General features: G+C 40.2%; 55 protein-coding genes (1 of these 55 cut by a window edge). 35 read left to right on the top strand and 20 right to left on the bottom strand.

What is annotated here, in order from left to right:
- Together AACM45_RS10470 and amaB are read left to right on the top strand one after the other, a co-directional pair.
- Positions 1 to 43 carry the 3' portion of a DUF1304 domain-containing protein gene (locus AACM45_RS10470; RefSeq protein WP_339142532.1) on the top strand. 332 nt of this gene lie to the left of the window's left edge, so only the last 43 of its 375 coding nucleotides appear in the window; the start codon falls outside the window, past its left edge; it ends in the stop codon at positions 41 to 43.
- Between the two features lie 42 nt (positions 44 to 85).
- Complete coding sequence (gene amaB / locus AACM45_RS10465) at positions 86 to 1,639, top strand: L-piperidine-6-carboxylate dehydrogenase (protein ID WP_339142531.1); 1,554 nt, start codon at positions 86 to 88, stop codon at positions 1,637 to 1,639.
- 12 nt (positions 1,640 to 1,651) lie between these two features.
- Here amaB and AACM45_RS10460 read toward each other — a convergent pair whose 3' ends face one another.
- On the bottom strand, positions 1,652 to 2,608 hold the full coding sequence (locus AACM45_RS10460) for a sugar phosphate isomerase/epimerase family protein (protein WP_339142530.1): 957 nt from the start codon (positions 2,606 to 2,608) through the stop codon (positions 1,652 to 1,654).
- A 402-nt stretch (positions 2,609 to 3,010) separates the two neighbouring features.
- On the opposite strand from AACM45_RS10460, the gene AACM45_RS10455 reads away from it, so the two are divergent.
- The gene (locus AACM45_RS10455) at positions 3,011 to 3,922 is read left to right on the top strand and encodes an OmpA family protein (RefSeq protein WP_339142528.1); all 912 of its coding nucleotides are present in this window, start codon (positions 3,011 to 3,013) and stop codon (positions 3,920 to 3,922) included.
- Positions 3,923 to 3,948: 26 nt separating this feature from the next.
- Positions 3,949 to 4,497, top strand: coding sequence for a hypothetical protein (locus AACM45_RS10450; RefSeq protein ID WP_339142527.1), 549 nt, complete (start codon positions 3,949 to 3,951; stop codon positions 4,495 to 4,497).
- 61 nt (positions 4,498 to 4,558) lie between these two features.
- On the opposite strand, the gene AACM45_RS10445 is transcribed toward AACM45_RS10450, so the two are convergent.
- Positions 4,559 to 5,554: an acyl-ACP desaturase gene (locus AACM45_RS10445; RefSeq protein ID WP_339142526.1), complete on the bottom strand. Its 996-nt coding sequence runs from the start codon at positions 5,552 to 5,554 to the stop codon at positions 4,559 to 4,561.
- A gap of 34 nt (positions 5,555 to 5,588) precedes the next feature.
- Positions 5,589 to 6,314 (bottom strand): metallophosphoesterase, encoded by a 726-nt coding sequence (locus AACM45_RS10440; RefSeq protein ID WP_339142525.1) that lies wholly within the window; start codon positions 6,312 to 6,314, stop codon positions 5,589 to 5,591.
- Between the two features lie 148 nt (positions 6,315 to 6,462).
- On the opposite strand from AACM45_RS10440, the gene AACM45_RS10435 reads away from it, so the two are divergent.
- Together AACM45_RS10435 and AACM45_RS10430 are read left to right on the top strand one after the other, a co-directional pair.
- Positions 6,463 to 7,407, top strand: coding sequence for a carbohydrate kinase family protein (locus tag AACM45_RS10435; protein ID WP_339142524.1), 945 nt, complete (start codon positions 6,463 to 6,465; stop codon positions 7,405 to 7,407).
- Positions 7,408 to 7,423: 16 nt separating this feature from the next.
- Positions 7,424 to 9,331 carry an amylosucrase gene (locus tag AACM45_RS10430; RefSeq protein ID WP_339142522.1) on the top strand — a complete coding sequence of 636 codons (1,908 nt, stop codon included), beginning with the start codon at positions 7,424 to 7,426 and terminating at the stop codon, positions 9,329 to 9,331.
- Between the two features lie 4 nt (positions 9,332 to 9,335).
- On the opposite strand, the gene AACM45_RS10425 is transcribed toward AACM45_RS10430, so the two are convergent.
- Genes AACM45_RS10425 through AACM45_RS10415 form a run of 3 tightly spaced genes read right to left on the bottom strand, consistent with a single transcriptional unit; the run spans position 9,336 to position 12,108 of the window.
- Complete coding sequence (locus tag AACM45_RS10425) at positions 9,336 to 10,472, bottom strand: ATP-binding protein (RefSeq protein WP_339142521.1); 1,137 nt, start codon at positions 10,470 to 10,472, stop codon at positions 9,336 to 9,338.
- Complete coding sequence (locus tag AACM45_RS10420) at positions 10,469 to 11,224, bottom strand: SDR family NAD(P)-dependent oxidoreductase (protein WP_339142520.1); 756 nt, start codon at positions 11,222 to 11,224, stop codon at positions 10,469 to 10,471. Before AACM45_RS10420 ends, AACM45_RS10425 begins: the two co-directional genes overlap by 4 nt.
- Before the next feature lie 11 nt (positions 11,225 to 11,235).
- The gene (locus AACM45_RS10415; protein WP_339142518.1) at positions 11,236 to 12,108 is read right to left on the bottom strand and encodes an aldo/keto reductase; all 873 of its coding nucleotides are present in this window, start codon (positions 12,106 to 12,108) and stop codon (positions 11,236 to 11,238) included.
- A gap of 159 nt (positions 12,109 to 12,267) precedes the next feature.
- On the opposite strand from AACM45_RS10415, the gene AACM45_RS10410 reads away from it, so the two are divergent.
- From AACM45_RS10410 to AACM45_RS10335, 16 genes are all read left to right on the top strand, one after another.
- Positions 12,268 to 13,269 carry an AAA family ATPase gene (locus AACM45_RS10410; RefSeq protein ID WP_339142517.1) on the top strand — a complete coding sequence of 334 codons (1,002 nt, stop codon included), beginning with the start codon at positions 12,268 to 12,270 and terminating at the stop codon, positions 13,267 to 13,269.
- A 78-nt stretch (positions 13,270 to 13,347) separates the two neighbouring features.
- Positions 13,348 to 14,214 carry a DUF58 domain-containing protein gene (locus tag AACM45_RS10405; RefSeq protein ID WP_339142516.1) on the top strand — a complete coding sequence of 289 codons (867 nt, stop codon included), beginning with the start codon at positions 13,348 to 13,350 and terminating at the stop codon, positions 14,212 to 14,214.
- A 1-nt stretch (position 14,215) separates the two neighbouring features.
- Positions 14,216 to 15,877 (top strand): hypothetical protein, encoded by a 1,662-nt coding sequence (locus AACM45_RS10400; protein ID WP_339142515.1) that lies wholly within the window; start codon positions 14,216 to 14,218, stop codon positions 15,875 to 15,877.
- Positions 15,877 to 16,875 (top strand): vWA domain-containing protein, encoded by a 999-nt coding sequence (locus AACM45_RS10395; RefSeq protein ID WP_339142514.1) that lies wholly within the window; start codon positions 15,877 to 15,879, stop codon positions 16,873 to 16,875. The genes AACM45_RS10400 and AACM45_RS10395 overlap by 1 nt, the downstream gene beginning before the upstream one ends.
- A gap of 4 nt (positions 16,876 to 16,879) precedes the next feature.
- Positions 16,880 to 17,926: a vWA domain-containing protein gene (locus tag AACM45_RS10390; protein ID WP_339142513.1), complete on the top strand. Its 1,047-nt coding sequence runs from the start codon at positions 16,880 to 16,882 to the stop codon at positions 17,924 to 17,926.
- Positions 17,916 to 18,797: a tetratricopeptide repeat protein gene (locus AACM45_RS10385; protein ID WP_445227725.1), complete on the top strand. Its 882-nt coding sequence runs from the start codon at positions 17,916 to 17,918 to the stop codon at positions 18,795 to 18,797. The genes AACM45_RS10390 and AACM45_RS10385 overlap by 11 nt, the downstream gene beginning before the upstream one ends.
- Entirely contained in the window at positions 18,797 to 20,584 is a 1,788-nt protein-coding gene (locus tag AACM45_RS10380; protein WP_339142510.1) for a BatD family protein, read from the top strand. Before AACM45_RS10385 ends, AACM45_RS10380 begins: the two co-directional genes overlap by 1 nt.
- A gap of 66 nt (positions 20,585 to 20,650) precedes the next feature.
- A complete protein-coding gene (locus AACM45_RS10375; RefSeq protein ID WP_339142509.1) occupies positions 20,651 to 21,412 on the top strand; it encodes an SH3 domain-containing protein in 762 nt (253 codons plus the stop codon).
- Between the two features lie 95 nt (positions 21,413 to 21,507).
- Entirely contained in the window at positions 21,508 to 21,771 is a 264-nt protein-coding gene (locus tag AACM45_RS10370) for a hypothetical protein (RefSeq protein ID WP_339142508.1), read from the top strand.
- Between the two features lie 82 nt (positions 21,772 to 21,853).
- Entirely contained in the window at positions 21,854 to 23,434 is a 1,581-nt protein-coding gene (locus tag AACM45_RS10365) for a SulP family inorganic anion transporter (RefSeq protein ID WP_339142507.1), read from the top strand.
- A gap of 10 nt (positions 23,435 to 23,444) precedes the next feature.
- A complete protein-coding gene (locus AACM45_RS10360; protein WP_339142506.1) occupies positions 23,445 to 24,071 on the top strand; it encodes a carbonic anhydrase family protein in 627 nt (208 codons plus the stop codon).
- Between the two features lie 146 nt (positions 24,072 to 24,217).
- Positions 24,218 to 25,237 (top strand): phenylalanine--tRNA ligase subunit alpha, encoded by a 1,020-nt coding sequence (gene pheS, locus AACM45_RS10355; RefSeq protein WP_339142505.1) that lies wholly within the window; start codon positions 24,218 to 24,220, stop codon positions 25,235 to 25,237.
- Positions 25,238 to 25,374: 137 nt separating this feature from the next.
- Positions 25,375 to 27,030 carry a SulP family inorganic anion transporter gene (locus AACM45_RS10350; RefSeq protein ID WP_339142504.1) on the top strand — a complete coding sequence of 552 codons (1,656 nt, stop codon included), beginning with the start codon at positions 25,375 to 25,377 and terminating at the stop codon, positions 27,028 to 27,030.
- Positions 27,031 to 27,045: 15 nt separating this feature from the next.
- A complete protein-coding gene (locus tag AACM45_RS10345; protein WP_339142503.1) occupies positions 27,046 to 27,441 on the top strand; it encodes a hypothetical protein in 396 nt (131 codons plus the stop codon).
- Positions 27,442 to 27,599: 158 nt separating this feature from the next.
- Positions 27,600 to 28,793, top strand: a complete 1,194-nt coding sequence (locus tag AACM45_RS10340; protein ID WP_339142502.1) for a pyridoxal phosphate-dependent aminotransferase — start codon at positions 27,600 to 27,602, stop codon at positions 28,791 to 28,793.
- A gap of 4 nt (positions 28,794 to 28,797) precedes the next feature.
- Positions 28,798 to 29,931, top strand: a complete 1,134-nt coding sequence (locus AACM45_RS10335) for a permease (protein WP_339142501.1) — start codon at positions 28,798 to 28,800, stop codon at positions 29,929 to 29,931.
- 56 nt (positions 29,932 to 29,987) lie between these two features.
- On the opposite strand, the gene AACM45_RS10330 is transcribed toward AACM45_RS10335, so the two are convergent.
- Positions 29,988 to 30,461, bottom strand: coding sequence for a CYTH domain-containing protein (locus AACM45_RS10330; protein ID WP_339142500.1), 474 nt, complete (start codon positions 30,459 to 30,461; stop codon positions 29,988 to 29,990).
- Positions 30,448 to 31,125, bottom strand: a complete 678-nt coding sequence (locus tag AACM45_RS10325) for an NAD-dependent epimerase/dehydratase family protein (protein WP_339142499.1) — start codon at positions 31,123 to 31,125, stop codon at positions 30,448 to 30,450. Before AACM45_RS10325 ends, AACM45_RS10330 begins: the two co-directional genes overlap by 14 nt.
- 27 nt (positions 31,126 to 31,152) lie before the next feature.
- On the opposite strand from AACM45_RS10325, the gene dinB reads away from it, so the two are divergent.
- Complete coding sequence (gene dinB, locus AACM45_RS10320) at positions 31,153 to 32,259, top strand: DNA polymerase IV (RefSeq protein ID WP_339142498.1); 1,107 nt, start codon at positions 31,153 to 31,155, stop codon at positions 32,257 to 32,259.
- Positions 32,260 to 32,263: 4 nt separating this feature from the next.
- On the opposite strand, the gene AACM45_RS10315 is transcribed toward dinB, so the two are convergent.
- Entirely contained in the window at positions 32,264 to 32,716 is a 453-nt protein-coding gene (locus AACM45_RS10315; RefSeq protein WP_339142497.1) for a COG2426 family protein, read from the bottom strand.
- Positions 32,717 to 32,894: 178 nt separating this feature from the next.
- On the opposite strand from AACM45_RS10315, the gene AACM45_RS10310 reads away from it, so the two are divergent.
- Positions 32,895 to 33,470 carry a TetR/AcrR family transcriptional regulator gene (locus AACM45_RS10310; RefSeq protein ID WP_339142495.1) on the top strand — a complete coding sequence of 192 codons (576 nt, stop codon included), beginning with the start codon at positions 32,895 to 32,897 and terminating at the stop codon, positions 33,468 to 33,470.
- A gap of 71 nt (positions 33,471 to 33,541) precedes the next feature.
- Here AACM45_RS10310 and AACM45_RS10305 read toward each other — a convergent pair whose 3' ends face one another.
- The 3 genes from AACM45_RS10305 to AACM45_RS10295 form a co-directional block, all read right to left on the bottom strand.
- Positions 33,542 to 33,931, bottom strand: a complete 390-nt coding sequence (locus tag AACM45_RS10305; RefSeq protein WP_339142493.1) for a hypothetical protein — start codon at positions 33,929 to 33,931, stop codon at positions 33,542 to 33,544.
- 62 nt (positions 33,932 to 33,993) lie between these two features.
- Positions 33,994 to 34,542, bottom strand: a complete 549-nt coding sequence (locus AACM45_RS10300) for a carboxymuconolactone decarboxylase family protein (protein WP_339142492.1) — start codon at positions 34,540 to 34,542, stop codon at positions 33,994 to 33,996.
- A gap of 33 nt (positions 34,543 to 34,575) precedes the next feature.
- Positions 34,576 to 34,734, bottom strand: a complete 159-nt coding sequence (locus AACM45_RS10295; protein WP_339142491.1) for a hypothetical protein — start codon at positions 34,732 to 34,734, stop codon at positions 34,576 to 34,578.
- 410 nt (positions 34,735 to 35,144) lie between these two features.
- Between AACM45_RS10295 and AACM45_RS10290 the strand changes: the two genes are divergently transcribed.
- Entirely contained in the window at positions 35,145 to 35,666 is a 522-nt protein-coding gene (locus AACM45_RS10290; protein WP_339142490.1) for a PAS domain-containing protein, read from the top strand.
- Here AACM45_RS10290 and pyk read toward each other — a convergent pair.
- The 5 genes from pyk to AACM45_RS10265 form a co-directional block, all read right to left on the bottom strand.
- Complete coding sequence (gene pyk, locus AACM45_RS10285) at positions 35,663 to 37,105, bottom strand: pyruvate kinase (RefSeq protein WP_339142489.1); 1,443 nt, start codon at positions 37,103 to 37,105, stop codon at positions 35,663 to 35,665. The genes AACM45_RS10290 and pyk overlap by 4 nt on opposite strands.
- A gap of 2 nt (positions 37,106 to 37,107) precedes the next feature.
- Positions 37,108 to 37,569, bottom strand: a complete 462-nt coding sequence (locus AACM45_RS10280; protein WP_339142488.1) for an IPExxxVDY family protein — start codon at positions 37,567 to 37,569, stop codon at positions 37,108 to 37,110.
- Between the two features lie 117 nt (positions 37,570 to 37,686).
- Positions 37,687 to 38,424: a ribonuclease III gene (gene rnc / locus AACM45_RS10275; protein ID WP_339142487.1), complete on the bottom strand. Its 738-nt coding sequence runs from the start codon at positions 38,422 to 38,424 to the stop codon at positions 37,687 to 37,689.
- An 8-nt stretch (positions 38,425 to 38,432) separates the two neighbouring features.
- Positions 38,433 to 39,683, bottom strand: coding sequence for a beta-ketoacyl-ACP synthase II (fabF, locus tag AACM45_RS10270; RefSeq protein WP_339142485.1), 1,251 nt, complete (start codon positions 39,681 to 39,683; stop codon positions 38,433 to 38,435).
- A 102-nt stretch (positions 39,684 to 39,785) separates the two neighbouring features.
- Complete coding sequence (locus AACM45_RS10265) at positions 39,786 to 40,019, bottom strand: acyl carrier protein (protein WP_047247024.1); 234 nt, start codon at positions 40,017 to 40,019, stop codon at positions 39,786 to 39,788.
- Between the two features lie 147 nt (positions 40,020 to 40,166).
- Here AACM45_RS10265 and purN point away from each other — a divergent pair, with 147 nt between their 5' ends.
- The 4 genes from purN to AACM45_RS10245 are packed head-to-tail and all read left to right on the top strand — an operon-like array spanning position 40,167 to position 44,287.
- Positions 40,167 to 40,751 carry a phosphoribosylglycinamide formyltransferase gene (gene purN, locus AACM45_RS10260; RefSeq protein WP_339142482.1) on the top strand — a complete coding sequence of 195 codons (585 nt, stop codon included), beginning with the start codon at positions 40,167 to 40,169 and terminating at the stop codon, positions 40,749 to 40,751.
- Entirely contained in the window at positions 40,744 to 41,379 is a 636-nt protein-coding gene (locus AACM45_RS10255) for a ribonuclease H family protein (protein WP_339142481.1), read from the top strand. Before purN ends, AACM45_RS10255 begins: the two co-directional genes overlap by 8 nt.
- Positions 41,380 to 41,419: 40 nt before the next feature.
- Positions 41,420 to 42,346 (top strand): PfkB family carbohydrate kinase, encoded by a 927-nt coding sequence (locus AACM45_RS10250; protein WP_339142479.1) that lies wholly within the window; start codon positions 41,420 to 41,422, stop codon positions 42,344 to 42,346.
- Positions 42,347 to 42,388: 42 nt separating this feature from the next.
- Positions 42,389 to 44,287, top strand: coding sequence for an amidophosphoribosyltransferase (locus tag AACM45_RS10245; RefSeq protein ID WP_339142478.1), 1,899 nt, complete (start codon positions 42,389 to 42,391; stop codon positions 44,285 to 44,287).
- 665 nt (positions 44,288 to 44,952) lie between these two features.
- On the opposite strand, the gene AACM45_RS10240 is transcribed toward AACM45_RS10245, so the two are convergent.
- Positions 44,953 to 45,561 carry a superoxide dismutase gene (locus AACM45_RS10240; protein ID WP_339142476.1) on the bottom strand — a complete coding sequence of 203 codons (609 nt, stop codon included), beginning with the start codon at positions 45,559 to 45,561 and terminating at the stop codon, positions 44,953 to 44,955.
- A 117-nt stretch (positions 45,562 to 45,678) separates the two neighbouring features.
- Between AACM45_RS10240 and AACM45_RS10235 the strand changes: the two genes are divergently transcribed.
- The 4 genes from AACM45_RS10235 (at position 45,679) to AACM45_RS10220 (ending at position 54,270) form a co-directional block, all read left to right on the top strand.
- The gene (locus tag AACM45_RS10235) at positions 45,679 to 48,780 is read left to right on the top strand and encodes a UvrD-helicase domain-containing protein (protein ID WP_339142474.1); all 3,102 of its coding nucleotides are present in this window, start codon (positions 45,679 to 45,681) and stop codon (positions 48,778 to 48,780) included.
- A gap of 2 nt (positions 48,781 to 48,782) precedes the next feature.
- Complete coding sequence (gene kbl / locus AACM45_RS10230; protein ID WP_339142472.1) at positions 48,783 to 49,976, top strand: glycine C-acetyltransferase; 1,194 nt, start codon at positions 48,783 to 48,785, stop codon at positions 49,974 to 49,976.
- Positions 49,977 to 50,089: 113 nt separating this feature from the next.
- A complete protein-coding gene (locus tag AACM45_RS10225; RefSeq protein WP_339142471.1) occupies positions 50,090 to 51,463 on the top strand; it encodes an OmpA family protein in 1,374 nt (457 codons plus the stop codon).
- A gap of 68 nt (positions 51,464 to 51,531) precedes the next feature.
- On the top strand, positions 51,532 to 54,270 hold the full coding sequence (locus AACM45_RS10220) for a PD-(D/E)XK nuclease family protein (RefSeq protein ID WP_339142470.1): 2,739 nt from the start codon (positions 51,532 to 51,534) through the stop codon (positions 54,268 to 54,270).
- A 5-nt stretch (positions 54,271 to 54,275) separates the two neighbouring features.
- On the opposite strand, the gene AACM45_RS10215 is transcribed toward AACM45_RS10220, so the two are convergent.
- Positions 54,276 to 54,986 (bottom strand): SDR family oxidoreductase, encoded by a 711-nt coding sequence (locus tag AACM45_RS10215; protein ID WP_339142468.1) that lies wholly within the window; start codon positions 54,984 to 54,986, stop codon positions 54,276 to 54,278.
- An 84-nt stretch (positions 54,987 to 55,070) separates the two neighbouring features.
- Between AACM45_RS10215 and AACM45_RS10210 the strand changes: the two genes are divergently transcribed.
- Both AACM45_RS10210 and AACM45_RS10205 read left to right on the top strand, forming a co-directional pair.
- Positions 55,071 to 56,150, top strand: coding sequence for a mevalonate kinase family protein (locus AACM45_RS10210; protein WP_339142466.1), 1,080 nt, complete (start codon positions 55,071 to 55,073; stop codon positions 56,148 to 56,150).
- 3 nt (positions 56,151 to 56,153) lie between these two features.
- Positions 56,154 to 57,026, top strand: a complete 873-nt coding sequence (locus AACM45_RS10205) for a sugar phosphate nucleotidyltransferase (protein WP_339142464.1) — start codon at positions 56,154 to 56,156, stop codon at positions 57,024 to 57,026.
- A gap of 69 nt (positions 57,027 to 57,095) precedes the next feature.
- Here the strand turns inward: AACM45_RS10205 and AACM45_RS10200 are convergent, their stop codons facing one another.
- Positions 57,096 to 57,497 (bottom strand): nuclear transport factor 2 family protein, encoded by a 402-nt coding sequence (locus AACM45_RS10200; protein WP_339142463.1) that lies wholly within the window; start codon positions 57,495 to 57,497, stop codon positions 57,096 to 57,098.
- Positions 57,498 to 57,671: the final 174 nt, after the last annotated feature.

The following is a 57,671-nucleotide window of genomic DNA, read 5'->3' as shown; positions in this document are numbered from 1 at the left end:
TATGGGTTTTGTTTTACTTTTGACAACCGCTTATTCTTCGTAATTTTGTGAATTATACAACAATATCTCAACAAAAAGTTATAAAATGTCAAATACGGCAGCTGCCTTCGGATTACAAAAAGCATTGGAACAACTTGGTCTACAAGAAATCAACCCCGGCACCTCTACTGGTTCAACCCACTTTGGTTCGGGTGGACTTTTAGCGTCTTACTCCCCTGTTGACGGTGCACTTATAGGCAAGGTAAATACCACCTCTAAAGCTGATTATGAACAAGTAATGGACAGTGCAACAGCTGCATTTAAAGAATGGAAATTAATGCCTGCACCACAGCGCGGTGAGATTGTTCGGCAATTTGGCGAACGCTTACGTGAGCTAAAAGAACCACTTGGAAAATTGGTTTCCTATGAAATGGGAAAATCATATCAAGAAGGTCTTGGCGAGGTACAAGAGATGATAGATATCTGTGATTTTGCCGTCGGGCTTTCACGACAGTTACATGGGCTTACCATGCATTCTGAAAGGCCTGGTCATAGAATGTACGAACAGTACCACCCTTTGGGGGTCGTAGGGATTATTTCAGCTTTTAATTTTCCGGTAGCGGTTTGGGCATGGAACACGGCCCTTGCGTGGGTTTGTGGTGATGTATGTGTCTGGAAGCCTTCTGAAAAAACCCCCTTATGCGGAATCGCCTGTCAAAATATCATCGCACAGGTACTTAAAGATAATGACTTGCCCGAAGGCATTTCATGCTTGATCAACGGCGATTATAAAGTTGGTGAACTAATGACCCATGATAAGAGAATTCCTTTGGTTTCTGCCACAGGGTCCATTCGAATGGGTAAGATCGTAGCACAGGCGGTAGCTTCACGTTTAGGCAAATCATTATTGGAGTTGGGTGGTAACAACGCCATTATCGTAACGCCTGATGCTGATATCAAAATGACCGTTATTGGTGCCGTTTTTGGCGCTGTCGGTACTGCGGGCCAACGATGTACCTCAACCCGTAGATTAATCGTTCATGAGTCTATTTACGATCAGGTCAAAAATAGTATCGTAGATGCGTACAAGCAATTACGTATTGGTAATCCATTGGATGAGAATAGCCATGTAGGGCCCCTAATCGATACGGATGCGGTAGCGATGTATGAGCATGCCCTTAAAAAAGTTATCACCGAAGGAGGAAAGATCTTGGTAGAAGGTGAAGTATTGACCGGTGAGGGTTATGAAAGCGGATGCTATGTCAAGCCTGCCATAGTCGAAGCTGATAACTCTTATGAAACCGTGCAAGAGGAAACCTTTGCCCCCATACTTTATTTGCTGAAATATTCCGGTGATGTTACCAATGCCATTGCACAACAAAATGGGGTTGTACAAGGATTGTCTTCGGCCATAATGACGAATAATTTACGCGAAGCAGAACGTTTTCTTTCTGCAGCGGGTAGTGATTGTGGTATCGCTAACGTCAATATAGGTACCTCAGGGGCTGAAATAGGTGGTGCCTTTGGTGGCGAAAAAGAAACCGGTGGTGGTCGCGAAAGTGGTTCGGATGCATGGAAAGTATATATGCGCCGCCAGACCAATACGATAAACTACACCACGGAACTACCTTTGGCCCAGGGTATCAAGTTTGATTTGTAATTATAAATATCCCTAACCGAACTTTTTCAGGTTTTTATACGAGTTTTTCAACGTTTCTTCAGGGTTTGGAGCCAAGTCACGCTCTAGAAAGTAATGTTCTACCCCTGATGCTTCGGCTTGGGCAATGATGCCTTTGATATCGTATACCCCATCACCGGGATCACTCATGAACGGAAAACCTGCCATCCATTGGTCAGGGGTCTGCCCGTCACCTGAAAAACGAAATTCTTTTGAGGCATCTTTTAAATGAAGAAGCCTATAGCTGTTGGGGTAGGCCTTTAAATATGAAATAGGGTCTGCACCTGCCGCTTGCATCCAGAAAATATCCAATTCAAACTTTACATGGTCCGGATTGGTATTCTTAAGCAAGAAATCCATAGGTACCTCACCATCAAGAACCATATGTTCATACCCATGGTTATGGTATACGAACTGCATATCGTACTTGGCCATTTTTTCTCCGAACAGATTGAACTCATCAACAAATCTTTTGTAGTGATCCAGTGTGTTCTTTTCTTCTTGAATAGCTGGTAGCACTAAATATTTTGTGTCCAATTTAGCAACTTCATCCAACATACTGTCAAGTCTTTTTCTTAGGGTATCGAAATCAGTATGCATGGAGGGTACGGTCAGTCCATTATCTTTTAGCATCTGGGATACTTCTTCAATGGTAAACCCATAAAATGCATCATTTCTAATACCCAGCATTGGTTTGATCTGGTTCCAGTCTTGTTTCGCCGATAGCGTACTGAAGGGATAAGGACCGAAAAATTCGACTTCTTGATATCCAAGTTCTCCGATAAGTGAAAGGGTTCCCTTCAAGTCAACATCGATCATTTTAGGAATTGTAAACAATTGAACCCCAAGTTTACGCCCTTTAGGTATTTCCTCAAATCCCTTAAACGAGGGTAGAACTGCCATGGCACCCGCAGCCAATGCCCCTTTTTTGATAACCGCCCTTCTTTTCATAAGCCTTGTAGATTGTAGGATAGGAAAGATACTAAATTGTCATTGCAGAAAAAAACCGCTATTCCCGAGCGGGCATAACGGCTTTTAAAACCAACTTAACTAACTCAAACTTATAATTTGAAACCCTATTTAAATGCCGGAACCTTGTCGGGATAAATAGGGATTTTATATTACTTCACTAAAATTCTGAATAATTGTCCATACTAAAAACCAACTCGTTATAACTGGTTTGAAAAACTGTATAATCGGTATGTTCTTAAATACTTTTCCATTTTTTAAATTAGTCGCTTAAAACGTTAAATACCTACATAAATACTTGGTTAACAATAATTTCATAATGGTATTTCTAATTTTTTAACGAATTTTTAATACTTTGGGGCTCGAACACTAATTCCACTTATAATGACTAAAAACTTCCCTTATGTATTAGGTATGCTAATTACCATTGCATTAGGAATGTTTCTTTATTTCACTTTATGCAGTGATTGTCAAGTACCCATTGCAGAGGTTCAACCTTTAAAAGAAGAGACAGTTCCTATACCCGAACCCCAAGCCACCTCATTTCCTTTCACATTGAATGATGGTGATTTTACCTATGGGGTAAACGATAATTTCAATTTCAATTTGTCTTCCAATACCGTACTTCTTCCCTTATCGGAAAATGTAAAAAATGGTGTGCTACGTTTAAAGGATTATTTATCGGCCAATACTGATAAGGCCATAAACATGACCGGGCTCTACCAAAGCTCTGAAGACAATACATCCGCATTTCCGAATTTGGGTCTGGCACGCGCCAATGCCGTCAAGAATTATATGGTCGCGCAAGGTATTTCATCGACCCAGACGAACACCTTTGGGCAATTAATGAATGATTTGGTACCGTTGGACAATACACTACTCGGACCTGTTACCTACGAAATAACGGAGGGTAATAAGGACAATAAGGCTGATTTAAAGGCCTTGTATGATGACATCAAAACCAATCCCCTAGTATTGTATTTCGACACTGGTGAGGCCGCCATCAACCTTACTGAGGCACAACGCCAAAAGGTTGCCAACATATCGCGATATCTTGATAAAGTAGATGGGGCAAGATGCAAGATCGTAGGGCATACTGATAATACGGGTAATAGGATAACCAATATTACCCTTGGTCAAGAACGAGCCGATTTTGCTATGGCGTACCTTATCCGCAATGGTATTCCAGCCGAAAAAATCAATTCCACTTCGAAAGGTCCTGATGTTCCAATTGCATCAAACAATACTGAAGAGGGTAGGTCTAAAAATCGAAGAACCGTCGTGACACTTAACTAAAAACAATAACACTTAAAACTATAAAAATGAATTTTGATAACATTTGGTGCTGGTTGATTCCGCTTTTAACAGGGTTGATATGTGGAATAATTGGATATTTCTGGGGTAAGGGCAAAAGGGAGGTAGTCGACAATACCGCAGCCTTAAAGGCCTTGGAAGATAAAAACAATAAATTGCAAGCTGACCTTGACGCTTGTAACAAAAAATTGGTCGCGATCCCTAAGTCAAAACCTTCAACCTCGTCTTCAATTGCTGCTAGTGCAGTGACCGCAGTTGCCTTTGATGCTGCTGCAGCAAAAGCTGCCTTTGGTAAAAAAATCAAACAAGATGACCTTAAGATCGTAGAGGGTATTGGCCCGAAAATCGAAGGGCTTTTTCATGATTTTGATATTAAAACTTGGCAGGCATTATCCGATAGTACCGTCGCGAAATGTCAAGAAGTCCTTGATTCAGGTGGAGAACGCTATCGCATACATGACCCCGCATCATGGCCACTTCAAGCTAAAATGGCCTTTAAAGGGGAATGGAAAAATCTAGCCAAATGGCAAGATGAACACAAAGCTGGAAAATTGTAATGTTTTCCTAATTCAAATAACCACCAAAAAAAAACCGGTTTCTATCGAAACCGGTTTTTTATTATAACATGCCGTTTGCCTCTACCCATTTAAACCTATGTTGGTCTTGATTGAATTGCATTCGTTCGGCAATGCGTTGTAATCGGTCGGGTAATTTCATCAAATAATCCCTTGCTTTTTCTGCTTGTTCTGATAAGGATCTGACATTTCCGATAGCCCAATAGTCATTCAGTTTTCTAAGGATTTCGATATAATCTTGTGCCGTGTAGACCCCTAGTCGCTGGGCACAATTGGAGAAAAGCTCAAAAGCCGTACTTATTTCACCGCCCGATTCCCTTAAAAAATGGGCCGGCATCACAATTTTCTTTTTCATCATATCGGCAAAAGCTAACATCATTCCGTTGGGGTCTTGGCCAAATATGGTTTTCACGAACTCACGATAGGCCAAATGATGCCGCATTTCGTCACCCGCGATGATCGTACACATTTTACCCAAAAGCCCATTTCCTTTTTTCTTGGCCATTTGCCCTACGCGCTTATGCGAAACATTGGTCGCCAACTCTTGAAAAGTGGTGTACACAAAATTTTTGTAGGGGTCCCTATCTGTACCTATATCAAAACCATCTGCAATCAGATGCTGTGTAGTGATCTCGATTTCACGCATGTTGACCCTGCCAGACAAGTAAAGGTATTTGTTCAACACATCGCCATGTCGGTTTTCTTCTGCCGTCCATGCACGAACCCATTTAGACCATCCATTCTCTTTGCCCGAGTGTTGATCGATACCCTCAACATCCATCAACCAAGATTCGTAGGTAGGCAGCGCTTCTTCGGTTATGGTATCGGCTACCAAGGTGACCCAAAAATCATACCCTAGTTCTTTGGCTTCTTCTCGAATCTGCTCCACTTCATCAAAAAAACCATCTTCTTGAGAGTTTGGTAAAAAATCAGTGGGTTGCCAGATTTTGTCTATTGGCACCAAAAAATCTTCCATAAAACCAGCGACTTGGGGTTCTACCGCCTGCATCACTTCCAATCTGATATTTTTTTCAGACATTTTTTCGTGTTTTTGTAAAGGTCATCATAATTATCTAGTTTCTACCATTTTCACCGGGATATAAGGTATGTACTGGATCACTTTGCCAGAATTCCTTGGTCTCGACATCCAATATAGTCAAGGCACCCATGAAAGCAGCACCTGTATCAACATTCCAAACATTTGCCCCTTTTTGAGGTTCTGCATGTCCTTTTTTTGATAACGGGGTATGTCCTATAAAAACCTCATGATAGTGGGTCAACCTTTTTGGAAAGTTCTCATTTCCCGGTTTTAATGTGGGGTCCATTGCTTTTGCCAACTCCCATAAAGTCCTGTCCCAATAGAACAGCTTTTCAAAGTACTCGTATTCGATACCTTTTAAATTAGTATACCCGGCATGAAGATAAAGCCTATTGTTCTCATCGAGGTACGTATTCTGAAGGCCCTCATAAAATGTAAAATGGGCATCCCACTTTTCCCTTTCGACGTTTAAGTATGACATCTTGGTCGCTACTCCACCATGTGCCAACCAGGTAGGATTTTCTTCATTGGTACGCATCCACCCATAGCACAACTCATCATGGTTTCCCCTGATAAAAGTACAGTTATGCGTCTTGTCGAGACCAATCAAAAAATCAACGGTTTCAAATGCCTCACTCCATGAATCGACATAATCCCCCAAAAAAACCAAATGGTCGTCAGTTGTCACCCTAGCCCTTTCAAGTACTTGTCGCAACGCTTTTAACCCAGAATGTATATCACCGATTACCAGTCGCCTCATGAATCGCAAATTTTATCCATAATTAAACAATTCCCCCAAACCCTGGAAGCTTTGAACAAAGTTTTTCGATAAGATATCTTCTGTTCTTTTTTTTTGGACGGGCAATACAATTCTATGTACCTTGTATTTTGAATCAAACCTATTCTTTATGACCCGAGTTTTCTGTATTGGCGAACTCCTAATCGATTTTGTTGCCGAGAATCAAGGTAATGACCTCTCTAAGGCAACCCTCTTTACCAAAAAAGCGGGAGGCGCGCCAGCCAATGTAGCTTGTGCCATTGCAAGGCTAGGCGGTAAAAGTTCATTTATTGGTTGTGTAGGCAAAGATCCCTTTGGTTCTTTCTTACTTGACGTGCTCAAAAGGGAAAATGTCGACATTTCAAAAGTGCAACGCTCTAAAACCTTTACAACACTTGCATTTGTATCGTTAGCCGACGATGGTGAGCGTGATTTTGTTTTTAGTAGGGGTGCCGATAGGGCCTTAAAATACGATTCAAAGGTGCAAAAGGATTTTGAGCGTAATATTTTGCATTTGGGTGCTGCCACGGCCATGCTTGGAGGGCCTTTGGAAGAAGCATATGCCCATTATTTTTTTGATGCCCTCACCAAAAATTCGTTCATCAGCTTCGATCCCAATTATAGGGCAGATCTATGGAAGGACGATGCGCAGGTCTTTATCAAAAAATGCATGCCTTATGTAGAAAAGGCCCATCTATGCAAATTTAGTTTAGAAGAGGCATATCTACTTTCAGGAAAACACACGGTTGAAGAGGCATGTGCAATGCTACATGAAATAGGTGCCCGTATTATTACGGTCACATTGGGCAAAGACGGCACCTACGTAAGTACCAAAACACTCAAGAAAACGGTACCCAGCATTAAGGTATCGCCCATAGATACGACAGGTGCCGGTGATGCTTTTATAGGGTGCTTGTTGTACCAAATAGCGCAGCTACCTACTTATAATACGGTTTTTGAGGATGATGGGCTCTTATTGGCAATGGTTGAAAAAGCCAACAAGGCGGGTGCCATTACCACAACGAATTACGGTGCGATCATAGCATTGCCCACCTTAAAACAACTAGAGGCTTAATATGAATCAGGCTGCATTGCATAAGCTAATTTCTTCCCGAAAAAAGAAGAAAGACCTCAATGATTTATTTGAACTACGTTTAGCTACCAATCTTACACTGATAAAAAATCTGTTTTTTTCGATTTATGGGAAAAATAGAAATACGGAGTTCGCCGCACTACTGCAAAAGTTGCCAAAACTATTTGATAAACGACCCGAATACCTTAAAAAACAAGATATCCATAGGCTAGGGATCGGTAATTGGTACCAATCAGAGCAGATGATGGGCATGCAACTGTATGTAGACCACTTTAATAAAGACCTAAAGGGCTTACAGGACAAACTGGGTTATTTTGAAGATCTGGGTATAAACTTTTTACACCTAATGCCCATTACCGAGAGGCCAAAAGGAGAGAACGATGGAGGATATGCCGTGAATAATTACACCGCGATAGCCAAAAAATATGGTTCAAAAAAAGATTTGGCAAGTCTTACACAACAAATGCGGGCCAAAAAAATGTACCTCATGCTCGACTTTGTGGTCAATCATACATCTGACGAGCACGCTTGGGCAAAAAAAGCCAAATCGGGGAACACGAGGTATCAAGATTATTATTACACCTATGCAGAAAGGGACGTTCCCGATGCCTTTGAAAAAAACCTTCCAGAGGTGTTTCCAGAGACGTCACCAGGTAACTTCACCTATATTCCTGAAATGGAAAAATGGGTCATGACCGTATTCAATACCTATCAATGGGATTTGAATTATACCAACCCGGAAGTCTTTATGGCCATGTTGGCGAATTTGGTCGAGCTCTCAAATATGGGTGTTGATGTGGTTCGCTTTGATGCCTTGGCCTTTTTATGGAAAAAGATGGGTACGGTATCACAAAACCTACCTGAAGCCCACGCGATTATTGCCCTCTTTAGAATGTGCCTACAAGTGGTGGCCCCCGGTACCATTTTACTTGCCGAGGCCATTGTCGCGCCCAAAGAGATCATCAATTATTTTGGTACGGGCCCTACGAAAGGTAATGAATGTGAGGTGGCGTACAATGCCTCGCTAATGGCTTTGCTTTGGAATTCGATAGCCACCAAAAAAACGGCTTTGTTGTACAAAAGCTTGATCGACATTCCGAACAAACCACATGATGCGACTTGGATCAACTACATACGTTGTCATGACGACATCGGCTTGGGTTTGGATGACCGGCTTATCCAAGAACTGGGTTGGAACCCCAAGGGCCATCGAAAGTTTTTGTTGGATTATTATTGCCAACGATTGGATTGGTCACCAGCAAAGGGAATGCTTTTTATGCATAACCCAAAAACAGGTGATGGCCGTATCACAGGTAGTGCTGCCTCTTTATTAGGGTTGGAAAAAGCGTTACTGACCAAAAACAAAACAGAGATCGATCAATCAGTGGCTAAGATCATTATGCTCCATGGCATTATATTGGCCTTTGGCGGAATACCCCTCATTTATGCCGGAGATGAAATCGGCACCCTGAACGATTACTCTTTTTTAAATGAAGATGGTAAAAAAGAAGATAGCAGATGGGTCAATAGGCCAAAACAAGACTGGGACGTAATCAAGACTTTGAAAAAGAAAAAATCACCACAACAAAGAATTCGTGATACCCTAAAAATGTTGATTGCGATTCGCAAGAAAAACCCCGTGTTCGCAGACCATTCCAATTTCACCTTGCATCATACCGGCAATCAGCATATCCTCTTATTCGAACGTACCTCAAAAAGCAAAAAAAGTGTACTGGTACTATGTAATTTCGATGACAACCCACAAGTATTGGACGGAAGTCTACTTTCAAAACTGGGGTACCTAAAAAATCAAGAATTCCATGAAATGATAACCGCTACCACCAACAAGCTCAATAGCGGTTTTTTAGAGGTGAAGCCATACCAATTGTTATGGCTGCAAAAATAACAGATCAGTTATAGCGTACTTTTCGAATTACCCTGAGCGACTCTTTCAATATTTGATAGGCTTTTCCGCTCTTTCTTTTTAAAAGCGGCCTTGCTTCCTCCATACGTTCTTTAGCCTCTTCAAAACCATTCAAATAGCAGATCAAATAGGTATCGGGTAAGTGCAGTAAATCTTCATTTTCATGAGAAGTCAAGGTTTGCCCTTTTTGCAACTTTTGCAATAGTGCTGAATTGGCATTGAAAATATGATGTAATGTTTTTTTGTCATATTGCGGTGGCTGAAACAATAACTCACTGTTGATGTTGTAATTACCATTCTCGGCAAAAGTAATGGTCATTTCTTCCAAAGGATAGTATTTCTGTTGACTACCTAGGCCCAACTGTATATATTCTAGAGTGGTAAACGAGTTTTCATCATAGGTAATGGTCACCTCGTCTAAAGCGGAATAGAAAAGCTTTACTTGTTCATTGATCAATTCGATATCGACTCGCGAATAATAGACTTGGTCTTTTACTTTTTTTTCTTGTCCTGCCCAACATACGACAAATTGTTCTTTAAAGACCTTATAGCTACTGGTCAAGTCAGGGTGGCGATTGTTCATAAAATCAATAACGCCATCCAAGGTTAGTTCGATATTATTACGGGCATGTTGCTCTATCGTGGCTACTTTCCCTGAATTGATATCCTTCAATTCAATATCAAATGCCTTGGGTAAGCTAATACTACCCTCTCGAAAAAAAACCGCGCCTCCGTAATACTTCCAGATATTTTTGCGCAAGGCACAGACTTTCCCATTTGATTTTATGGTGACCAAGCCTACCACCTTACCTTCGGGCAAATGCGGAAACGGGATGTTTTCGTAAGCTATTAATGGCGGATTGTCTAAATAAGCATTCACCAGGTTCTGAATCTTACTATCATCAAAAAAGTCTACCCCGACGATTTTATTGTCTTCGTCTTCAACGCCAACAACGATAAAGGAATTGTTTTTTGGATTGCTATTGGCCAATGCACAGACGTGTTTAAGAAATTTTGCCTTCCCCTCTTTTTCACCAATGGATATGAAACGCTTTTTATCATAAAAACTATTCTCATCATTATGGGCAAGAAGGTTTTTCACCAAAAGGCGCTTATTGATCATAGCTTTTTGTTCACTATGGTAGAACTCGCTTGGGCCGTTGACATCACCACCAAATCAGCTATGTTCACATGGTACGGTCTCGTAACCACAAAATGAATGATGTCAGCAATATCTTCAGGCCGTAGTGGTTGGTATCCTTGATATACTTTTTCGGCACGTTTGGTATCGCCCTTAAAACGGACTTCGCTGAATTCCGTTTCGACGAGACCAGGGTTGATGGCCCCAACACGTATTCCGTAAGCATTCAAATCAATGCGCATGCCCTGATTGATGGCGTCAACGGCGTATTTACTGGCACAATAGACATTTCCATTAGGGTACACCTCTTTGCCGGCCGTTGAACCGATATTAATGATATGACCACTTCTGCGTGCCACCATTTGGGGCATAACCGCCTTTGATACGTAAAGCAATCCCTTCACGTTGATATCGAGCATGGCATCCCAATCGTCTAAACTACCTTGGTCAATAGGATCTAATCCATGGGCATTACCTGCATTATTGATGAGTATGTCAATCGTTTCAAAAGCTGTAGGCAACGAGGCCAAGGCATCATGAACGTCGTCTTTGTTGCTGACATCAAAGTTTAATGTGGTAACCTCGGTTTTTAAACTCAATTCTTTTTGTAAGGTCTTTAATCTTCCCTCTCTACGGCCACAAAGGATAAGTCTAAACCCTTTTTGAGCCAAAAGCTCAGCGGTCGCTTTCCCTATTCCGCTGGTCGCCCCGGTTATAAGCACGGTTTTTGCCATAGTTTTTTGAATTAAGGTACGGGTTCTCCTTTACTGGCCTCTAGCAGTAAAAACCAATCTTGAAGCTCAAGTTTAATGGCAACTGCCTCAATGGACAGTTTTAAACGTTCTTTATTTGCAGTACCTACAACGGGGTGTACCCCTGCTGGGTGTTTTAGGATAAAAGCCAACAACAACTGACTTTCATCGGCATCGTATTTGGTTTTCAATACATTCAACACCTTTCGAATACGTTCATTTTGAAGGTTCTTATCCCTGAAATAATTACCAAGGGGGCTCCATGACATGGCCATTCTATTTGCGGCAATACTATCATCGAAAGTACCATCGTACATCGGCTCATCGTGTGTCAAGGAAAATTCTACCTGATTTGCAGTAATTGGTTGCCTAGTTTCCAACATAGCAATTTGTAATGGCGTAAAATTGGATACGCCAAACCTTTTTATCTTGCCCTGCGCCATGAGTTTTTGAATGGCACCTGCAATTTCATTGGGTTCCATTAGGGGGCTAGGGCGGTGTAACAACAACAAGTCGAGATAATCGGTTCGTAACTTTTTCAATGATTGTTCTACCGACCAAATGATATACGCACTGTCATATTGGTAATGAGCGACTTTGTTCTGACGCCCATTGGTCATCTGGATACCGCATTTTGAAATGAACTGAACGGAGGACCTTTCGATACCACTTTCGGCAAACGCTTTTCCGAATACCGTCTCATTTTCATAATCCCCATAAATATCGGCATGGTCAAATGAGGTAATCCCCACTTCCATACAATGGTTTATCAACGCTATCATCTGCTGGGTTGAAAGTTGTTTTCCCCAGCTTCCCCAGGTCATGGTACCGGCTATAATCCTTGAGTACGAAGTAGTATCTTGCATATGTCGTGAAAATATAAAATTAATACCTTAAACTCTTCATAAATCTAAGGCTTGCGCGGTTTTTTTAACCAATAATTAACAGCCCGATTTTAAATTAATTTTCATTTTGCACTTCTTTAAAAACTTAAGTAAATAAACAAGTTACGATACGATTTTCCTATGGAAGAAAATACTACAATAGACATTAGCGCGGTAAATGAGAAAATAGCACAAGAAAGCGCTTTTATTGACTTACTTACCACGGAAATGAACAAGGCCATTGTAGGTCAGAACCATATGGTAGAGCGTCTGCTCATTGGTTTGCTCGGGCAAGGCCATATTCTATTGGAAGGCGTGCCCGGTTTGGCGAAGACCTTGGCCATAAACACGTTGGCCAAAGCTGTGAAGGGAAGTTTCAGTAGAATTCAGTTCACTCCTGATTTGTTACCTGCCGATGTAGTAGGAACCATGATCTACAACATAAAGGAAAATGATTTTTCTATAAAGAAAGGACCGATTTTTGCCAACTTTGTGTTGGCCGACGAAATAAACAGGGCACCTGCCAAAGTACAATCGGCCCTTTTAGAGGCGATGCAGGAAAAACAGGTGACTATCGGTGACGAAACTTTTAAACTTAGTCCCCCGTTCTTGGTAATGGCCACCCAAAACCCTGTAGAGCAAGAAGGTACGTATCCATTACCTGAAGCCCAGGTCGATCGTTTTATGTTGAAAACAGTAATCGATTACCCCAAGTTGAATGAGGAACAATTGATTATCAGACAAAATTTGAGGGGAGCTAACGAGCCTATTAAACCCGTGGTTTCGTTAAAGCAAATATTAAGCGCCCAACAAACGGTTCGTGAGGTTTACATGGATGAGAAGATCGAGAAATACATTCTTGATATCATTTTTGCAACCCGTTATCCTGAAAAGTATAATCTTGAACATTTAAAACCCCTTATCAGTTTTGGTGCCTCTCCGAGAGGTAGTATCAACCTTGCCAATGCCTCGAAATGTTATGCCTTTATCAAAAGAAGGGGATATGTGATTCCTGAGGATGTTCGCGCCGTAGTACACGACGTTTTGCGCCATAGAATTGGAATAACCTATGAGGCCGAGGCCGAAAATATTACTTCTGAAGAAATCATAAACAAGATTGTAAACGAGGTTGAGGTACCTTAAATCAGTTATCAGTAGACAACGGGCAATTTTAAATCTACATATTGTTTACTGGATACGAATTAGTGTTTACTGAGCCAAATGGATACAAAAGAGCTACTTAAAAAAGTACGGAAAATCGAAATAAAGACCAGACGTTTGTCTGATCATGTCTTTGGGGGTGAGTACCATTCCACCTTTAAAGGGCGCGGTATGACTTTTAGCGAGGTACGCCAATATCAATTTGGGGATGATGTTCGGGCTATTGATTGGAATGTCACTGCAAGATATAACGAACCTTTTGTCAAGGTTTTCGAAGAAGAACGCGAGTTGACCATGATGTTGATGGTAGATGTAAGTGGTTCAGAACTTTTTGGCACCACCAATCAATTCAAGAAAGAGGTCATCACTGAAATCTCGGCTACTTTGGCCTTTTCGGCCTTGCAAAACAATGATAAGGTAGGCCTTATCCTATTTTCCAATGAAGTAGAACTCTTTATACCTCCGAAAAAAGGTAAAAGCCATGTGCTACGTATCATTAGGGAACTTTTGGAGTTCGAGCCGAGCAACCATCAAACGGATATCGCCGAGGCTTTAAAATTCTTGAGAAACGTAATGAAAAAAAAGGCGATTGTCTTTGTGCTATCCGATTTTTTGGCAGACGACTATGCCAACACCTTACGTATTGCCGGTAATAAACATGATGTTACCGGAGTACGGGTGTATGATGAAAAGGAGGAGTATATTCCGAATTTAGGAATGATACAAGTTCAAGATGCTGAAACAGGTGCCATTCAATTGGTAAATACCGGTTCAAAAAAAATACGCCATGAGTATTGGAAGTATTACATGGAACGGGTCGATTATTTCAATGACGCATTCGCCAAGTCAGGTAGTGGGGTATTAAGTTGTAGGGTAGATGAAAGCTATGTGAAAAAGTTGTTGGGCTATTTTAAACGCAGGGGATAAAATGAAACGTAACGGTTTGAAATATGGTATCGAAAAGCTTACCAAGCCCATAAGGCTTGGTATCGGCTTATGCCTCCTAGTTTTTTCCGTTGGGGTCTCCTCACAAGAAAATTCGAGGGTCACCGCACAGATCGATACTTCAACTATCAGAATCGGGGAACAGATCAACTATAAGATAACGGTAGAAACCGACTCGCTTAATATTGTCTACTTTCCAGAAGACCAAACCTTTTCACCTTTGGAAATGGTAGAGGCCTTAAAAATTGACACTTCGAAGAACAAGGATAGGATTACCTTACAGCGCATATACGCCCTAACACAATTTGATAGCGGTGCTTATACCATACCACCGCAACGTATCGCCATTAATGAGGCCCCTTTTTTTACGGATTCCTTCAACATTAAAGTTGCTGATGTGGTCGTGGATACCACCAAGCAAAAACTGTACGACATAAAACCACTGATCGAAGTCGAAAGGAATAATGCAAAATTGTGGAAAACACTCTTATGGATATTCTTGGGATTACTTTTAATCGGTGCTTTGGTATATTGGTTTTTCCTTAGAAAAAAACCTTTGACGGAAGAGGAAAAAGTAGCTTTGTTGCCACCTTATGACAGGGCACTTCTACAATTAAAAGAGCTCGAAAACTCAAGATACCTCATTCAAGACGAGTACAAAAAATACTATTCTGAACTCACTTCAATAGTACGATCTTATCTTGAGGAAGACGCCCATGTATCAGCCTTGGAAAGTACGACCGATGAACTTATCCAAAAATTAGAGCTTTTAAAAGATGCCGGTGAGTTAAAAATAGAGGATGACACCCTCACACAGTTTAAAAAAGTGCTAAAAACGGCGGATTTGGTAAAATTTGCCAAATCAAAGCCACCCACATCCGTTGCTGAAGAAGATCGAAAGCTGGTGGAAAATATTGTCGTTAAGACCAAAGAGGCACTGCCAGAACCAACGGTTGAAGAATTACTTCATGATGAAGCGTATTTGGAAGAACTAGCAAGAAAAAAACAACGGAAACGTGTTTGGATTGCCGCTGCGTCTTTTGCAGGATTGTTGCTCATTGCCACGATAAGTGCAGTGGGCTATTATGGTTTTGAATACGTCAAGGATACCGTACTGGGTCACCCGACAAAAGAGTTGTTGGAGAAAGAATGGGTAGCTAGTTCTTATGGGTTTCCGCCAGTTGAGATTGAGACTCCCAAGGTACTATTGAGGCAAGAAGTCGAACTTCCCCCAGAAGTCAGGGAAAGTATCAAAGAAGTGCAGGTATTTGGGTACCGAAGTGCCGTAGGCCTCTTTACCGTACTTACGACATCAACTACTTTTGCAGAGGCCAATGACCCTGACTTTGAAAAACCCATTGAGCAATTACTCAAGTCTTTTGAACAACAAGGCGCACGAAACATCATTACCAAACAAGAAGAATTTTTCACCAAAGCAGGCGTGCAGGGGCTAAAGACATTCGGTAGTGGTAAATTCAAAATTCCTGAATCGTCAGAATTGATTCGAGGTAAATATGCCGTGCTTAGTTTTGGTGGCAAAGGATTCATGCAACAGATTGTTATCACTTGGTTAGACGGGGACGATTACGCAGAAAACATTGTTGAACGCATACTGGCTTCGGTCAATGTAAAAACCCAGGCCTAATGTTTGACAATATAGAATTTGCAAATCCACAATTCTTTTGGTTGCTCCTATTGCTTCCGGCAGCCATACTTTGGTATATACTTACCAGAAAAGGACAAGTCGCCTCACTTAAAATATCAAGTATCAAAGGGTTTAAAAGTACTAGCATCTTACCCAAATTAAAACCCTTACTATTCGTATTACGTTTATTGGCCCTTGCTGCGATCATCACGGCCTTGGCCAGACCACAGACTGAAGATATCTCAACTCGAACAAAGACTACGAAAGGAATTGACATCGTCATGGCAATTGACGTTTCGTCAAGTATGTTGGCACGCGATTTAAAACCAAATCGACTATCCGCGCTTAAAGAGGTAGCCTCCGATTTTATCAAACAACGCCCAAGTGATCGAATAGGTTTGGTGGCCTATGCCGGCGAAAGCTATACCAAAACCCCTATTACGAGTGATAAGTCGATTGTCTTAGGCGCACTACGGGAAATCACCTATGGCCAATTGGAAGACGGTACTGCGATTGGCATGGGACTTGCGACCTCAGTCAACCGTCTAAAAGAAAGTAAGGCAATAAGCAAGGTCATCATACTTTTGACTGATGGGGTGAATAATTCTGGTTTTATAGAGCCCCAGACGGCTGCTGATCTAGCAGTGGAATACGATATCAAAACATACACTATAGGTCTGGGTACAAATGGAAATGCCCTAACCCCAATTGCATATAAACGGGATGGCACATTTCAATATGGCATGCGTCAAGTCGAGATTGATGAAAAATTATTGAAAAATATAGCTGAAGTTACCGGAGGTCAATATTTTAGGGCTACCGACAATGAAAAACTCGAAGAGATCTACAACGAGATCAATAAGCTGGAAAAAACGGAAATTGAAGAATTCAAGTATTATAAATATGAAGAGATGTTCAGGCCATTGGTATTTTTGGCAGGCCTTTTGCTTTTCTTGGAATGGGGCTTAAGAACAACGGTATTTAAAAGTTTTATCTAAATAAATGGTTCAATTTGACGAAAAATTTTACTTCTACTTTCTGGGAGTCATCCCGGTGATAGTGGTGTTTTTTCTTTTTTTACAATTCTGGAGGAAGCGTAAGCAGAAAGAATTTGCAGACGCAAGACTATTGAAACGTCTTGCCCCTGAACGTTCTCAATTCAAATCTACATTAAAGCTTCTATTTCTCATATTAGGAATAAGTTTTTTGGTTCTTGCACTGGTAAATCCTAAAATCGGCACCAAACTGGAAACCGTTAAGCGTGAAGGTGTTGATATTGTTTTTGCGGTAGATGTTTCAAAGAGTATGCTTGCCGAAGATATCGCCCCCAATCGATTGGAAAAGGCAAAGCGACTGGTTTCTGAAATCATCAATCAACTCGCAAGTGATAGAATCGGAATCATTGCATATGCCGGGCAAGCCTATCCGCAACTACCGATCACAACCGATTACGGAGCGGCAAAAATGTTTTTACAAAGCATGAATACCGATATGCTCTCGTCACAAGGTACGGCCATTAACTCGGCAATAGAACTGGCCACAACATTTTATAATGATGAGGAGCAGACCAATAGGGTGCTCTTTATCATTTCAGACGGTGAGGATCACTCTGAAGGCACGACCACCCAAGCTGTTGAAAATGCCGTCGAAAATGGTATAAAAACCTATACCATAGGGGTAGGTAAGGCCAAAGGTGCCCCAATACCTATCAAACGCAGAGGTGTTGTTGAAAGTTTAAAAAAGAACAGTCAAGGAGAGGTGGTCATCACAAAACTCAATGAGGCCGTTCTTGCTGCAATCGCCGATGAAGGGGATGGTATGTACATCAACGGTTCAAATACCGAAGAGGCCGTTGAGTTTATTAAGGAAGAACTCAATAAAATGGATAAAAAAGAATTTGAGGCCAAACAATTTGCAGAGTACAAAGACCAGTTTCAGTGGTTTTTAGGTTTGGGCCTTTTATTTCTATTTTTAGATATTTTCCTTTTGGATCGTAAAACACGATGGTTAAAAAAGTTGAATTTGTTTAATGAACATGATGATGCATAAGATATTCACCGTAATCGTTATTGCGGCTTTTGCAATGGCCGTAAATGCCCAAGAAGATAAAGAGGCCCAAAAGTTGGCGGAAAAGGCACTTAGCGAATCTAAGAACCTAACCTACGAGGCTAATGAGACCTTGGTACAAAATGATTTCATCAATGCAGAGGGCAAATACAGAAAGGCAATCTCAAAGAGCAGTGAAAATGCAGTGGCACCTTACAACCTAGGGCGTGCCTATTACAACCGGGAAAGCTATACGGAGGCTTTTGGCCGCTTTAAACAAGCAGGTGAAAAAGCTGAAGAAAAACCGGTAAAGCATAAAGCCTATCATAACATGGGCAATGTTTTTATGAAGAATAAAGAATATGAAAAAGCGGTTGAGGCTTACAAACAATCGCTGCGCAACAACCCTAATGACGATGAGACCAGATATAATCTAGCATTGGCCAAAGAATTACTCAAAAAACAACAAGACGAGCAGAAGAACGATCAGAATCAAGACGATCAAAAGAACGAGGACAACAAAGACGACAAGGAAAAAAATCAAGACCAAAACCAAGACGGCGACAACGAAAAAGACAATGAAGGTGATCAAAAAGATGACCAAAATAAAGATGAAGGTGACGAGGGCGATAAGGGCAAAGAGAAGCCTGAAGAGAATAAAGAGGGTGATGGTGAAGAAAAGAAAGAAGAGAAGCAAAAGCCCAACGAAGGAGATAAAAAAGAGGAAAAGCAAAAGCCCCGGCCAAATCAGCTATCTAAGCAGCAAATTCAGAACCTATTAGAGGCCATGCAGAATGAAGAACGTAAGGTTCAAGAAAAAATGGAGGCCAAAAAAGTCAAAGGTGCCAAAATTAAAAACGAAAAGGACTGGTAATGCAAGGGAAATTGTACAAAAAACTATGGTGGTTCCTCCCAATTTTAATTTGGGCGACCCCGCTTTTTGCACAAGAAAACACTGAAGTAAACTTTGAGGTAAAGCTTAGCAAGCAAAAACTCGGCGTTAATGAACGTCTACGTGTCGAATTTACCATGAATAAAGATGGTGATAATTTTAGCCCGCCTGATTTCAGCGGTTTTAAGGTTGTCATGGGGCCATCGCAGTCTATTAGTTCTTCATGGATCAATGGCAAACGCAGTTTTTCAAAATCGTATTCATACATTTTAAAGCCACAGACCAAGGGTAATTTCAAAATTGGTCAAGCGACCATTGAAATCAATGGTGAAACCTATAAAACCTTACCAAAAGACATCACGGTTACGGCGGCAGTGGCCAATCCGAATGCCCCAAAGTCCGCCGATGATATCGCCGATGAAAATTTGCATTTGGTGGCAGAAGTCTCTAAAGGAAATCCTTATTTGAATGAGGCGGTTACGGTGGTTTACAAACTATATATAAGTCCGTCCATCTCCGTAACCAACTTTAGGCCCGTAGACAGCCCAAAGTATAATAACTTCTGGAGTCAAGATATTCCCGTCACAAAATACAATACCACAAATTCAACATATCAAGGGAAACCCTATCGCAGTGTCATCTTAAAAAGGGTTGTGTTATATCCCCAAAAATCAGGAAAGCTGAATATTGAACCGTTATCGCTTGAAGTATATGTGGATGTCCCTACGAATAGACGCGATTTTTTTGGTGGAAAAATCTATACCCAGGCAAGTAAGACCGTTTCAGCCGGTAGTAGGACCTTGAATGTAAAACCACTGCCAGAAAAAGGAAGACCCGTCGATTTTGGCGGTGCGGTAGGTGAATTTGATTTCTCGGTCACAACGAGTAAAAATTCATTGAATGCCTCAGAATCATTACAGGCCATTGTCGAGGTTTCAGGAAAAGGTAACCTTAAATTGTTTCAACTGCCCAAACCTGAACTGCCAAGTGCCTTAGAAGTTTATGAACCTGAATTTGATGAAAGTGTTCGAACGACTATTTCTGGAATGCAAGGCAAAATCACGAACAATTATACGATTGTGCCAGCTTATAGGGGCAAATATCCGATACCCAGTATATCATTCAGTTATTTTAACCCGAAAACAGGTACGTACAATACCCTTGAATCCGACGAGATCACGGTCAATGTATTAGAGGGCCCCACGGATGCTTCTAGTACTTCGGACAACGGTATTTCTGGAAATCAAAAAATTGCCGTTCAGACCGGTAAGCAATTCCATTTTATTAAAGTAACCCCCAACTTGACCAAAATAGGTGCGAATTACTTTTTTGGTTCGACTCGTTTCTTTGCATTGCTTTTAGGCCCTTTACTACTTATTCCCTTGTTTGTATTGTACCGAAAGCAACGAAGGATAAATGCTGATGATGTTGAGGGCAACAGGCTTAAAAAAGCGAATAGATTGGCTAAAAAATACTTGTCAACGGCTAAAAAAGAGCTAAATAATGAGGCGAATTTTTATGTAGCCTTGGAAAAAGGATTGCACAATTACCTAAAGGCCAAGCTCAAAATAAAAACCTCAGAGTTCAGCAAAGAAAAGATTACGACACTATTACAAGAAAGAACTATTTCAGAAGAAACGATAGCCCAGTTTATCAGTTTATTGAAGAACTGTGAAATGGCTCGTTACAGTCCATTTACCGATGTTCAGATGCAGCAAGATTATGAAAGGGCAAGTCAGGTAATTTCTTTGATAGATAAGCAATTATAAAAAATTGATGAGCCAGAAAAACAACATCCGTAAATCCCTGGTAGTGCCCATAAATAATATGTACAAATGAAAAGATTGCTTCTTACGGCGTTATTGATGTTTCTCTACGTTGGTGTTTTCGGCCAAAACAACACTTTGTTCGAAAAGGCCACCGAAGCGTATAATAATGGGGAATTTCAAAAGGCAATCGAACTTTACGAAAAAATTCTTGAAAATAACCAGCACTCCGCAGCACTCTATTTTAATCTTGGCAACGCCTTTTACAAAAAGAATGAAATTGGGCCAAGTATCTATTACTACGAAAAGGCCCTATTGTTAAGCCCCAATGATGACGAGATAAAGAACAATTTGGGGTACGCCCAAAATATGAGGCTCGATGCTATTGAAGAAATGCCCCAAACGGCTTTTGCCAAATTTTATGACACCACTATTGCCCTTTTGACTTTTGAACAATGGGCCTATTTGGCCATTGCCATGACCATGGCATTTGTAATCGCCTACATCGCCTATTATAGCCTGTTGGGGGCAACCCAGAAAAGAATTTCGTTTATCCTTAGCATCATTGCCATTGTAATTTGCATCGCTTCGATTGCTTTCGCTTACTTACAATTCGAAAGGTTTCAACAAGATAATCCGGCAATAGTCTTTTCTAGGGAAATAGCGGTGACCTCAGAACCCAATAAACGTAGTGAACGGATCTTTACACTTCATGAAGGTACCAAAGTCAATGTTTTAGAAACTTTGGATGATTGGCAAAAAATCAAAATCGCCGATGGCCAAACAGGATGGATGCCCTCTGAGAATTTGAAACTGTTAAAAAAATTTTAAAGCAGATTTAACAGGGTTTAATAGGTTTACTATTACCTTTACGGTTCAGTTTTTCTTCAATGTTAAAGTCTTGTACATTTTCATTACTTGCCATCATGCTTGTAATCTCTATTCTAGCACCTTCCCTTGAGGCAATTTGTATGCCTGATTATGAAAGTGCCCTTGTGCTTGATTCAAATGAAGAAGAAAACAGTAAGAACGAAACTGAGAATAAGTTTGATGAAAATGAACTATTTTTTTCCAATTCCATTGAAAACAAAGCAATCTCTTTGATCCAAGAGGTCATTAGAAACCAAATTACGCCATTGCCCTACTCAGACGTTTCGACTGAAATTGTCTTACCTCCACCAAAAAGATGACCTACACCAACCAATAAGTAAATTAGTATCTTTAAAATTATCTTCAAGCTCAAAAAGCTGAGAAGACTAAAAACAATTTCACATGTTCAAGTATATAAAAAATGACTTGCCTGCAAGTATCGTTGTGTTTTTTGTGGCACTCCCCTTGTGTTTGGGTATTGCCCTAGCCAGTGGTGCCCCTCTTTTTTCAGGGTTGATAGCAGGTATCGTTGGGGGTATCGTTGTGGGTTCATTAAGTGGCTCACAAATAGGGGTTAGTGGCCCCGCAGCGGGTTTAGCTGCAATCGTATTAACAGCTATTGGTGCTTTGGGAGGGTATGAGAACTTTCTGGTAGCCGTCGTTTTGGGTGGAATTATCCAAGTAGTTTTTGGTATTTTAAAAGCTGGGATTATCGGTTATTATTTTCCGTCTTCAGTAATAAAGGGTATGCTGACAGGTATCGGCATCATAATCATCCTAAAACAAATTCCCCACTTTTTTGGCTATGATCCAGACCCAGAAGGGGATTTTGCTTTTTTTCAGGTTGATGGTAAAAACACTTTTTCAGAAATTTTTGAAACTATAAACAACATAAGCCCTGGGGCGACTTTAGTAGCTTTGATTGGTCTCACTATTTTATTGCTTTGGGACAGGGTATTATCTAAAAAAGGAAAGATATTCCAGTTGATCCAAGGACCCTTGGTAGCCGTTGTCGTCGGTATTATCTTCTTCATCTTAACAAAAAATAGCGATACATTCTCAATTTCAGCGAATCATTTGGTAAGTGTTCCGATACCTGAGGACGCCGAATCTTTTATTGCGCAGTTCAGTTTTCCAAATTTTTCGGTGATAGGGAATCCTGAAATATGGATTACCGCCTTCACGATAGCCCTAGTGGCAAGTTTAGAGACATTACTCTGTGTCGAGGCTACCGACAAATTAGATCCAGACAAAAGGGTCACCCCAACCAATAGGGAATTGTTGGCACAGGGTACGGGAAATGTAATTTCAGGCATGATTGGTGGTTTACCTATTACACAGGTAATCGTTCGTAGTTCAGCGAACATCCAATCAGGTGGTAAATCGAAAGCGTCAGCAATTATCCATGGGTTTTTTCTGTTGATCTCGGTAATCCTTATTCCAAGGTTATTGAACATGATTCCCTTGTCTGTTTTGGCCGCGATTTTATTTATCGTTGGTTATAAGCTTGCGAAACCTGCCCTTTTCAAGAAAATGTACGCCATGGGGTGGAAACAATTTATCCCCTTTACGGTAACGGTCGTAGGAATTGTATTTACCGACCTATTGATCGGCATAGGTCTTGGCTTGGCAGTCGGTATCGTCGTCATACTTATTAAAAGTTACCAGAACTCCCACTTTTTACATATTGAAGATAGAAGTAATGGCAAACATAAGATTAAAATGACCCTGGCCGAAGAGGTTACCTTTTTTAACAAAGGGGCCATCTTAAAGGAGTTGGATAGTCTTCCTGAAGATTCATATCTAGAATTGGATGTTAGAAAGACAAGGTACCTAGATAATGACATCATTGAAATTCTGGAAGATTTTTCAGAAAAGGCCAAAAACAGGAATATTGATATTAAATTAATCTCAGAAAGGGGTGAAGTAGAGAACCCTGAAAGTTATATTCAGTTCTTTAAACTAAGACGAAAAACAACATAAAAATAAAAACATGAAAGCTCAAACAAAAGAAACACAGGCAGCATTGAATCCTGAAGGTGCTATTGCGCTTTTAAAAGAGGGTAATCAGCGTTTTGTTCAAAATAAAAAGGCAGATCGTAATTTGTTGGCCCAGGTAAAACAGACCACCAACGGTCAATATCCATTTGCAACTATTTTGAGCTGCATAGATTCTCGGGTTTCGGCAGAACTCGTCTTTGATCAAGGCGTGGGTGATATTTTCAGCGCAAGGGTAGCTGGCAATATCGTGAATGAAGATATCCTGGGCAGCATGGAATTTGCTTGCAAACTTGCAGGAACCAAGGTAATCGTAGTATTGGGCCATACGAGTTGTGGTGCCGTAAAAGGTGCTTGCGACGATGCAAAACTAGGCAATCTAACCATATTACTACATAAAATAAAGGCAGCGGTAAGGGCCGTTCCAGAACCTTCGGACGCTACGAACCGAAACTCTAAGAACATTGATTTTGTGAATAATGTCGCAGAAAAAAATGTGCAATTGACTATTGATGACATAAGAAGCCTTAGTCCGGTACTAAATGATATGGAAGGGAATGGGGAAATCGCAATCGTTGGCGCTATGTATGACATTGCAGATGGAAAGGTCCATTTTATGTAAAATCGATTACAACAACACAATTAGAGGTCAATGCTGCGATGGTATTGACCTTTTTTATATCATTTTTATGAAAGAAGCCCTTAAATTCAAAAATAGGTAGCGATTCAAAAAAGCACTAAATTTGTGGGTTAATAGCGCCATCAACCATGATTGAGACCATTAAAGAACATTTAGCCGAAGTTAAAAAATTCACTTCTACCTCTAAAGATGAAATTGAGCGTTTTCGAATAAAATATTTGGGGAAAAAAGGCTTATTGAATGACTTTTTTGCTGAATTTAAGAACATTCCCAACGAACAAAAAAAGGAATTCGGCCAAGTTATCAATCAATTGAAGACTACCGCCACTGAAAAAGTAAACTCCCTTAAAGCGGTTATTGACGAACAAACAGAGGTTTCTGGGCAATATGGTGATCTTACAAGGCCAGGGCAGCCTATCGAGATTGGTGCAAGACATCCCATATCCATAGTCAAAAACCAAATCATCGATATTTTTTCACGCATAGGGTTCAATGTTTCAGAGGGACCTGAAATCGAAGATGACTGGCATAATTTTACGGCTTTGAACTTACCCGAATATCACCCGGCACGTGATATGCAAGACACCTTCTTTATTCAAACGGATCCCGATATTTTATTACGTACCCATACGTCATCGGTACAGGTCCGCTACTTGGAAAATAACAAGCCCCCCATCAGAACTATTTCTCCTGGGCGGGTATATCGTAATGAGGCGATTTCTGCACGTTCGCATTGTTTCTTTCACCAAGTGGAAGGCCTTTACGTTGATAAGGATGTCTCATTTGCAGATTTAAAACAGACCCTACAATTCTTTACGACGGAACTCTTCGGTAAATCAAAGATTAGACTTCGACCATCATATTTCCCATTTACGGAACCAAGCGCAGAGGTTGATGTTTATTGGGGCTTAGAAACCGAGACGGATTATCGCATGACCAAAGGCACGGGTTGGCTAGAGATTATGGGCTGCGGAATGGTGGATCCCAACGTACTACAAAACTGTGGTATTGATCCAGAAACCTACTCTGGTTTCGCATTTGGAATGGGTATTGACCGCATCGCCTTATTGCTACATCAAATATCGGATATTCGTTTATTGAGTGAAAATGACATACGATTCTTGGGGCAATTTAAAAGTTCTCTTTAGAAACACGAATCATTTCAATTTCCCAATTGCGTTAAAAAAATACGGGAAAACATTCTTCTTCGGTTTTAAGATGCTTGTTTAAAGCAGCATTGTGCTTATTTTTAACCAAGTAAAGTAATCGTTCTAATTTGATTTTTATGGCAAAACCATTCTACGATACCAAATATTTAAAAGGGGATATTACCGGCGGACTTGTAGCCGGTGTTGTAGCACTACCGTTGGCACTTGCGTTTGGTGTGCAATCTGGTCTAGGCGCCATTGCCGGGCTTTATGGTGCCATTGCTGTTGGTATATTGGCTGCCCTTTTTGGGGGTACCACCACACAAGCCAGCGGCCCAACCGGACCAATGACCGTGGTATCGGCGGCACTTGTGGCCAATGCGATTGAAATGGCAGGTAGCCTTCAAGATGCCATGGGCATTATTTTGCTGAGCTTTTTGGTTGGGGGTGCACTGCAGATAGTCTTTGGTCTAATAAATATCGCAGGATATATCAAATACTTTCCATATCCCGTAATCTCAGGGTTTATGAGTGGTGTTGGTTTAATCATCATCATTCTGCAAATTGCACCTTTCGTTGGTTTGGATGCCGCAAAATCCACCTTGAAGGTCATGGCCGATCTACCCAGGTTATTCACTGATTTTAACTGGCAGGCATTGGCATTGGGGGCTATGACGGTGGTCATTTACTACGTTTTTCCAAAAATTACCAAAGCAATTCCCAGTGCGTTAGTTGCCCTCATCGTGGTATCCATATTCGCTTATTTTATCAAGTGGGATGTGCCGATTATTGGTACCATCCCCTCTGGCTTACCCACGCTACAGCTCGATGGTCTTTTCACAGTTGATAGTAGTGCATATGGTTTGGTTTTGGAATATGGTATGGTACTGGCAGTTTTGGGTTCTATTGATTCGCTACTCACATCGGTCATTGCCGATAACATGACCAAAACGAAACACAATAGCAACCGCGAGCTGATTGGGCAAGGTATTGGTAATATGGTAGCTGCCCTAATTGGGGGCATACCGGGTGCAGGTGCAACAAAAGGTACGGTGGTAAACATTAATTCTGGGGGACGCACACGATTATCAGGAGCATTACACGGTGCTTTTCTTTTGACGGTTTTGTTAGGGTTGAGTTCTTTGGCTGCTTATATTCCCTTAGCTGTTTTAGCAGGGATCTTAATTCCTATCGGATTCAAGATCATTGATATAAAAGGTCTTCGACATCTCAAGATCGTACCACGGGCCGATGCGGCCGTATTGATCATCGTGTTACTTTGGACTACTTTCGGAAGCCTAATTCAAGCCGTAGGCATTGGGGTCACCTTGGCCGCCCTGCTCTTTATGAAACGTGCCAGTGATATTGGTGAAGAAGGCATGCAGGTAGGTACTTTGGCAGGTTTTGACGGTGAAAAGCCATGGGAAGATGAGACCGAATTCTATGAAAAATTCAAAGATAAGATTTACATCAAACACTTATATGGTCCCCTGTTCTTCGGTTTCACCTCGCATTTTCAAGAACAGGTTAAAAATATTGATCATGATATTAAAATATTGATCATTAGAATGGATCGCGTTCCCTATGTGGATCAGTCAGGTATTTACGCCTTGGAGACCGCTATTTTAGACTTGACCCTCAAGGGTATTAAAGTCATCATTACCGGGCTAAAAGAACAACCCAGTGACCTATTGAAGGCTATTGATATTATCCCTGATTTAGTACCGGAACAACAAGTGTTTCGTCATATAGAAGATAGTTTTGATTGGGTCTCCAATCAATTGGGGAATTAAATTTCGTAACCATCAATGAAGAAGGATATCCACATTCCTATTTCTAAAGAAGTCTACGTGGCCATTGTACACGAGTGGAACAAAGAATTCTTGTCGAAAGACTGGAACGCCTACCTTATCAATAACAGAAATACCCCTATTCAAATGGCCTTGGTCGTTTCAAAAGGGTATGACGACGATCGTAAGACCTCAACCATGAGGTATGCCTTTGGTGTAGTCAAAGCCAAGGGTTATGAGAAGATTGAAATGGTGACGGAAGACGTGCTTGCCCTTACCAATGAATTTTATGTCACCTATTACGCTGATGATCAATTATACGAAAGGCGGTTTATCTTTGAAAAAAATACGGTAACCAAGAATAATCTTATTACTATTCCCTTGCTGGAAATGGATGGTATTTTCGCCAAATAACCCTAAATATTTCTGTTTAACCATTTCAGATTGATAATTTTTACAGGGTCAAAATCCATATCTACTATTTTAACCCCTTGATTTTTATTTTTTTACCATAGGATTCTTTGTCTTCGCTCCCTAATTTAGGGTCATGGCGAATTCAAAAAACTACTTCTATGAAAACCAACCGACTAAATCGAAGAGATTGGCTTAAAAAAGGAATACTAACAGCTGGCGGGGTCATGGCCGCCCCGTACCTTGGCTTTGCTGAATCTTCTAGGGGCCCACTGCAACTAGATGTTAGTGGTAATGCCATTTACAGCCCTTTCTTCAAAGAATACCTACCTGACATCACAAGGGGGTTTCCGTTGTTGGAAGCCAAATTGAATGCCAATGAAAATCCATATGGACCTTCACCAATGGCGTTGGATGCGCTAAAAAAATCCGCTGCGGGAGGGAACCGCTATGCATGGAAAGAACTTTTTCAACTGGTAGACAAAATAGCGGACTTTGAGGGTGTCACCCCAAAAAACATCATGATGGGCCCAGGTTCTTCTGATTTATTGGAGAAGACGGCGATGGTCTTGTTCATGAACGGTGGTAACGTTGTTTCTGCCGATCCTGCATACATGTCTTTAATACGTGTAGCCGAAGCCGCCGGTGGTACTTGGAAGCCCGTACCGTTAAAAGAGGATTGGTCCCATGATCTAAAGGCAATGGAGGCCGCCATTGACGAAGATACCAAGTTGGTGTATATCTGTAATCCGAACAATCCGACAGGTACGATAACGGATGCTACCGAGCTACTTGATTTCTGCTCTCGAGTATCTGAAAAAGTCACGGTTTTTGTTGACGAGGCCTATTTATGGTTTTTAGGGAATGGAGCAGAACAAAGCATGGTTTCCTTAATCAAAGAGGGTAAGGATGTTATCGTTGCGCGTACTTTTTCCAAAATACATGGTATGGCAGGCCTTCGAGTAGGATATGCCGTTGCACAAGAGACAACCTTAGATAGACTTCAAGAAATTACCAGGGCAGGTATGGGCATCTCATATCCTTCAGTATATGCCGCAATGGGTGCCATGGATGATGTTGCATTTTTAGAAAGTTCGCGTGTAAAAAACGCGGCCTGCCGTGAATATGTCTATGAAGAACTTACTAAAATGGGTATTGAATATGTCCCTTCATATACAAGCTTTATGATTTTTCCCATTGAAATGGAGGGTAAAGAATTTCTCCAGAAGATGACCGAATTAAAAGTTGGTGTCCGTGCCTTCAATTTTATGGGTAAAAATTGGTGTCGCGTAAGTATGGGCACTATGGATGAGATGAAACTTTTCATAACCGCTTTGCAGAAGGTCATCGTATAGCTAGATGGATATAAGTTTTCAAAAAACGATAGTATTTTTATTTTTCATCTTTATCGGGTTTCTACTAAAAAACAAGTTTAAATCTAAAGATGAGGTAACGGGTATTAAAAAAATTATTTTAAACCTTGCCTTACCTGCTACTATCTTCATTGCCCTTTTGGGGGTTCATATTAAACTGAATTTGTTATTGTTACCCCTTTTAGCCCTTGGGCTTAACCTGCTATTATTCTTGATTTTTCCTTTGGTACTCCCCGTTTTAGGAATAAAAAAAAGGACCCCCGAGTTCAGGACTGCCCGATTGCTAATTCCTTCTTTGGCCCCGGGTTTATCGTGCTTCCCTTTTGTCTTGGAATTCTTGGGTGAAGACTATCTCGCCAAAGCTGCAATGGCAGATTTGGGCAATAAGGTTTTTGTTCTGGTCATTTTGTACTTAGTAGCTATGAATTGGTACTTGTCGTTGCATGGTAAAAAACAAAAAAGCAAAGGCTCAAAAGTAGGTGCGATGCTCAAGGTAATGGTTGCTGAACCTGTGAATATTTTTATCGCCATGGCTTTGATACTTCTCGGTTTTGGCCTAAATATGGAATCATTGCCCTTTTTCATTAGTGAAACACTGCAGAAGCTAAGTATGATAATGACTCCATTGGTACTATTGTTTATAGGGCTTTCAGTGAAAATAAAACGAAAACAATTCGTTCAGATCTTCTCATTATTATCGTTAAGGGCGGGTCTTGTCTTTCTGATTTGTGGAATAGCCGTCATCATCACTGGGTTGAAAGTACAAAATGACATTCTACTCTTACTTGCTTTTGGGTTAAGTGCCTGTAGTTTTTGGCCCTATGCACATATAGCGGCGGTTGATACTTTAGAGATGACCGGCAAGGTAAAAAAGAAGACCTTTCAAAACGATTATGCGATTAGTATTCTAGCATTGTCATTTCCGCTATCTACACTGCTTATTTTAGCGGTACTCAACACAGGCCCGTTTATAACGGTTACCCCTAATATTTTTCTGGTCTCTGCAGTTTTGGGTGTCTTAGGTTTTTTACCATCATTGTACTCTTGGTCAAAAAAAATGATGAAGCGTCAAAAATTACTGAATGCAGAAATAGAATCGCCCAGGGCAGGTCATATCTAACTACTTTAGCAGGTTATCGACCAAAATTTTAGAAAATTTTCATTAGAAAAGACCTGTTACCAATTTAAAAAAGGGACTTTACTCAACTGTGCGTTATAGTATTTCGCTTCGCCCGTTACCTCATTACCCAACCAATCGGGTTTCTCAAAAGGTGCATCTTCATGTTGCAGCTCAATTTCGGCAACTATCAAACCCTTGTTTTCACCTAAAAATTCATCCACTTCGAAAATATGGCCTGCAAAAGGAACTTCGTACCTTATTTTTTCTAAAATACCAGGTTCGCAAAGGTCGATTAAGTTCGTAGCTTCAGAAATCGAAATTCGTGTCTCCCATTCAAATCGTGTGGTACCTGAATCGTTGCCCATACCTTTGACGGTCAAATAACCTTCATCCCCTTTAATTCGCACCCGCACCGTTCGTTCTGGATCAGTGTTTAAAAAACCTTGTACTATCCTACTTTTTGAAGCTGCCATATCTTTAAAGGCGATAGATTTGACCAAGAATTTACGTTCAATTTCAAGATGTTCCATGTACGGCTAATTCTTTTAAGGTATCTGAGGCAATTCGTTGATTCGTATAGGTATTATTCGCGAGCCAAACCATTGCTTTCGCAATACTATCAGGATGGATAACCCGGTACTTTTTAAAAGGACCCACCAATAAAAACCCAAAAAATGACATTAGCTTTTTAAAGAAAAACTCCCCAGGTCTTTGTTCGTTTCTATCACCGCCGATTATGGAAGGCTGCACCATATGTATCTTTGGTATGTTAAACTGCTGCACCATCCGTTCCATTTCACCTTTGATGCGATTATAAAAAATAGCGCTTGAAGCATCAGCACCCAAGGCAGAAACTACGATAAAAGTATGTATTTGATTTAAACTACAAAGTTTGGCAGCAGCCACCGGAATACCATAATCAATCTTTTTATACAGCACTTTATCAGGTGTTTTGGCTTTCGTGGTGCCAATACAACAGAAAACTTCGTCTGCCCAGAATTTATCCAATTGGGCTTCTAAAGCCAACACATCACAAAGCACCTCATCAAGCTTTGAATCTTGTATACCCACTGAAGTTCGCGAAAAAAGGATAATTTTTTGATAGCGTCCATCATGTAAAAGACATTGTAACAAAACACTCCCTACCAAGCCTGTAGCACCTAATATAATTGCTGTTTTACCTTTCGTTTCCATACATCTAAAATAACCTAAATTTGAGGTATGGACCTTGATTTCCCTTTACGAAAAATCATTCATGTCGATATGGATGCCTTCTACGCATCGGTTGAACAACATGACAATCCTGAACTTAAAGGAAAACCCGTTGCCGTAGGTGGAGGCTCGAAACGAGGGGTGGTCTCAGCCGCAAGCTACGAAGCAAGAAAGTTCGGGGTTCGAAGTGCAATGAGTGGTTTTCTGGCACAACGCAATTGTCCGGATTTGATTTTTGTGAAACCAAGATTTGACCGTTATAAAGAAATTTCGCAACAGGTACGCGCCTTGTTTTTTGAGTATACCGATTTAGTGGAACCACTTTCTTTAGACGAAGCCTATCTTGATGTGACCGAAAACAAAAAAGGAAACCCTTCTGCAACGCTCATTGCTAAGGAAATTCGTCGTAACATACTTGAAAAAACCGGCCTAACCGCCTCTGCAGGAATTTCGATCAATAAGTTCATAGCAAAAGTGGCAAGTGATTACAACAAACCAAACGGTCAAAAAACGGTAAACCCTGAAGAGGTCATTCAATTTCTTGAAGACCTTGATATTCGAAAATTCTACGGGGTTGGCAAGGTTACCGCTGAAAAGATGTACAAATTGGGGATTTTCACAGGAAAGGATTTAAAGACAAAATCCCTCGATTTTCTTGATAATACCTTTGGTAAGAGCGGTAGGTATTATTACAATGTGGTTCGAGGTATACATTTAAGTGAGGTAAAACCACACCGTATTCCTAAATCAGTAGGGGCTGAACGAACCTTTAGGGAGAACCTCAGCAGTGAGATTTTCATGCTCGAGCGTTTAGAGAACATCGCAAGTGAACTGGAACGACGCCTTCAAAAATCAAAAATCGCCGGTAAAACGATTACCCTAAAAATCAAGTATAGTGATTTTACGCTACAAACCCGTAGCAAAACCCTCCCCTATTTTGTTGCGACTAAAGAATTGATATTGGAAACGGCTAAAGAACTTTTATACCAACAAGCCCTGCAAAACTCTGTACGCCTGTTGGGTATCTCTTTGGCAAACCTGAATACCGGAAAAAAGAACAATGTGGATAAAAGTGATGGGGAACCGCTATCGGTACAATTGAAATTTGATCTATAAACGGTTATATTAATTTAATGGATACCGTAAGCGACCAGATAATAATGGAAGAAAAGAAAATACCAATAGCATTGGCTATGAATGCCTTTTTACGTTCAATCCTGAACAGATAGGCAGCTATACTACCGGCATATACCCCAGTGCCCGGCAAGGGGATCATGACAAAAAGGGCTAATCCGAAAAAACCGAATTTTTGAATTTTACCCCCAGTACCGACCTTGGCGCGTTTTGCCACCCAAAGTGCAGCTTTTTTATAGGGTCGCCATCTAATCAATCCCTTATTCACGTATTCTAAAAAGAACATCATGATAGGGAATACCAGCAAATTAGCCAAAAAACAACTGATTAAAACCAAGTAACTATTGACTCCCTGCGCAATACCGTAAGGAATACCAACCTTTGATTCCCCAAAAGGGGAAAGGCTCCAGAGTATTGCTGTTATGAGGTCGACAATCAAAGCTTGATTTTTTGCAAAACTACAGTTGAAAACATTCATTCATAGCCAACAAAACGCTAAAACTTGAGAAATATTCTTACTTCTTGAACTTACACGCACATCGCAATATAGCCGCCACAAAATTCGTTCAAAACCAAGATTTTTATGATAGACAGACCAGTCTTTACTATATTTGAATATGGCTAAATCAAACATTAAAGAGCATATCATAGAAATTGCAAGTAAGCTATTTTACGTCAACGGCTATAACGCCACTGGTATCAATGAAATTATCACAAAAGCTGAAATTGCCAAGGCAACTTTATACCATCACTTTAAATCAAAAGAAGCGATTTGCATTGCCTACCTAGAAAGGCGTCACAAATCGTTTATGCGGTCTTTATCATCTTATGTTCTTGAAAGGCCAGAAGGAAAACAAAAATTACTGGCAATTTTTGATTATTTAAGGGATATGTATCGCAATGATGACTTCTATGGTTGTTGGGGGATCAAGACCTTTGGTGAATTGCCTCCGGACAACCAAATGATAAGCGCATTAATACAAAAACATAAGAAAGAGTTCTTACTTTTCTTAGGTGGTATCGTTGGCGATAATCTAATGAATATTTCAAAGGCAGAGACCGAAAAAATATCCGGTGGGCTTTATTTACTGTATGAAAGCGCCATAACGGAAAGCTATTTGCACAAAAATGATTGGCCCATTCATTTAGCAAAACGTATTGCACCATCACTTTTCTCTGAAGCGGAAGCATAAAAAAGTCCTGCCAATTTACTCGATGCATTTCGAGGATTGGCAGGACTCAACACCCAACTTAAAACATATTTTTACTCTACTATGAGTGTATTATCGGTACTGGTAGGATTTAATGGACAAAAATAGACATACTCCCCTTTGGCCAAGGTAGTAGGCTTTGAGGTTTGCGTCTTATTGGTCTCAACGGGGGCCGTGACATAGGCCGTTTTGATATGGTTCTCTGGCTTACTGACATCTTTTCCTTTTTCGACCAATACGAATCCTACTTTATGGTCAACTCCATTATTGGCTATTTCAAATACATAGGTTCCCTCAGAAACAGTCAATGTTTTCTGTGTAAACTCCCCTGGGGTCTGTTCCAATTGTATGGTCTTTACTGCTTTATCCGTCATTTTATCTTGTGCGTTCACGGATATAATGGTTAAAAACGCTACTGCTAAAACTGTAATTACTTTTTTCATGATTTTTGATTTTTTGCTGATATTATTTTCAGACTTTATGATTGAACTATTTTGATTAAAAATTATACTTGTGCTAATTCTAAAGGTTGTGCTACTGGAAAATCAACCGGTACCTGTGTTGTTCTGTGTAGGTAATTGGAAATTGTCTTATCGCCTACCAATACGATCGTGTCAATTAAGTTTTCTTTGGTCCATCCGGCCCTGAAGAAGTTTTCGAGTACAACGGAATCAGTAGCACCCCTACTCTCGGTTATGTTTCTGGCCAAACGGGCCAACGCATCCAATTTGGTATCAAAAGATGCATACCCTGCCCTTAACTCAAGAATTTGTTCATCGGTAAATCCGTTCATTTTACCAATGGCCGTGTGCGCCGATAAACAATAAACGCAATCGTTCACTTGGCTTACTGCGAGGTTTACCACTTCCTTTTGCTTGGCACTCAGAGATGTTTTGGCATTTGACAAGGCCAAATAATTTGATAAGGCATTCTCAGAATGGGCATACGTGGCAAAAAGGTTAGGAACAAAACCAACCGCTTTTTCCAAATTGTCAAAAATTGCTTGATTGTTCGTACTTACTTCCGTTCTCTTAGGGACATTAAATATGTTCATAATCTTACTTTTTTTATTTTATTATTATTTGGTTTAAAAATTTGCTACAAATGGTTTTTCTGCGTCACAATAAAAATCCCCGTGATGTTTTTGGTCGCAATTTTTTTTTGAAATCAACATTGAATCAGCTGATTTATCATTATCCATAAAATTCCCAATTGGATTAAAAGATGCTATTTCTATTGTATTCATGATATTTGATGTTTAATTACAGGGCAAAGATGCGGTGAAATGAAAATGAATAAGAGGCAGAAATTTCCCGACTGCTTGCAAAAACTTCCCTTTATTCTAAATTTTGTGTTTTAGTCTTGCCTTCTAAGGGCTTATCAGCTTTCTTTTTCAAAAAACGTATCGAAATTTTTTAACGACTAAGAACACTTTATGGGTTGGTATAAAAACTTAATTTGACCATAATAACTTCATTTTCTGTTACTGGACATTATGGACAAGCCCTCAATCTAGGGGATACTCTCTCGATTTTCATCAAATTTTTGTTGACCCTTTTAACACGGATAGAACCGTTTGCATACGATTCTTTTGAACAGAAGTGTTAATCCATGTTATAAATTTTAGTACCACTATATCTTTTCATAGTATTGAATATGAAAGAACTACAACATTACGATAAGGCAGCTTATAATTTTTATGCTAAGCAAAAGTTTAAAGATCTGCCTATATTAGGATGGGATATCTTTTCAAGATACTTTCAAAAGATTTGCGGCGATTTCAACGATGTAACGACCCTTCAACAAATCTCTAAACAACGATCATGGGAAAAAAGTTTCGCTTTTAATGAAGAGATTTTACAAAAAGAGCATATTATCGTTGTGACCGATACCAATTTGAGAATCGTACATGCTACAAAAAATATTTATGACATGAACGGTTACAGACCGGAAGAAATAAAAGGACTTCAACCAAAAATATTTCAAGGACCCAAAACCTGTGCTGAAACGGCATCAAAAATAGCCATTGCCGTGCAGAACCATCAACTATTCGAGGCGGTGATCTTGAATTACAGAAAAGACGGCTCGCATTACAATTGTTGGATCAAGGGCGGTCCTGTGCGCAATACTACTGGCGAAGTGGTGAACTTTATCGCGTTTGAACGAGAAGTTGCCTAAAAGTTACACGTTTCTATTTCGGTAACCCTTAACGTATTTACCATTCCTTTTTCTTTAATGGGCATAGCAGCTAGGCTAATCAACATGTCACCTACATCTAAAAAGCCTTTTCGACAGGCGATTTGGTTCACATCATCGATGGTTTCATCCGTAGAGACGTACTTATCATAATAAAATGCCTTTACGCCCCATAGCAGATTTAATTGGGTGAGTATTCTTTTATTTGAGGTAAATACCAAAATGTGGGCACTTGGCCGCCATGCCGAAATCTGAAAAGCGGTATATCCACTATTGGTCAAGGTGGAAATAGCCTTTGCCTGAATTTCATTTGCCATTAACGCAGCATGATAGCACACCGATTTTGTTATGTATCGCTTTGTTTTGATGTGTGGTGGGGTCTGGGGCACGTTGATTAAATTCGAGCCTTCTACACTCTTTAAAATACTGGTCATTTTTTCAATGACCTGAACAGGATAATTGCCTACTGATGTTTCACCTGAAAGCATTACGGCATCAGCGCCATCCATCACTGAATTGGCAACATCGTTTACCTCAGCTCGTGTAGGGGTAAGACTCGTAATCATGGTCTCCATCATTTGAGTGGCTATTATTACGGGAATTCTTGCCTTCTTCGCACGAAGCACTAATTGTTTTTGGATTAGGGGCACCTCTTGCGCGGGCACCTCAACACCCAAATCACCCCGTGCCACCATTAGCCCATCACAATAGGCCACAATTTTATCAATATTCTCAACGGCCTCAGGTTTTTCAATCTTGGCTACGATCGGAATCTTATGTTCTGAGTGCTCTTTGATCAGGTTTTGAAGATCGATCAGATCTTGGCTAAAACGAACAAAGGAGAGGGCTATCCAGTCCACATCTTGTCCGACGGCAAAAATGGCATCTTTGACATCTTTCTCCGTTAGGGCCGGCAATGAGATATTGGTGTTCGGTAGGTTCACCCCTTTTTTTGATTTTAGGGGTCCCCCTTGAATAACCTTCGCCTTAACCTCATTATCGCCATTGGTAGCGACAACCTCGAACATCAGTTTACCATCATCCAAGAGAATACGCTCGCCGGCCTTGACATCCCTGGGGAATTCCTTATAGTTCATATAGACCCTTTCGGCACTACCTTCAAAAGGTTCCCCCGTCACGAAAAGAATTTCATCACCAGGGGCGACGACTACTTCTTCGCCCATTACACCTACCCTAAGTTTTGGTCCTTGTAAATCGGCCAAGATAGCGGTGCTCATCTCCAATTCTTCATTTAGCTCACGTATCATCTGAATTCGCTCTGCTACGTCATCATAACTGGCGTGCGAAAAGTTAATTCGAAATACATCAACCCCTGCCAATATCATTTCTTTCAATACTTCTTTTTTACTGGTAGCTGGTCCTAGGGTTGCAACTATTTTCGTTTTCTTTTTCGTTGGCATTCTCAAAAAATTAAGTTTCTTTTCGATTTTAATTGGTTCAAATCAACTCCGTAAGCAGTAACTACCGATGGAATGGATTTTATGGCATTGATTATGGTTTCAATATGGCTTTCTTGGTCTGCTTCAATTTTTAAAAAATAATCCACCTCTTTACGTTCTTGAACCAAATAGTGTGTTCTTTCTGAGTCGTTCCCAAAAAAGAGCCCTATCGATTCATTCCGTTGTATTTTTTTAACGGTATTGCAAATCAAGACCCAATTATTTTCGTTTAAATGGTCTTCCCACTCAAAGAAAGGGAATGAAAAACTATTCACATCTAAATCATACAAGGCCCTTTTAAGCCTGAGATTCGCTGCTTTGTTCATATAGTATGCCATGGAATGGGCATTCAAACTAGAATGTATAGCGACCAGTTTAAAACTATCCTCATATAACTCAGCGGATATCTTATGCGTTGTTACCATTAAATCAATGCGAATTGTAAATATAGGCGTAATCCCTAAACTAGCCTAGTTTATACCTTTGTTTGAGGTGTGAAAGACCAACGAAAACGTTTAAGTTGACTTTTTGTTGACGATCAATTAACTATTATTTATCCTATCTTGAAGTGCGAAATAGGCTCTTTTTGATGCTTTCTCTTCAGCTTTTTTCTTTGAGGTGGCCCTTGCCTTCGCCAATATGCGTCCGCCTATGGTCAGTTTTACCGCAAAATGTTTAAGGGCATCGTTGCCGGTATCTTCGTAAACATCATAATGAAATGTCTTTTTCTGTTTTTGGCACCATTCTATTACCAAGCTTTTATAGCTGATTACCTTACCTTCCAATTGTTCAATATCCACATAAGGCATAATGACCCTTTCATGTATGAATTTTTCACAATAGGTGTACCCCCTATCTAGGTAAATCGCCCCTACCAATGCTTCAAACACATTACCATGTATGTTCTCACCAAAATGGGATTTTGGTATCCTACTCTCAACATACTCCAAGAGGTTTAAATCTTTCCCTAATTCATTAAGGTGTTTGCGACTGACTATTTTAGAACGCATTTTGGTCAGGTAGCCCTCATCGCCTTCAGGCACCATGTTGTAGAGGTGTTTCGAAATAATCGTTCCGAGCATGGCATCACCCAGAAACTCCAATCGTTCATAGTTCATCGGGTTTCCATCCTTATCCCTTTTATTTACCGAACGATGTAAAAAAGCCTTCTTATAGATAGGAAGCCTTTTGGGCTTGAACCCTAGGATATGTTTAATTCCCAAAAAAAAATTCCCATCCGATTTCGAATGGGAACTAAATATTTTAGGAGCAAACTTCATCTACTGTATTAACTAAGTTTTTTAAATAATACACAAGCATTATGTCCCCCAAACCCGAATGTATTGCTCATCGCAACATTTACCTCGCGTTCTTGGGCCTTGTTCAATGTTAAATTCAATGAAGGGTCTATGTTTTCATCAACTACGGTATGATTTATAGTTGGTGGTACCAAACTGTGCTCCATCGCCAAAATGGAGGCAATTGCCTCTATAGCACCTGCTGCACCCAACAAATGCCCGGTCATTGATTTGGTCGAATTGATATTAATGTTCGCAGCATGTGTTCCGAATACCTTGGATATTGCTTTGAGCTCAGCAACATCACCTAATGGGGTCGACGTACCATGCGTATTGATAGCATCAACGTCTTCAGGTTTCAGGCCTGCGTTCTCAAGACAATTCTCCATCACCTTAACGACGCCAATACCTTCAGGATGTGGGGCCGTCATATGGTATGCGTCACTTGAAAGTCCACCACCTAGCACCTCTGCATATATTTTTGCACCCCTAGCCTTGGCGTGCTCATACTCTTCGAGTATCAGGGCACCGGCACCTTCACCTAATACGAACCCATCCCTTGTGGCATCGAAAGGCCTTGATGCGGTTGCCGGGCTGTCATTTCGTGTTGACAAGGCGTGCATAGCGTTAAAACCTCCCATTCCTGCAATGGTAACGGCTGCTTCACTACCGCCGGTTACCACTACGTTACAATGACCCAAGCGAATGTAATTCAATGCATCGATCATGGCATTCGCCGACGATGCACAAGCAGAGACCGTGGTATAATTAGGGCCCATGAAGCCATGTTTTATGGAAATGTTTCCGGGAGCGATATCAGCAATCATTTTAGGGATGAAGAAAGGGTTGAACCTTGGGGTACCATCGCCTTGCGCGAAATTCAAAACTTCTGTTTGAAAAGTCTCCAGGCCACCAATACCAGCCCCCCAAACAACACCGACTTTAAATTTATCGACCTTTTCCAAGTCAAGACCAGAGTCTAAGATGGCCTCGTCTGAAGAGACCAATGCATATTGGGCAAAGCGATCTAGTTTTCTGGCTTCTTTTCTATCAAAATGATTTAGGGGGTCATAACCTTTCAGCTCACAGGCAAATTTTGTCTTGAACTTTTCCGTATCGTAGTATGTAATGGGAGCTGAGCCACTCTTTCCATTCTTAAGCCCATCCCAATAGGTTTTAATATTATTACCAATAGGTGTTAAAGCACCTAAACCGGTAACGACAACTCGCTTTAATTGCATAGAACTTGTTTTTAACCTATTTACCCTTGAAATTAAAAAAAATTATCCATGCGGAAGGATTACCACATGGATAATTATAATCTTTAGTAAGATATCATAAAATTACTTAGCTTCTTCTATGTAGCTTATTGCTTGACCAACAGTGGCAATGTTCTCAGCCTGATCGTCTGGAATTTGAATATCAAATTCTTTTTCGAACTCCATAATAAGCTCAACAGTGTCCAATGAATCTGCACCCAAATCGTTGGTAAAACTTGCTTCAGAAACAACTTCATTTTCATCAACGCCTAATTTATCAACGATAATAGCTTTTACTCTTGATGCAATGTCTGACATAATAATATCGGTTTTAAAATTTAATCGTTGGCAAAAATATAAAACTTTGGATTAATTACACTATTTGTCGATAAAATGTGCTGTAAATTACTGTTTTACCATCTTACCCCTTAATTTTGACCTTCATAAAAGACAAGAACGAACGTATTGGAAAAATCGGTCAAACGCATTGTACTTCTAGCCTCTGGTTCAGGTTCGAACGTAGAGAACATCAATACCCATTTCAAGGAAAATACGGGTGTATCGATTTCATGTGTACTGACCAACAGAAAAAATGCCGGCGTTCTAGACCGTTGCCTACGTTTAGGTATACCAGCGATACATTTCAATAAAATTGCTTTTAAGGATACCGATACGGTTTTGCGCTTTTTAAGATCACTGGAGCCCGACTTGGTAGTACTTGCTGGCTTTTTATGGAAAATTCCGGAGGATATTATCGCTGCTTTTCCTAATAAGATTATCAACATCCACCCTGCATTACTTCCAAAATATGGTGGAAAAGGGATGTATGGGCACCATGTACACGAAGCCGTCAAGGCCAATAATGAAAAGGAATCAGGTATCACCATCCATTATGTCAATAAAAACTATGATGAGGGCGCCATTATCCATCAGGCAAAAACGACGATTTTAAAAACCGATACCGTAGAGCGGATTGCTGAAAAAATACATGGGTTGGAATTTGAACATTTTCCGAAGGTGATTGAAAAACTAGTATTCAAGAATGGCTAAAAAAGTGAAGTTCTACGTAGTGTGGAAAGGAAAGCACCCTGGCATATTCGAATCTTGGGATGATTGCAAAGCGCAGATAGAAGGCGTTAAGGGCGCACAATACAAGTCATTTTCGACCTTTGAGGAAGCCAAGAAAGCCTTTAATAGCAATTATATTGAATATAAAGGAAAGAAAAAAAGCAAGTCTGAACTTACCCCCGAAGAACTTCTGAAAATCGGGGAACCCAATATGCACTCCATATCGGTCGATGCTGCCTCTAGTGGAAATCCTGGTGTAATGGAATATCAAGGGGTAGATACCAAAACCAAAAAAAAATTGTTCAAACAAGGGCCTTTTCAAGAGGGTACCAATAATATCGGGGAGTTCTTGGCCTTAGTCCATGGTCTGGCGTTCTTAAAACAACAAAAAAGTGACCGCATCATTTATTCCGATTCTAGAATCGCCATTGGCTGGGTTCGCAAGAAAAGCTGTAAGACCAAGCTCAAGCCCAATCGTAAAAATGCAGCGGTTTTTGAACTAATAACACGCGCTGAGACCTGGTTAAAGAATAATCGGTTCGATACCCCGATCGTAAAATGGGAAACCAAGGCTTGGGGTGAAATACCCGCCGATTTTGGCAGAAAATAGTTGTGGAAATAGAACTATATTTGCAGCAAAAAATTGGGTAATGGGCAAATTGCTGATAGTAGGTTCAATAGCTATTGATGAAATCGAGACCCCTTTTGGTGAAACCGGAAGAATTCTGGGTGGTGCCGCTACTTTCATAGGTTTGGCCGCCAATCAATTTGAGATAAGCTCAGGTATCGTTTCGATTGTTGGCGAAGACCTACCGAAAGAATATTTAAGCCTTTTGAAAGAACGGCACATAGACCTATCTGGTGTAGAGGTCGTCAAGGGAGGTAAAACTTTTTATTGGAAAGGTCGCTACCATAATGATATGAACACTCGTGACACCTTGGTCACTGAACTGAATACCCTAGCGGACTTCAACCCTATCGTGCCAAACCATTTTAAGGATGCCGATGTGGCCATGTTGGGCAATTTGAACCCAAGTGTACAAATGGGTGTAATTAATCAAATGGAACAACGACCAAAGCTCATCATTCTAGACACGATGAATTTTTGGATGGATAATGCCCTTAACGATCTTCTAGACGTAATCAAGAAGATTGATGTAATTACAATCAATGATGAAGAGGCGAGACAGCTGACCAATGAATATTCTTTGGTAAAGGCAGCAGAAAAAATCCATGAGATGGGTCCGAAATATGTAGTGATCAAGAAGGGTGAGCATGGTGCACTGCTATTTCACGAAAAGGACATATTCTTTGCGCCGGCATTACCATTAGAAGAAGTTTTTGACCCAACAGGGGCGGGCGACACCTTTGCCGGTGGTTTTGCAGGCTACCTGACGGCCACTAATGACATTTCGTTTGAAAACATGAAGAATGCCATCATATACGGTTCAAATCTTGCCTCTTTCAGTGTCGAAAAGTTTGGTACTGAACGCATGCAAAACCTGAAGAAAGAAGAAATTGACAAAAGACTGCATCAGTTTAAGGCGTTGACGCAGTTCAATATTGAGTTAGAATAACCATTTGCCCTGAAAATTCAGGGCTTTTTTATTTGTTATAAGATGAGTGATGCTATTAAGCATGAATGTGGAATCTCACTGATTCGTTTGTTGAAACCCCTTGAATATTACAAAGAGAAATACGGCTCTGCGTTCTACGGGGTAAACAAAATGTACCTAATGATGGAAAAACAACACAACCGTGGACAAGACGGTGCGGGTTTTGCCAGCATTAAATTAGACATGAACCCCGGTGAACGTTATATGAGCCGGGTTCGTTCAAGTCAACAGCAACCTATTCAAGACATATTCAAACAGATCAATGACCGCATCAATACGGCCATTATTGAAGATCCCGATTTGAAAAATGACGTAGCACGACAAAAAAAGGAGATTCCATACATTGGGGAACTCCTTTTAGGGCATGTTCGTTACGGTACGTTTGGCAAGAACAGTATTGAAAGTGTACATCCCTTTTTAAGGCAAAACAACTGGATGCATCGTAATCTCATCGTCGCGGGCAACTTTAATATGACCAATGTCGACGAGCTTTTCGGTAATTTGATCGCGTTGGGGCAACACCCGAAAGAAATGGCCGATACCATTACCGTAATGGAGAAAATCGGGCATTTTTTAGATGATGCCGTAGCAAAGCTCTACAAGCAAATTAAAAAAGAAGGATTCAATAAGAGGGAAGCGTCACCCCTTATTGCAGAAAGACTTAATGTAGCCAAAGTGTTGCGCAAGGCGGCAAAAAACTGGGATGGTGGTTATGCAATGGGTGGTCTTTTGGGCCATGGTGATGCCTTTTTATTGCGAGATCCTGCAGGTATTAGGCCAAGTTACTATTATAAGGATGATGAAATAGTAGTGGTAGCCTCAGAACGACCCGTGATCCAAACAGTGTTCAATGTAAGGTACGATGACATCAAAGAGCTTGACCCGGGCAATGCCATCGTCATCAAAAAAAATGGCAAGGTGTCGTTTGAAGAGATATTGCAACCAACGGAACGAAAAGCTTGCTCTTTTGAGCGCATATACTTTTCAAGGGGCAGTGATAAAGAGATCTATCAAGAACGTAAGATGTTGGGAAAATTGGTTTTTCCTGAAATCTTAAAAGCCATTGATGATGATTTGAGCCATTCCGTTTTTTCATATATCCCGAATACCGCCGAAACCTCTTTTTTGGGTATGGTAAGAGAAGCGCAAAATTACCTTAACAACAAAAAAGAAGCGCAAATTTTAGCGCTGGGCCCCAACATTACTAAAGAAGAACTACATAAAATATTGGATGTTCGGCCAAGAATTGAAAAGGTGGCCATAAAAGATGCCAAACTAAGAACCTTTATTACACAAGATAGTAGCCGTGATGACTTGGTCGCCCATGTCTATGACATTTCATATGGTTCGGTCAACCCTGAAGATAACCTAGTTATCATTGATGATAGTATCGTTCGCGGCACCACGTTGAAACGCAGCATCCTTCGTATGCTCGATAGGTTGAATCCGAAAAAGATAATCGTAGTTTCCTCTGCACCCCAAATCAGATATCCTGATTGTTACGGTATTGATATGGCCAAATTAGAAGATTTTGTTGCTTTCAAAGCTGCATTGGCGCTTCACAAAGAAAATGATACCGAATACCATATAAAGGATATTTATGAAAAGTGCCTGAGACAGGTAAACTCTAAAGATACCGACGTTGTAAACTACGTCAAAGAGCTGTATGAACCTTTCAGCCCTGAAACCATCTCGAAGAAAATAGGGGAGCTTCTAAGCCCGAAAGACATTGGGGCCAAAGTCGAGATCATATACCAAACCATTGAGAATTTGCACAAAGCTTGTCCTAAAAACCTTGGGGACTGGTATTTTACGGGTGATTATCCCACGCCTGGCGGAAATAGGGTCGTCAATAGGGCATTTATCAATTTTTACGAGGGTAAAAACGAACGGGCCTACTAGAATTTAACAATTAGACCTCCAAATTGTGTATTTCATCGATGAAACCGGTACTTTACCGTCTTTTTAAATATACAAGGGTTCAGCAGGTTAAATTAGTGCTTGCCATAGCATAAGTAGGTTAAGTTCATGGTAAGATTTGGGGCAAAAAAGGTGGAGACTTCTCCACCTTTTTTATTTTACGCCTACTCGGTTTCTTCACGGTTTGTACTTATTTTCCTTAGCTTTTATAATCCATTTGAAATCAAAAGGCAGTTTAACCTAATTACAGGGTTTTCATCTAAAAGCTTTTCTCATTGTCATGGCTTGGAATACATTTGGAGAACCATAGCATAAGTAGGTTAAGTTCATGGTAAGATTTGGGGAAAGAAGGCGGACATTGTTCCGCCTTCTTTATATTTGAATACCAAGCTATTATCTTTATTGAAGGTTGGATTTTATTGATACCTGCTTTTTTCTACCTCAAAAAATTCTTAATATTTCTTTGTTATTTCCCACAATACCAGTAATTTAGTTTTGCCATAGCATAAGTAGGTTAAGTTTATGGTAAGATTTGGGACGAAAAGGGTGGGGACTTCCCCGCCCTTTTCTATTTGTATTTTTAGCCTTTAAACAAAAAACGCAACCCTATAGGTTGCGTTTAAATTCTTACGTTAAAAAAATCTTTCTTACTTACTCGAAGTATAGTTATCCGCTACCTTATCCCAGTTTATGACACTAAAAAATGCTTTGACATAGTCTGGCCTTCTATTTTGATAATTTAGGTAGTAGGCATGCTCCCAAACATCTAGACCGAGAATTGGGGTTCCTTCACATCCAACCCCTGGCATTAGCGGATTATCTTGATTCGGTGTCGAGCAAATTTCCAATGCCCCTTCCTTATTTACGCATAACCAAGCCCATCCAGAACCGAAACGGGTTCCGGCTGCGGCACTGAACTTCTCCATAAAGCCCTCAAAAGATCCAAAAGCACTGTTTATTGCATCTGCCAATTCACCCGTTGGTTCTCCCCCACCATCGGGAGACATCACTTCCCAGAATAAACTGTGATTATAAAATCCACCCCCATTGTTTCTTACCGCTCCGTTAGACATATCCATCCCCGACAGTATCTCTAAAATATCTTTTCCTTCCAAATCAGATCCCTCAATCGCGGCATTTAACTTTGAGGTATATCCGTTGTGATGTTTTGTATGGTGTATCTCCATAGTCCTCGCATCAATATGTGGTTCCAATGCATCATATGCATAAGGAAGTTTGGGCAATTCAAAAGCCATAATGTTATATGTTTAAAAGTTATTATTGTGTTCATCAAAAATACAATTTTAACAAACAGATTTTGAAAAATATATGTTAACAAGATGGTAAGAATCCGTACTTTGCAATAAAATCACTTGAGTACCCCAGGGTTTAAAATATATAGCGCATCTGCCGGTTCTGGTAAAACCTACCAACTTACCAAAAGCTATTTGAAACTAATCTTAAACCCGAATGCAAGACAAAAATACAAACAGCTACTGGCCCTTACATTTACCAATAAGGCGGTTGGTGAAATGAAGCAACGCATACTTCAAAGCCTATACCATTTTACCCTACCAAAAAATGAAAACAAGAGCATTGCCCTATTCAGCGAAATACAGCTTGCCTACAATTATACGACCGATGAACTCAGAGAACGCTCAAAAAGTGTTTTGAAGCAGTTACTGCACAACTATGCCTTTTTTGAGATAGCCACCATTGACAAATTCAACCACAGGATCATAAGAACATTTGCAAGGGATTTAAGACTGTCGCAAAATTTTCAAGTAGCCCTCGATACCGAATCACTTTTGAACGAGGCCATTGCCAGGGTACTCAATAAAGCAGGTTTAGATCATGAATTGACAAAAGTACTCATTGACTTTACCTTTGAAAAAATTGATGATGACAAAAGTTGGAACATTAGTCATGACCTCAGCCAAATAGGGAAAATCTTGTTTCAAGAAAGCCATAGGCCCCATACGGTAGCCTTATATGAAAAGTCTATCGTGGCATTCACCAATTTAAAAAAGTCAATCAATTTAAAACTAATGGATTTGACCAAAGAGATTGAGGCCGATGCTCAAGCGGCACTTGAAAAAATACATGAAATGGGGTTTGAGGCAGACGATTTTCCGAGGGAAACACTTCCCAACCACTTCAAAAAATTAATCGCCGGGGAATCGAATCCAAAAACATTGTACGCCAACAAGCTCGAAGAAAACCTTATCAACGACAAAATCCTAAAGGCAAGTGCAGGCAAATCATCAACGGAACTAAGTATTTTGTTACTAGAGCACTATCTTGAGATAAAAAAGAGGATATACACCGGCAAGTTCTACCGTAACGCTTACAAAAACATCTTATCACTGACCTTGATCAATGAGATTTCTAAAGAGGTCAAAAATATTCAAACGGAAAAAAACCTTCTAAGCATTTCAGAATTCAATAGTATCATTTCAAATGAGATAAAAGACCAACCCGTACCCTTTATTTATGAACGCTTGGGAGAACGGTACAAGCACTATTTCATTGATGAATTTCAAGATACTTCACAAATGCAATGGGAAAACCTCATTCCATTAATCGGAAATGCCCTTGAAAGCGAGGATGAAAAGGGTGAAATAGGATCTTTGCTTTTAGTAGGCGATGTAAAGCAAGCTATCTATAGATGGCGCGGTGGTGAAGCACAACAATTTTTACAACTTTTGTCAAATAGGGATTACCCCTTCGCTATAAGGCCAAGCGTCAACACGTTGGAGAAGAACTGGAGGAGCTACAGTCAAGTCGTAGCCTTCAACAACGCCTTTTTTTCTTTTGCCGCCCAAACACTGGGCAGCCCTGATTACCAAGCCCTCTTTGAACTAGGCAATAGACAACAAAGTAATGCGCAGATTGGGGGTTATGTCGAAGTGTGTTTCTTGCCAGAAGAAAAAGAAAGCGAAATTCATCCCCATTGTTTAAAAACACATCATCTTATTCAAGAAATCTTATCAAAGGGTTTTGAATATGGTGATATCACAGTTTTGGTCAGAAACAATAGGCAAGGTGTAACCATTGCAGATTTTTTGGCCCAACAGCATATTCCGATTGTCTCATCAGAAGCACTAATGCTCAAAAATAATCATGAGGTTGCTTTTTTAATCACCCTGTTGTACCTGATTATCGATTTAGGGCAAAAAGAGTATCGCTTTAAGATTCTGGAATATCTGTCTGAAAACACCGGTACCGATCATGACTTCATTTTTAAAAACCTGAGCCGTTTAGAAAAACTGCTGCTTGTTGATTATGGCTTTGATTTAAGTGCCATACAGCTGCTTGCCACTTATGACATTATAGAATTGGCGATACTACGATTTGACCTCGTGCAAGACTCCAACGCGTATATCAACTATTTTTTGGATGAGGTTTTCGAATTCTGTCAACAAGAGAGCGTTGCCGTACACGACTTTTTATTACACTGGGAGCAAAAGAAAGATAAGCTCGCCATTGTCTCACCGACAACTATCAATGCGGTTAGTATTATGACCATCCATAAATCAAAAGGATTGGAATTCCCGTTTGTCATCTTTCCCTTTGCCGATAGTAAAATAAATGATAGCGCCAAAACCAATGCAGTCTGGGTTCCGGTAGACCCGAACGAATTCCATGGATTTAACGAGGTCATGGTAAGGGCCTCAGAAGAAATTGGATACTATTCAGAAGAAGCAAACCGGTTGTACCTTGAAGAAAAAGAAAAATCTGAACTTGATGACTTCAATGTGCTATACGTTGCACTGACCCGTGCTATTCATGGATTGTTCATAGTATCAAACGAATCAAAGACGACTAAACAGGTATCATACGGCTCTTTGTTCAAAAGCTATCTCGAATTTGGCAAATACTGGGATCCTTCAAAAACCACCTATCAATTCGGTAAAATTTTACCCAATAACAAAACAGTTGAAGACCAAACGAGTGAATTGACCATACCTTATATATATACCTCAAAACCATACACCGATTTTAATATGGTCAAATCGGCATTGTCATCTTGGCAAGACGACACTCTCGAAGCAGTAGCAAAAGGAAATTTATTACACTTGGCATTATCAAAAATAATTGATGAAAATGATATCGAGCCCAGTTTGACGGCACTCATCGCATCGGGCGAATTGAACATAGCGTTACGTGAAACATATAAAGGCCTTCTCGTTGCCATCGTTACCCATCCTAAATTGAGACCATACTTCAGCCAAAAATCAAAAGTGTACAACGAAGTCGAAATCTTAAGTTCGACTGGTGAGGTATTCAGACTTGATCGACTTATCTTAAATAACGATCAAGCTATAATCATAGATTATAAAACCGGAAAACCTTCGAAATCACATATAAATCAAGTACAGGAATATGCTGCTATTGTCTCAGAAATGGGGTATTTTGTAACGGATAAAATACTTGTCTATATTGACGAATCGGTCAATCCAATATTTGTTTAGTTATGTACGGAAAAATCAAAGAAAATTTACAGCAAGAACTCGAAAGCATCAAAGAGGCCGGTCTTTACAAAAAAGAGCGCGTTATTACCTCACCCCAAGATGCAGTTATAAAAATCAGCACTGGTGAAGAGGTCATCAATTTTTGTGCGAACAACTACCTGGGGTTATCAGCGCATCCTGAAGTAATAAAGGCTGCAAAAGATACTTTGGATTCCCACGGTTTTGGAATGTCATCCGTTCGTTTCATTTGCGGCACGCAGGACATCCATAAAGAACTGGAGGCCAAAATCGCGGACTTTTACCAAACTGAGGACACCATTCTATATGCTGCCGCCTTTGATGCCAACGGAGGGGTTTTTGAACCGCTCTTGACCGCAGAGGATGCAATCATTTCAGATTCCCTCAACCATGCCTCCATAATTGATGGTGTTCGACTATGTAAGGCCAAAAGGTATCGTTATGCCAATAATGATATGAAAGATTTGGAGGCCCAGCTTGTAGCCGCCAATAACGATGGTTCAAGATTTAAAATTATAGTGACCGATGGGGTATTTTCCATGGATGGGCTTGTAGCCCCCTTGGATGAAATATGCGACTTAGCCGATAAATATGATGCCTTGGTGATGATCGATGAATGTCATTCTGCAGGATTTATAGGAGAGACCGGGCGTGGAACGCTTGAAGAAAAAGGGGTAATGGGTCGAATTGATATTATTACAGGTACCCTTGGCAAGGCGTTGGGTGGTGCAATGGGTGGCTATACAACCGGGAAAAAAGAAATCATAGAAATTTTAAGGCAACGATCTAGGCCGTACCTCTTTTCAAACTCTTTGGCGCCTGCTATTGTCGGTGCATCCATAAAGGTTTTCGAGATGATTGAAAATGACACCTCGCTAAGGGACAAGTTGCATGCGAATACCCTGTACTTTAAAAAAGCCATGCAAGAAGCAGGGTTTGATATCATTGATGGTGATTCTGCGATTGTGCCCGTAATGTTGTACGATGCCAAGCTATCGCAACAAATGGCAGATATGTTACTGCAAAAAGGCATCTATGTCATAGGGTTCTTTTATCCTGTAGTACCGAAAGAAAAAGCACGTATTAGGGTACAATTATCGGCGGCTCATGAAAGAGCACATCTCGATAAGGCGATTAACGCATTTATTGAGGTTGGTAAAGCTTTGAATATCGTTTAAATGCTCAAAAAAATCCATGTAATGCGTTAAAAAAAATAAGAATTTGATTTTGTTAATAATTCTTAACAACTTACATTTGCAGCTGATAAACACTTAAACTTAAAATTTTGAACATGAAACATGTAAGCAAATTTCTAGTTGTTGCCTTAATGGTGTTAGGCTTAAACAACATACAAGCGCAAGACGAAAACAATCCGTGGCAGGTGAGTTTTGGTGTGAACGCTATTGACGTTTTTCCGACTAACGACAATTCTACGAGCACCAACTTACCAGCATATGAAACGGGTTCTCTTTTCAGTGAATATTTCAATACGAATGACCACTGGAACATTATCCCTTCAATATCCTATATTGGTGTTTCAAGGTATATCGGCGATGGTTTTTCTGTCGGGGCTAGAGGTTCGTTGAATAGAATAGAAAATTTAGGGGATGTTCAAATTGAAGATGTCTCTCATTACGCAATTGACGGTACTATTAAATACAACATCCTAAAAAACACCACAATTGACCCATTCGTTGAAATCGGTGGTGGTTATACTTGGGTAAATGAAATAGGTGCAGGTACTTTTAATGGAGGTATCGGTGCTAACGTTTGGTTCTCTGATAATGTTGGTTTAAACTTTCAGACCCAATACAAGCATGCTTTTGAAGATTATGGGGTTACCCATTTTCAGCACTTAGTAGGTTTGAACATCAAATTTGGTGGAACTGACACTGATGGTGATGGTATATATGACAAAGACGATGCTTGTCCAGAAGTTGCTGGTTTAGAAGCATTCAATGGTTGTCCTGATTCTGATGGTGATGGCATCGAAGATGGTAAGGATAGCTGTCCTGACCAAGCTGGTTCTAAAGAAATGAACGGCTGCCCTGATGCCGACGGTGATGGTATTGCTGATAAAGATGATGCTTGTCCAAACGAAGCTGGTACTGCTGCTTTGGCTGGTTGTCCTGATGCTGATGGCGATGGTATTGCTGACAAAGACGATCAATGTCCTAGTGAGGCAGGTCCATCTGAGAATAACGGATGCCCTTGGCCAGATTCTGATGGTGACAGCGTTTTAGATAAAGATGATCAATGTCCTCAAGTTGCCGGTACTGTTGCTAACAACGGTTGCCCTGAAGTAACTGAAGAAGTTCAAAAACAATTGAACGACTACGCTAGAACTATTTTGTTCGATACAGGTCGATCTTCTATCAAAGCAGAGTCTACTTCTGTAATGGTTGATATCATCCAAATTTTGAATGAATACCCAACTGCTAAGTTTACCGTAGAAGGTCACACTGATAGTGTTGGTAGTGCTAAAAGAAATCAAGAATTGTCTGAAGAGCGTGCCAATTCAGTTAGGGATTTCTTGATTGACAAAGGAATCGGCGCTGATAGATTGACAGCTATTGGTTACGGTGAAGAAAAGCCTATCGCCACTAATAACAATAGAGCTGGTAGAGCTCAAAACAGACGAGTTGAAATCAACTTAGTCAAATAAGTTTAAGTAACAACACATTTCAAAAAGCCTCGACATTTATTGTCGGGGCTTTTTTGTATTTATGCCTAATGAAAACCTTTCTGAACTATTTAGTACAGACTGTATTAAATGCCCATGGGTCATTTAATGACATTATCTTTGTTGTACCGAGCATACGTTCAGCTACTTTTCTAAAAAACCATATTTCCCATTCGATCAGCACCCCTATTTTCGCTCCTACAATCTTGAGTATTGAAGAGTATATCACCCAATTATCCCAACTTCAGCCCGTCACTCGTACAGAAGTGTTATTTGACCTCTATGAAATATATAAAAATGCCCCCTTCACTGATAAAGATGATTTCTACACTTTCAGCCAATGGGCACCGACCCTTCTCGCCGATTTTGATGAAATAGATCGTTATTTAGTTCCCCCATTAGAGCTCTTTAATTACCTGACCGAAATCAAGAAGTTGAAGGCATGGGCAACCGATGGAAAGTCAACAAAATTAGTCAACAACTACATCGAATTTAGCAAAAGTATCGCCGGTTTATACCAAGAACTCACAAAACGGCTTTTGGAAACCCATAAAGGATATCAGGGTCTACGGTACCGAAGAGCCATAGCTAATCTCGATAGTTATCTTAATCAAAAAGACTTGAAGTCACATGTTTTTATTGGGTTCAATGCCTTGAATACTGCTGAAGTTCAAATTATACAAACCACTCTGGAGACTACAAATGCCTCAATTTTTTGGGATCTTGACACTTATTTTTTAAATGATCCCATACACGATGCTAGTTACTTCATAAAACAACACCTAAAAAACTGGAGTTACTTTTCAAGACACAAACCCCTTGGTTTTTCAACACATTACCTTACTGATTCGAAAAAGATTGAAATTACAGGAATTCCCAAGTCCATATCACAAACCAAGTTCATCGGATCACTCCTTAAAGACTTATATAGTCCTAATAAAACCATAGCATTGGTATTAGCAGATGAATCGTTACTGCCCGCAATACTCAATGCCATTCCAGAAGAGGTGAAGAACATTAACATTACCATGGGGTTTCCTCTTAAACAAACCTCAATTGCCAGCTTTATAAACCAGTTTCTTGATTTTCATATTAATCGTACGGAAAGAGGTTGGTATTACAAAGACCTGATTCGATTGTTATCGAACCCTATTCTGAAGTACTTTCTCGATTCTGAACAAAGTACTATTTCGTCAAACATAGTGAAGCATATTACCAAATACAACCATACCTACTTGACCGCCGCTAGAATTCAGCAAATAGCCCCTAGCGATGAAGCGCTTCGAACAGCCTTACTGTTTCCAACACAGCTGCCGGATTCCGGTGCATTCGTCTCCTTGTGCGACAATATATTCACAGCTATAAAAAAGGTCTTTATAGAAAAAAAGCTGCGTGTTGAACTGGAAAGTGTACACCTCATCTCAAAACTCTTCAACCAGTTAAAAGCGTACACTGATAACTTAGATTACCTTAAAGACCTTAGGGCATTAAAGAGTATTATTCTAGAGTTAATAACTTCAGAAAGTCTAGATTTCAAAGGTAGCCCTATAGGCGGCTTGCAGATTATGGGAATGCTTGAGACCAGAACCCTTGATTTTGATACCGTAATCATCACTTCGGTCAACGAGGGAATACTACCCGCCGGCAAGACCAATAATTCGTTTATCCCTTATGATGTCAAAAAAGAATTTGACATGCCCACATTTAAAGATAAAGATGCTGTCTACACTTACCATTTTTATCGTTTGCTACAGCGTGCAAAAAATATCTACTTGACCTATAATACGGAACCCGATGTTTTAGAGGGTGGCGAAAAAAGTAGGTTTATCAATCAATTGCTTACCGATGAAAATATCAATGCCTGTATCAAGCATCAAATTGCAACACCTAAAATACCCATACAGGAAAGGGGCAAGAAAAAAATAGTCAAAACAGCACAGTTACTTGAGCAACTCAAGATTATGGCCAACTCTGGGTTTTCCCCTTCTTCGTTGACCAACTATATTACCAATCCGTATACCTTTTACAAACAAAATGTTTTAAAAATTCAAGATGTACCCACAGTCGAGGAAACGATAGCCCCAAATACCTTTGGAACCATTGTACACGATGTTTTGGAAGAATTGTATACGCCATTGATAGGGCAAACCCTTACCGAGGAATCGCTACTCGAAATCAAAAATAATACAGAGCGTATCGTTCGAAAGCACTTTCTAAGAACGTATTCGAACAGCACTATTGATAAGGGTCAAAATCTTATTGTTTTCAGGGTGATACTTAAATATATTCTTTCGACCATTGATTACGAAATAAAACAGATTGGCACGCATAGTATTTGCATTATAGGACTGGAACAAAATTTAAAAGTCGATTTAAATATACCAGGGTTAGGTTTTCCCGTCCGTTTAAAAGGGAAATTGGATCGTATCGAGTACAGAAATGGGGAATTATGCATTATTGATTATAAGACCGGAAATGTGACCCTTAGCGAGCTTGAAATAGATACGTTTACTGATTTGATAACCACTGACAAAAAAACGAAGGCTTTCCAATTGTTATGTTATGCCTTTATGTATGGTTCCGTTGGTCAACACCAAAACGTTCATGCAAGTATCCTGCCCATTAAAAAAATCAATTCCGGTTTACTTGATTTCTGTGTTAAAGAAGGCAGTAGGCCCGTAACCAAGAACAAATCAATCCATGATTCCGTACGACAGGAATTTGAAAAGGTACTGACACAACTCATTTTAGAGATCTTCAATCCATCAATTCCCTTTGAGGATATTTAGGGCAACTATTTCAAATCAGGCCTTGTAGGCCTTACCTCAATCTTACTGGGTAAGGTTCGAGGGTGCATTTGCAATAAATCCACAACCAGCTTCCCAATATCTTGTGGCTGTATCTTCCAGGCATCTTTCTTAGAAGGCTCATTTCCATTAAAATACGTTGCAACGGACCCCGGCATTATCGTAGTTACCTTGATATCATATTTTCGTAAATCGAGCATGGCTGCTTGGCTAAAACCAACCACTCCAAACTTTGAGGCGTTGTACCCAGCGCCTTGTGCAAAGAAGTTGGTACCCGCCAAACTTGCCAAGGTCATGTAATATCCCTTCGTAATTTTTAAGGCAGCTATGGAAGCCTTAAGTGTGTAAAACGCCCCTGTCAGGTTAGTATCCAACATTTGATGCCATTGTTCGAGGCCCATCTCATCTATTGGCGCAAAATTCCCTACACCAGCATTGGCCAAAACCACATCCAATCGACCCCAGGTATTATTGATCGTCTTAATGGCGTTCTCTTCATCCGTAAAGTTCGTAACATCCGATTGTATCGTCAGTACTGATGAAGAATTACCAAGATAATCTTTGGCAACTTCCAAGGTTTCTTTATTACGGCCGCTAATAACAACCCGCATCTTTTTTTTCAATAATGCCTCTGCAACACCTAAACCAATGCCCTTACTGCCACCGGTTATATAGGCCACCTTATTTGTTAGATCCATATCGCCATATTATTGCCTTAAATATACCATCTTATCATCAAAAAATTCTAATTTCATCATCGGTCTTATTGCTTGATATTTTATATGACACTTTGTAAAGCCCCAGGAAGAATCTGTCTGTTCGGTGATCATCAAGATTATTTACAGTTACCTGTCATCGCATGTGCCATAGATAGGTATATCACGCTTGAAGCCAAGGAAACTCATTTGCCATACCTTCAAATTGCGTTTTCGGATTTGAACACCGAACGCAAAATACCCATACCTTTTCGAATCGAGGGCTATGACCCTTCAGACACGTTCATTGCTGCTGTAAAAGTATTGCGAAAGTACGGGTGTATACCTGACAAAGGATATAGTATAGCAATTGAGGGGAACATACCCATTAACGCCGGTTTATCAAGTTCCTCAGCCCTATTAGTATGTTGGATACATTTTTTAATTCAGACTTTTGGCCTTGATTATTCCAATCATTCTTTGAATAACGAACTTATCGCTCAAATTGCCTACGAGGCAGAGGTACTGGAACAGAAGGGCCCTGGGGGAAAAATGGATCAGTACGCCATAAGTGTAGGTAAGATTATTTATTTAGAGACCGATGTGGATTCAAAATATCAGGTAATTGAAGCCAATCTACATGGTTTAGTGATCGGTGAGTCAGGTATTCCAAAAGATACCCTAGGTCTTTTGGCAGACAGGCGAAATCTAGCATTGGAAAGTATTGAATTTTTTAAAAAGCGTGATGAGGGATTCGAGATTAAAAATATCACTGAAGATGTCTTGCCCCAATATCTTGACGAACTGCCACCAGACATAAAACCTTTTTTCTCCGCTGCTGTTCAAAACCATACCATTACGCAAAAAGCATTACGAGAGTTTTATAAAGAGCCATTGGATTTTCTGAAAATTGGTCGCCTAATGAGTGTGCATCATAAAATTCTGAAAGAAGCCCTAAAAATTACCGTACCACAAATCGATGCCATGGTCGAAGCCGCATTGGCCACAGGTGCCCTTGGGGCAAAAATCGTGGGTTCTGGGGGCGGCGGTTGTATCGTTGCGCTGGCCCCGGGCAACGAAGAACAGGTAATCGAAAATATGCTTAAAGCGGGAGCTGTCAATGCGTACACGGTTTCGGTTGCTGAAGGTGCTTCGTCAAAAAACTAGCATATGTGTGATACTATTATAATTTTAGCAGGGGGAGCTTCATCTCGAATGAAAAAAGAAACTACAGCAGGGCATATTACCCAAAAAGATATTGCCCAAGCGAATACCCGTAACAAAGGGCTTATTGAAGTGGGTGAAGAAAAACTTCCCTTTCTACACTATCTTTTGTACAATATAAAGCAAGCAGGCCATACCAACGTTTTTATTGTTATTGGTCAAAATGACCAGCTTTTCCCTGCTGTTTATGGTCGTAAAAAGGCACAAAATGAATTTAACGGACTGTCTATTTCATTCGTTCGTCAATACATACCAAAAGACAGGGATAAACCCTTAGGTACGGCCGATGCTTTGTTTCAGGCCATGGAGCAGTATCCTGAATTGAAGGCCAGTCCTTTTCTGGTTTGCAATTGCGATAATCTCTATTCCGTAAAAGCGTTGCTCGCACTAAACAACCCAAAATACAAGAATGCCCTTTTAGGATATGATAGCGAGGGGCTACATTACGAGCAAGAAAAAATTGAAAGGTTTGCCTTAATGAAACTCGATGCCCAAAACCATCTGGTCTCGATATTGGAGAAACCACGTTCTTCTCAGGTAGAAGATTACAGGGATGGACAAGGGAAGCTCAGGGTCAGCATGAATATCTTTAAGTTTGACGGTCAACAGATATATCCATTTTTAAGGGATTGCCCACTTCATTCAGAACGAAATGAGAAAGAACTGCCCACCGCCCTATTGAATATGGTTACGGATTTTCAGGAAAGCGTTGTGGTCATTCCCATCTGTGAACACGTTATAGACCTTACCAGCAAAGAGGATATTGCCATCGTCAATGATCATTTGAAAAAGGAATATCCTAACGGATTACAATGGTAATTTACCAAAATGGAGTTAATTGTACCTTGCTTTGAAGCTCCATTTTATGGCTTTGTAACTCGTTTTGTTCTAACCATAAAGTTCGTTAAAGAACTTATTGACATCTTTTTGGCTTTGTGGAAAGTTATGTACTTCTTTAATCTTATGATTTTCTATTCTCCATAAAAGACAAGACATGGCATTTAAGTTCTCCAAATTCTCAATGTTGCTCCAATTTCTATGGCAATCAATAACGTAATCATCATTGACACCCATAATGATAGGCTCCGCCTTGAAAGCTCCTTTGGTAAGTGCTTTGAAAAATGCAAGTACTTCATCTATACCTATTTTGGTGCCGCTCAAGGGATGCTCGCCGGGAATATGCCATTTAATGTTTTTATCCAACACTTTTTTTATGCCTTCCATATTATTTTTGGAATACGCGTCAAAAAAATCATTGATTAAGGTCAAATTAGGATGTGTTTTCTGCATAAAGTTAAATTTTTGTGATGGGTTCTAATAAAGCAAAAGAGGGGCTGATTCCAGCGAATGCCAAGGCAGTAGTGGACGTTAATAGTGTTTTTTGAAAGAAATCCCTTCGTTTCATTTATTTACGATTTCGGTTTAAAGTAGCCTAAATTGCGTGAATTTTAACTTTCTAGAAAG

The sequence above is a fragment of the Croceitalea sp. MTPC5 genome (genome assembly GCF_036985505.1).
GTDB lineage: Bacteria > Bacteroidota > Bacteroidia > Flavobacteriales > Flavobacteriaceae > Croceitalea.
The sequence above is the reverse complement of the archived record's forward strand: the minus strand, read 5'-3'. Positions and strand labels throughout refer to the sequence as shown.

What these genes read in the sequence shown, in the direction of transcription:
- amaB (WP_339142531.1), top strand. Translation starts at nt 86, where the DNA reads ATGTCAAATACGGCAGCTGCCTTCGGATTACAAAAAGCATTGGAACAA.
- AACM45_RS10460 (WP_339142530.1), bottom strand. Translation starts at nt 2,608, where the DNA reads ATGAAAAGAAGGGCGGTTATCAAAAAAGGGGCATTGGCTGCGGGTGCC.
- AACM45_RS10455 (WP_339142528.1), top strand. Translation starts at nt 3,011, where the DNA reads ATGACTAAAAACTTCCCTTATGTATTAGGTATGCTAATTACCATTGCA.
- AACM45_RS10450 (WP_339142527.1), top strand. Translation starts at nt 3,949, where the DNA reads ATGAATTTTGATAACATTTGGTGCTGGTTGATTCCGCTTTTAACAGGG.
- AACM45_RS10445 (WP_339142526.1), bottom strand. Translation starts at nt 5,554, where the DNA reads ATGTCTGAAAAAAATATCAGATTGGAAGTGATGCAGGCGGTAGAACCC.
- AACM45_RS10440 (WP_339142525.1), bottom strand. Translation starts at nt 6,314, where the DNA reads ATGAGGCGACTGGTAATCGGTGATATACATTCTGGGTTAAAAGCGTTG.
- AACM45_RS10435 (WP_339142524.1), top strand. Translation starts at nt 6,463, where the DNA reads ATGACCCGAGTTTTCTGTATTGGCGAACTCCTAATCGATTTTGTTGCC.
- AACM45_RS10425 (WP_339142521.1), bottom strand. Translation starts at nt 10,472, where the DNA reads ATGATCAATAAGCGCCTTTTGGTGAAAAACCTTCTTGCCCATAATGAT.
- AACM45_RS10420 (WP_339142520.1), bottom strand. Translation starts at nt 11,224, where the DNA reads ATGGCAAAAACCGTGCTTATAACCGGGGCGACCAGCGGAATAGGGAAA.
- AACM45_RS10415 (WP_339142518.1), bottom strand. Translation starts at nt 12,108, where the DNA reads ATGCAAGATACTACTTCGTACTCAAGGATTATAGCCGGTACCATGACC.
- AACM45_RS10410 (WP_339142517.1), top strand. Translation starts at nt 12,268, where the DNA reads ATGGAAGAAAATACTACAATAGACATTAGCGCGGTAAATGAGAAAATA.
- AACM45_RS10405 (WP_339142516.1), top strand. Translation starts at nt 13,348, where the DNA reads ATGGATACAAAAGAGCTACTTAAAAAAGTACGGAAAATCGAAATAAAG.
- AACM45_RS10400 (WP_339142515.1), top strand. Translation starts at nt 14,216, where the DNA reads ATGAAACGTAACGGTTTGAAATATGGTATCGAAAAGCTTACCAAGCCC.
- AACM45_RS10395 (WP_339142514.1), top strand. Translation starts at nt 15,877, where the DNA reads ATGTTTGACAATATAGAATTTGCAAATCCACAATTCTTTTGGTTGCTC.
- AACM45_RS10390 (WP_339142513.1), top strand. Translation starts at nt 16,880, where the DNA reads ATGGTTCAATTTGACGAAAAATTTTACTTCTACTTTCTGGGAGTCATC.
- AACM45_RS10385 (WP_445227725.1), top strand. Translation starts at nt 17,916, where the DNA reads ATGATGCATAAGATATTCACCGTAATCGTTATTGCGGCTTTTGCAATG.
- AACM45_RS10380 (WP_339142510.1), top strand. Translation starts at nt 18,797, where the DNA reads ATGCAAGGGAAATTGTACAAAAAACTATGGTGGTTCCTCCCAATTTTA.
- AACM45_RS10375 (WP_339142509.1), top strand. Translation starts at nt 20,651, where the DNA reads ATGAAAAGATTGCTTCTTACGGCGTTATTGATGTTTCTCTACGTTGGT.
- AACM45_RS10370 (WP_339142508.1), top strand. Translation starts at nt 21,508, where the DNA reads ATGCTTGTAATCTCTATTCTAGCACCTTCCCTTGAGGCAATTTGTATG.
- AACM45_RS10365 (WP_339142507.1), top strand. Translation starts at nt 21,854, where the DNA reads ATGTTCAAGTATATAAAAAATGACTTGCCTGCAAGTATCGTTGTGTTT.
- AACM45_RS10360 (WP_339142506.1), top strand. Translation starts at nt 23,445, where the DNA reads ATGAAAGCTCAAACAAAAGAAACACAGGCAGCATTGAATCCTGAAGGT.
- pheS (WP_339142505.1), top strand. Translation starts at nt 24,218, where the DNA reads ATGATTGAGACCATTAAAGAACATTTAGCCGAAGTTAAAAAATTCACT.
- AACM45_RS10350 (WP_339142504.1), top strand. Translation starts at nt 25,375, where the DNA reads ATGGCAAAACCATTCTACGATACCAAATATTTAAAAGGGGATATTACC.
- AACM45_RS10345 (WP_339142503.1), top strand. Translation starts at nt 27,046, where the DNA reads ATGAAGAAGGATATCCACATTCCTATTTCTAAAGAAGTCTACGTGGCC.
- AACM45_RS10340 (WP_339142502.1), top strand. Translation starts at nt 27,600, where the DNA reads ATGAAAACCAACCGACTAAATCGAAGAGATTGGCTTAAAAAAGGAATA.
- AACM45_RS10335 (WP_339142501.1), top strand. Translation starts at nt 28,798, where the DNA reads ATGGATATAAGTTTTCAAAAAACGATAGTATTTTTATTTTTCATCTTT.
- AACM45_RS10330 (WP_339142500.1), bottom strand. Translation starts at nt 30,461, where the DNA reads ATGGAACATCTTGAAATTGAACGTAAATTCTTGGTCAAATCTATCGCC.
- AACM45_RS10325 (WP_339142499.1), bottom strand. Translation starts at nt 31,125, where the DNA reads ATGGAAACGAAAGGTAAAACAGCAATTATATTAGGTGCTACAGGCTTG.
- dinB (WP_339142498.1), top strand. Translation starts at nt 31,153, where the DNA reads ATGGACCTTGATTTCCCTTTACGAAAAATCATTCATGTCGATATGGAT.
- AACM45_RS10310 (WP_339142495.1), top strand. Translation starts at nt 32,895, where the DNA reads ATGGCTAAATCAAACATTAAAGAGCATATCATAGAAATTGCAAGTAAG.
- AACM45_RS10305 (WP_339142493.1), bottom strand. Translation starts at nt 33,931, where the DNA reads ATGAAAAAAGTAATTACAGTTTTAGCAGTAGCGTTTTTAACCATTATA.
- AACM45_RS10300 (WP_339142492.1), bottom strand. Translation starts at nt 34,542, where the DNA reads ATGAACATATTTAATGTCCCTAAGAGAACGGAAGTAAGTACGAACAAT.
- AACM45_RS10295 (WP_339142491.1), bottom strand. Translation starts at nt 34,734, where the DNA reads ATGAATACAATAGAAATAGCATCTTTTAATCCAATTGGGAATTTTATG.
- AACM45_RS10290 (WP_339142490.1), top strand. Translation starts at nt 35,145, where the DNA reads ATGAAAGAACTACAACATTACGATAAGGCAGCTTATAATTTTTATGCT.
- pyk (WP_339142489.1), bottom strand. Translation starts at nt 37,105, where the DNA reads ATGCCAACGAAAAAGAAAACGAAAATAGTTGCAACCCTAGGACCAGCT.
- AACM45_RS10280 (WP_339142488.1), bottom strand. Translation starts at nt 37,569, where the DNA reads ATGGTAACAACGCATAAGATATCCGCTGAGTTATATGAGGATAGTTTT.
- rnc (WP_339142487.1), bottom strand. Translation starts at nt 38,424, where the DNA reads ATGAAGTTTGCTCCTAAAATATTTAGTTCCCATTCGAAATCGGATGGG.
- fabF (WP_339142485.1), bottom strand. Translation starts at nt 39,683, where the DNA reads ATGCAATTAAAGCGAGTTGTCGTTACCGGTTTAGGTGCTTTAACACCT.
- AACM45_RS10265 (WP_047247024.1), bottom strand. Translation starts at nt 40,019, where the DNA reads ATGTCAGACATTGCATCAAGAGTAAAAGCTATTATCGTTGATAAATTA.
- AACM45_RS10255 (WP_339142481.1), top strand. Translation starts at nt 40,744, where the DNA reads ATGGCTAAAAAAGTGAAGTTCTACGTAGTGTGGAAAGGAAAGCACCCT.
- AACM45_RS10250 (WP_339142479.1), top strand. Translation starts at nt 41,420, where the DNA reads ATGGGCAAATTGCTGATAGTAGGTTCAATAGCTATTGATGAAATCGAG.
- AACM45_RS10245 (WP_339142478.1), top strand. Translation starts at nt 42,389, where the DNA reads ATGAGTGATGCTATTAAGCATGAATGTGGAATCTCACTGATTCGTTTG.
- AACM45_RS10240 (WP_339142476.1), bottom strand. Translation starts at nt 45,561, where the DNA reads ATGGCTTTTGAATTGCCCAAACTTCCTTATGCATATGATGCATTGGAA.
- kbl (WP_339142472.1), top strand. Translation starts at nt 48,783, where the DNA reads ATGTACGGAAAAATCAAAGAAAATTTACAGCAAGAACTCGAAAGCATC.
- AACM45_RS10225 (WP_339142471.1), top strand. Translation starts at nt 50,090, where the DNA reads ATGAAACATGTAAGCAAATTTCTAGTTGTTGCCTTAATGGTGTTAGGC.
- AACM45_RS10220 (WP_339142470.1), top strand. Translation starts at nt 51,532, where the DNA reads ATGAAAACCTTTCTGAACTATTTAGTACAGACTGTATTAAATGCCCAT.
- AACM45_RS10215 (WP_339142468.1), bottom strand. Translation starts at nt 54,986, where the DNA reads ATGGATCTAACAAATAAGGTGGCCTATATAACCGGTGGCAGTAAGGGC.
- AACM45_RS10210 (WP_339142466.1), top strand. Translation starts at nt 55,071, where the DNA reads ATGACACTTTGTAAAGCCCCAGGAAGAATCTGTCTGTTCGGTGATCAT.
- AACM45_RS10205 (WP_339142464.1), top strand. Translation starts at nt 56,154, where the DNA reads ATGTGTGATACTATTATAATTTTAGCAGGGGGAGCTTCATCTCGAATG.
- AACM45_RS10200 (WP_339142463.1), bottom strand. Translation starts at nt 57,497, where the DNA reads ATGCAGAAAACACATCCTAATTTGACCTTAATCAATGATTTTTTTGAC.